At 47.4% G+C, this 57671-nt stretch carries 50 protein-coding genes and 2 other annotated features (1 of these 52 only partly in view); of the genes, 4 read left to right on the forward strand and 46 right to left on the reverse strand.

What is annotated here, in order from left to right; genetic code table 11:
- Positions 1 to 589: 589 nt before the first annotated feature.
- Positions 590 to 1852: a tyrosine--tRNA ligase gene (gene tyrS / locus DESLBE_RS15470; RefSeq protein ID WP_015942640.1), complete on the reverse strand. Its 1263-nt coding sequence runs from the start codon at positions 1850 to 1852 to the stop codon at positions 590 to 592.
- Between the two features lie 321 nt (positions 1853 to 2173).
- Between tyrS and DESLBE_RS15475 the strand changes: the two genes are divergently transcribed.
- Both DESLBE_RS15475 and DESLBE_RS15480 read left to right on the forward strand, forming a co-directional pair.
- The gene (locus DESLBE_RS15475) at positions 2174 to 3964 is read left to right on the forward strand and encodes an IS1634 family transposase (protein WP_015942639.1); all 1791 of its coding nucleotides are present in this window, start codon (positions 2174 to 2176) and stop codon (positions 3962 to 3964) included.
- 310 nt (positions 3965 to 4274) lie between these two features.
- A complete protein-coding gene (locus DESLBE_RS15480) occupies positions 4275 to 6917 on the forward strand; it encodes a PBP1A family penicillin-binding protein (protein ID WP_005808242.1) in 2643 nt (880 codons plus the stop codon).
- Positions 6918 to 7046: 129 nt separating this feature from the next.
- Here DESLBE_RS15480 and DESLBE_RS15485 read toward each other — a convergent pair whose 3' ends face one another.
- The 30 genes from DESLBE_RS15485 to DESLBE_RS15630 form a co-directional block, all read right to left on the reverse strand.
- A complete protein-coding gene (locus DESLBE_RS15485; protein ID WP_005808240.1) occupies positions 7047 to 7433 on the reverse strand; it encodes a hypothetical protein in 387 nt (128 codons plus the stop codon).
- A 108-nt stretch (positions 7434 to 7541) separates the two neighbouring features.
- A complete protein-coding gene (locus DESLBE_RS15490) occupies positions 7542 to 9533 on the reverse strand; it encodes a sigma-54-dependent Fis family transcriptional regulator (RefSeq protein WP_015942638.1) in 1992 nt (663 codons plus the stop codon).
- A gap of 236 nt (positions 9534 to 9769) precedes the next feature.
- Positions 9770 to 11341 (reverse strand): FAD-dependent oxidoreductase, encoded by a 1572-nt coding sequence (locus DESLBE_RS15495; protein ID WP_011458992.1) that lies wholly within the window; start codon positions 11339 to 11341, stop codon positions 9770 to 9772.
- A gap of 451 nt (positions 11342 to 11792) precedes the next feature.
- Positions 11793 to 12038, reverse strand: coding sequence for a twin-arginine translocase TatA/TatE family subunit (gene tatA / locus DESLBE_RS15500; RefSeq protein WP_005808234.1), 246 nt, complete (start codon positions 12036 to 12038; stop codon positions 11793 to 11795).
- Positions 12039 to 12114: 76 nt separating this feature from the next.
- Complete coding sequence (locus DESLBE_RS15505) at positions 12115 to 14484, reverse strand: endonuclease MutS2 (RefSeq protein WP_144677472.1); 2370 nt, start codon at positions 14482 to 14484, stop codon at positions 12115 to 12117.
- A 41-nt stretch (positions 14485 to 14525) separates the two neighbouring features.
- A complete protein-coding gene (locus DESLBE_RS15510) occupies positions 14526 to 17144 on the reverse strand; it encodes a DUF3656 domain-containing protein (RefSeq protein WP_144677473.1) in 2619 nt (872 codons plus the stop codon).
- A 1-nt stretch (position 17145) separates the two neighbouring features.
- Positions 17146 to 18060 carry a metalloenzyme gene (locus DESLBE_RS15515; protein ID WP_144677474.1) on the reverse strand — a complete coding sequence of 305 codons (915 nt, stop codon included), beginning with the start codon at positions 18058 to 18060 and terminating at the stop codon, positions 17146 to 17148.
- A 594-nt stretch (positions 18061 to 18654) separates the two neighbouring features.
- Entirely contained in the window at positions 18655 to 19017 is a 363-nt protein-coding gene (locus tag DESLBE_RS15520; RefSeq protein WP_144677475.1) for a NifB/NifX family molybdenum-iron cluster-binding protein, read from the reverse strand.
- 171 nt (positions 19018 to 19188) lie between these two features.
- A complete protein-coding gene (gene zapA / locus DESLBE_RS15525; RefSeq protein WP_005808223.1) occupies positions 19189 to 19446 on the reverse strand; it encodes a cell division protein ZapA in 258 nt (85 codons plus the stop codon).
- 22 nt (positions 19447 to 19468) lie between these two features.
- Positions 19469 to 21874 carry a phenylalanine--tRNA ligase subunit beta gene (pheT, locus tag DESLBE_RS15530; RefSeq protein WP_015942636.1) on the reverse strand — a complete coding sequence of 802 codons (2406 nt, stop codon included), beginning with the start codon at positions 21872 to 21874 and terminating at the stop codon, positions 19469 to 19471.
- A 12-nt stretch (positions 21875 to 21886) separates the two neighbouring features.
- Positions 21887 to 22909: a phenylalanine--tRNA ligase subunit alpha gene (pheS, locus tag DESLBE_RS15535; protein ID WP_015942635.1), complete on the reverse strand. Its 1023-nt coding sequence runs from the start codon at positions 22907 to 22909 to the stop codon at positions 21887 to 21889.
- Between the two features lie 530 nt (positions 22910 to 23439).
- A complete protein-coding gene (locus tag DESLBE_RS15540; RefSeq protein WP_015942634.1) occupies positions 23440 to 24255 on the reverse strand; it encodes an RNA methyltransferase in 816 nt (271 codons plus the stop codon).
- Positions 24256 to 24312: 57 nt separating this feature from the next.
- Positions 24313 to 24675 carry a 50S ribosomal protein L20 gene (gene rplT / locus DESLBE_RS15545; protein WP_005808209.1) on the reverse strand — a complete coding sequence of 121 codons (363 nt, stop codon included), beginning with the start codon at positions 24673 to 24675 and terminating at the stop codon, positions 24313 to 24315.
- Positions 24676 to 24781: 106 nt separating this feature from the next.
- On the reverse strand, positions 24782 to 24979 hold the full coding sequence (gene rpmI / locus DESLBE_RS15550; RefSeq protein ID WP_005808207.1) for a 50S ribosomal protein L35: 198 nt from the start codon (positions 24977 to 24979) through the stop codon (positions 24782 to 24784).
- 20 nt (positions 24980 to 24999) lie between these two features.
- Positions 25000 to 25515: a translation initiation factor IF-3 gene (gene infC / locus DESLBE_RS15555; RefSeq protein WP_026198832.1), complete on the reverse strand. Its 516-nt coding sequence runs from the start codon at positions 25513 to 25515 to the stop codon at positions 25000 to 25002.
- 21 nt (positions 25516 to 25536) lie between these two features.
- Positions 25537 to 25670: a sequence feature (ribosomal protein L20 leader region), on the reverse strand.
- Between the two features lie 40 nt (positions 25671 to 25710).
- Complete coding sequence (locus DESLBE_RS15560; RefSeq protein WP_015942632.1) at positions 25711 to 26622, reverse strand: ABC transporter ATP-binding protein; 912 nt, start codon at positions 26620 to 26622, stop codon at positions 25711 to 25713.
- Between the two features lie 11 nt (positions 26623 to 26633).
- On the reverse strand, positions 26634 to 27470 hold the full coding sequence (locus tag DESLBE_RS15565) for an ABC transporter permease subunit (RefSeq protein ID WP_005808202.1): 837 nt from the start codon (positions 27468 to 27470) through the stop codon (positions 26634 to 26636).
- A complete protein-coding gene (locus tag DESLBE_RS15570; RefSeq protein ID WP_015942631.1) occupies positions 27471 to 28013 on the reverse strand; it encodes a nitrous oxide reductase accessory protein NosL in 543 nt (180 codons plus the stop codon). It lies immediately after the preceding gene.
- Entirely contained in the window at positions 28010 to 29515 is a 1506-nt protein-coding gene (locus DESLBE_RS15575; protein ID WP_144677476.1) for a NosD domain-containing protein, read from the reverse strand. The genes DESLBE_RS15570 and DESLBE_RS15575 overlap by 4 nt, the downstream gene beginning before the upstream one ends.
- A complete protein-coding gene (locus tag DESLBE_RS15580; protein WP_015942629.1) occupies positions 29496 to 30095 on the reverse strand; it encodes a hypothetical protein in 600 nt (199 codons plus the stop codon). The genes DESLBE_RS15575 and DESLBE_RS15580 overlap by 20 nt, the downstream gene beginning before the upstream one ends.
- Positions 30096 to 30181: 86 nt before the next feature.
- On the reverse strand, positions 30182 to 32080 hold the full coding sequence (gene nosZ, locus DESLBE_RS15585) for a Sec-dependent nitrous-oxide reductase (protein WP_011458974.1): 1899 nt from the start codon (positions 32078 to 32080) through the stop codon (positions 30182 to 30184).
- A gap of 52 nt (positions 32081 to 32132) precedes the next feature.
- A complete protein-coding gene (locus tag DESLBE_RS15590) occupies positions 32133 to 32672 on the reverse strand; it encodes a hypothetical protein (RefSeq protein ID WP_015942628.1) in 540 nt (179 codons plus the stop codon).
- A 57-nt stretch (positions 32673 to 32729) separates the two neighbouring features.
- Entirely contained in the window at positions 32730 to 33125 is a 396-nt protein-coding gene (locus tag DESLBE_RS15595) for a cytochrome b subunit of the bc complex (RefSeq protein ID WP_015942627.1), read from the reverse strand.
- A 12-nt stretch (positions 33126 to 33137) separates the two neighbouring features.
- The gene (locus DESLBE_RS15600) at positions 33138 to 33806 is read right to left on the reverse strand and encodes a cytochrome b N-terminal domain-containing protein (protein ID WP_172625442.1); all 669 of its coding nucleotides are present in this window, start codon (positions 33804 to 33806) and stop codon (positions 33138 to 33140) included.
- The gene (locus tag DESLBE_RS15605) at positions 33778 to 34224 is read right to left on the reverse strand and encodes a Rieske 2Fe-2S domain-containing protein (RefSeq protein ID WP_005808186.1); all 447 of its coding nucleotides are present in this window, start codon (positions 34222 to 34224) and stop codon (positions 33778 to 33780) included. The genes DESLBE_RS15600 and DESLBE_RS15605 overlap by 29 nt, the downstream gene beginning before the upstream one ends.
- Complete coding sequence (locus tag DESLBE_RS15610; protein WP_005808185.1) at positions 34208 to 34441, reverse strand: hypothetical protein; 234 nt, start codon at positions 34439 to 34441, stop codon at positions 34208 to 34210. Before DESLBE_RS15610 ends, DESLBE_RS15605 begins: the two co-directional genes overlap by 17 nt.
- A gap of 34 nt (positions 34442 to 34475) precedes the next feature.
- Complete coding sequence (locus DESLBE_RS15615) at positions 34476 to 34793, reverse strand: cytochrome c (RefSeq protein ID WP_015942625.1); 318 nt, start codon at positions 34791 to 34793, stop codon at positions 34476 to 34478.
- Positions 34794 to 34842: 49 nt separating this feature from the next.
- On the reverse strand, positions 34843 to 35298 hold the full coding sequence (locus DESLBE_RS15620; protein WP_015942624.1) for a DUF4418 family protein: 456 nt from the start codon (positions 35296 to 35298) through the stop codon (positions 34843 to 34845).
- Positions 35299 to 35329: 31 nt separating this feature from the next.
- Positions 35330 to 36043: an ABC transporter ATP-binding protein gene (locus DESLBE_RS15625; protein ID WP_011458970.1), complete on the reverse strand. Its 714-nt coding sequence runs from the start codon at positions 36041 to 36043 to the stop codon at positions 35330 to 35332.
- Between the two features lie 8 nt (positions 36044 to 36051).
- Entirely contained in the window at positions 36052 to 37254 is a 1203-nt protein-coding gene (locus tag DESLBE_RS15630; RefSeq protein ID WP_015942623.1) for an FtsX-like permease family protein, read from the reverse strand.
- A gap of 388 nt (positions 37255 to 37642) precedes the next feature.
- On the opposite strand from DESLBE_RS15630, the gene DESLBE_RS15635 reads away from it, so the two are divergent.
- Entirely contained in the window at positions 37643 to 38194 is a 552-nt protein-coding gene (locus DESLBE_RS15635) for a hypothetical protein (RefSeq protein ID WP_005808176.1), read from the forward strand.
- Here the strand turns inward: DESLBE_RS15635 and DESLBE_RS15640 are convergent, their stop codons facing one another.
- From DESLBE_RS15640 to xsc, 10 genes are all read right to left on the reverse strand, one after another.
- Positions 38195 to 39580, reverse strand: coding sequence for a sigma-54 dependent transcriptional regulator (locus DESLBE_RS15640; RefSeq protein WP_005808174.1), 1386 nt, complete (start codon positions 39578 to 39580; stop codon positions 38195 to 38197).
- On the reverse strand, positions 39573 to 40883 hold the full coding sequence (locus DESLBE_RS15645) for a GAF domain-containing sensor histidine kinase (protein ID WP_005808172.1): 1311 nt from the start codon (positions 40881 to 40883) through the stop codon (positions 39573 to 39575). Before DESLBE_RS15645 ends, DESLBE_RS15640 begins: the two co-directional genes overlap by 8 nt.
- Positions 40876 to 41883: a uroporphyrinogen decarboxylase family protein gene (locus DESLBE_RS15650; RefSeq protein ID WP_015942622.1), complete on the reverse strand. Its 1008-nt coding sequence runs from the start codon at positions 41881 to 41883 to the stop codon at positions 40876 to 40878. Before DESLBE_RS15650 ends, DESLBE_RS15645 begins: the two co-directional genes overlap by 8 nt.
- Positions 41880 to 42536, reverse strand: a complete 657-nt coding sequence (locus DESLBE_RS15655; protein WP_005808169.1) for a cobalamin-dependent protein — start codon at positions 42534 to 42536, stop codon at positions 41880 to 41882. Before DESLBE_RS15655 ends, DESLBE_RS15650 begins: the two co-directional genes overlap by 4 nt.
- 166 nt (positions 42537 to 42702) lie before the next feature.
- Positions 42703 to 43419 (reverse strand): GntR family transcriptional regulator, encoded by a 717-nt coding sequence (locus DESLBE_RS15660; protein ID WP_144677477.1) that lies wholly within the window; start codon positions 43417 to 43419, stop codon positions 42703 to 42705.
- A 200-nt stretch (positions 43420 to 43619) separates the two neighbouring features.
- On the reverse strand, positions 43620 to 45116 hold the full coding sequence (locus tag DESLBE_RS15665) for a DASS family sodium-coupled anion symporter (protein WP_018214561.1): 1497 nt from the start codon (positions 45114 to 45116) through the stop codon (positions 43620 to 43622).
- Positions 45117 to 45268: 152 nt separating this feature from the next.
- Positions 45269 to 46147 carry a CoA-binding protein gene (locus DESLBE_RS15670; RefSeq protein WP_005808161.1) on the reverse strand — a complete coding sequence of 293 codons (879 nt, stop codon included), beginning with the start codon at positions 46145 to 46147 and terminating at the stop codon, positions 45269 to 45271.
- Complete coding sequence (locus tag DESLBE_RS15675) at positions 46144 to 47262, reverse strand: ATP-grasp domain-containing protein (RefSeq protein ID WP_144677478.1); 1119 nt, start codon at positions 47260 to 47262, stop codon at positions 46144 to 46146. The genes DESLBE_RS15670 and DESLBE_RS15675 overlap by 4 nt, the downstream gene beginning before the upstream one ends.
- Before the next feature lie 14 nt (positions 47263 to 47276).
- On the reverse strand, positions 47277 to 48734 hold the full coding sequence (locus tag DESLBE_RS15680; protein ID WP_144677487.1) for an aldehyde dehydrogenase family protein: 1458 nt from the start codon (positions 48732 to 48734) through the stop codon (positions 47277 to 47279).
- Between the two features lie 181 nt (positions 48735 to 48915).
- Complete coding sequence (gene xsc, locus DESLBE_RS15685; RefSeq protein WP_144677489.1) at positions 48916 to 50652, reverse strand: sulfoacetaldehyde acetyltransferase; 1737 nt, start codon at positions 50650 to 50652, stop codon at positions 48916 to 48918.
- Between the two features lie 300 nt (positions 50653 to 50952).
- Between xsc and DESLBE_RS15690 the strand changes: the two genes are divergently transcribed.
- Entirely contained in the window at positions 50953 to 51942 is a 990-nt protein-coding gene (locus tag DESLBE_RS15690; protein ID WP_005808153.1) for a diaminopimelate dehydrogenase, read from the forward strand.
- A 47-nt stretch (positions 51943 to 51989) separates the two neighbouring features.
- Here DESLBE_RS15690 and DESLBE_RS15695 read toward each other — a convergent pair whose 3' ends face one another.
- From DESLBE_RS15695 to speE, 5 genes are all read right to left on the reverse strand, one after another.
- Entirely contained in the window at positions 51990 to 52853 is an 864-nt protein-coding gene (locus DESLBE_RS15695; RefSeq protein WP_018214564.1) for an EamA family transporter, read from the reverse strand.
- Positions 52854 to 53439: 586 nt separating this feature from the next.
- Positions 53440 to 55356 carry a threonine--tRNA ligase gene (thrS, locus tag DESLBE_RS15705; protein WP_026184238.1) on the reverse strand — a complete coding sequence of 639 codons (1917 nt, stop codon included), beginning with the start codon at positions 55354 to 55356 and terminating at the stop codon, positions 53440 to 53442.
- Between the two features lie 69 nt (positions 55357 to 55425).
- Positions 55426 to 55648 (reverse strand) — a binding site (T-box leader).
- Between the two features lie 46 nt (positions 55649 to 55694).
- Positions 55695 to 56570 carry a putative sporulation protein YtxC gene (locus tag DESLBE_RS15710; protein ID WP_018214566.1) on the reverse strand — a complete coding sequence of 292 codons (876 nt, stop codon included), beginning with the start codon at positions 56568 to 56570 and terminating at the stop codon, positions 55695 to 55697.
- 254 nt (positions 56571 to 56824) lie between these two features.
- The gene (locus DESLBE_RS15715) at positions 56825 to 57232 is read right to left on the reverse strand and encodes a hemerythrin family protein (RefSeq protein WP_005808146.1); all 408 of its coding nucleotides are present in this window, start codon (positions 57230 to 57232) and stop codon (positions 56825 to 56827) included.
- Between the two features lie 238 nt (positions 57233 to 57470).
- Positions 57471 to 57671: the 3' portion of a polyamine aminopropyltransferase gene (gene speE / locus DESLBE_RS15720; RefSeq protein WP_144677491.1), read on the reverse strand. It continues 654 nt past the right edge of the window; 201 of the gene's 855 nt are visible here — the last part of the coding sequence; the start codon falls outside the window, past its right edge — the gene reads right to left on this strand; it ends in the stop codon at positions 57471 to 57473.

Consider the following 57671-nt stretch of genomic DNA (forward strand, 5'->3'; position numbering starts at 1 on the left):
CGCCGCCAGCGTTCGTCCTGAGCCAGGATCAAACTCTCCATAAAATTTATGAAGAACATTTGATTGCTCAAATTTCTCACTCTCATTTGACGAGTCATTGGCTGTTCCTTGTTGTTTAGTTTTCAAAGACCATTTTTGTTTTGTCACTCATTTGTGACGGAATTACATCTTACCATCTCAGCTTCTCAAAGTCAACAGTTAATTTTTAATCACTTAAGCTCTGAGGGCTTTAGAGACGGTTTTTGCAATTCAGCCCCAGTGGCGACATTTATAGATTCTAGCAAAGTCACTTGGAAAAGTCAACATCTTTTTTTAGAATCTATTTTTTGAGAATTTGGCGTCGCGACTTGTCTCACGGCGCTTAGTCATAATACCATCGCGTCACTCATAATGTCAACACTATTTTTCTAATTTTTATAAGGGCCCTTTCGCTGCCAATAAATACGCCCATGGGCACTTGTTAATGTCTCCATAAATACTATCTTTTATTCAAGATAGATATCTTTAATCTATGCTCAATGCCACCTTAAGTCGAAAACGGCAGCATTATAAATCTATGCTGCCGTTAATTATCTAAAATGTCTTTGACCTAAACCAGCTTCACTAAGTAGTAATTCTTTTTCCCCCGCCGAATGACGATAAACCGACTTTCGATCTTGTCCAGCTGCGCTACCGTAAGTGTTGTATCAGTCTGCCGAATGCCATTTACATATACCGCGCCGCTCTCCATAGACTCCCGGGCTTGTCTTCTGGAGGATACGGCACCTACCTTGATCAGGGCATCCACGAGCAGCATTTCCTGATCCTCCACATCTGCTGAAGGTACGTCACTGAAGCCTTCTTCCACTTCTTTAGCAGTCAGATTGGCTATCCCGCCGGTGAACAAAGCCTGGGAAATCTTCTCCGCCCGCTCACGGGCTTCAACTCCATGAACCAGCTCGGTGACTTCCTTGGCCAGCATCCTCTGGGCATTCCGTTTTTCTGGTTGACTCTCCACTTCCTGAGCTAACCCCTGAATTTCTTCAATGGAAAGGAAGGTGAAGAAGTTAAGGTACTTCACCACATCCCGATCATCGGTATTAATCCAGAATTGATAGAACTTATAGGGTGAGGTCTTGTCCGGATCCAACCAGACCGCTCCGCCTTCTGTCTTGCCGAACTTGGTTCCATCGCTTTTAGTGACCAAGGGTACCGTCAAGCCGTGAACCTGACGATCTTCTCCCACAGACATGCGGCGAATCAAATCCGTCCCGGAGGTGATATTCCCCCACTGGTCACTGCCACCAATTTGCATCTCACAGCCATAAAGTTCATTGAGCTTGAGAAAATCATAGGACTGCAGAATCTGATAGCTAAATTCCGTAAAAGAGATCCCCCGGCTCATTCTTGACTCCACGGATTCTTTAGCAAGCATGCTTCCCAAAGAAAAGTTCTTCCCAATATCCCTCAGAAACTCAATTACATTAATAGTTCCCAGCCATTCATAATTATTGGCCATAATAGCCGGATTCCCAACTCCCTCAAAATCAAGGAAGCAACTCAGTTGCTCTTTAATACGATTAGCCCATTCCTGAACCACTTCCGTAGGATTAAGCGTCCGTTCGCTGGTTTTGCCGCTGGGATCGCCAATTAAGCCGGTACCCCCGCCCACCAGTGCAATGGGGCAATGTCCCGCAAGTTGAAAGCGTCTGAGCATTAAGACGGGCAGCAGGTGTCCAATATGTAAACTGTCCGCAGTCGGATCAAAACCACAATATAAGGTCATCGGTGATTCAAGACGCTTATACAATGCTTCTTCGTCCGTTGTTTGATAGACTAAACCTCTGGCTTTTAAATCATCGAGAATATTCATGACTTTTATTCCCCCCTAATTCTTATTATTATACTGTTTTATGACCTTCATATCAACTTGTAAAGACTGTGTCTCACATCATTTCGTTCCGCCTTTTGTTCATAATTTAAGGCCTTGGAATTGGCCTCTGCATTTGCCCCATAATATAGAGATTTTGTTAATAGCGAAAATATGTTATAACCTGACTTTTACAGATAACATAACATAAGATTCAGAACGAGTGGAATATTATCTTAGAAAAATGCGGATTTCCGCATTTTTTATACATTTATATTGATGTTGTACGATAGATATGCGACAATATACATGAGGTGATGCTTTGTGATAAGAAAAGATTCTAAAATGCGAAGCGGCGTTTTGAAGACGCATGTACGTGTTGTGGAAGGGTATCGCCCTGGGCCGGGGATGCCCACCAAACAACGTACCATCCGAAGTTTTGGTTATCTCGAAGACCAAGACGATCCCGAGGCCTTCATGGCGATGGTAGAGGAGTTCAATGCGAACTTCAAGCAAGAGGTTCCCTTACGCATTGAAGTTGCATCCAATGCGCTGATGTATAGCGAGGAAAACCGGCGACAGAACTACGGATATAAATTCCTTGAAGCTGTCTATAACCTGCTCGAAATCGATTCGTTCATCAAGAGCTATGAAACATCGCATAGGTTCCGGGGGGAGTATTCACTCAACGACATTTTCAAATTTCTGGTGCTCGCAAGAATCCTCCGCCCGGATTCGAAGCGCGCCTCCTGTCAGATGAAGGACAGCTTTTATGGGATGCGTATGAACTTCACATTGCCGGATGTTTACAGGTCACTTGACCACTTTGCCGATTTTGAGATAGAGCTGCAGCGGCATTTAAATGAGCAAGTCAAGGGGAAGATCGGTCGCGATCTTTCCTACGCATTCTATGATGTGACCAACTATTTCTTCGAGATCGACTTCCCCGATGGTGGGGATGACCTGCGCAAGAAGGGTGTGTCGAAGGAGCACCGCACCGACCCGATCGCCGCGATGGGCCTTTTCATGGATTTGAACGGACTTCCGGTCAATATGTCGATTTTCCCTGGCAATACCAGCGATTCCCTCACACTTCAGCCGACGATGAAGGAGGTCAAGGCATCCTATGAGCTGGGCAGGCTGGTGGTGGTCGCCGACAAGGGACTCAATTCTTCGAAGAATATCGACGCGATTGTGAACAATAGTGATGGCTTCGTCTTCTCTCAGATAGTCAAAGGGAAAAAAGGGCAGCGCTATCATGAAAAGCTGTTTGATGAAAGTGGGTGGATATCGAACGAGGGTGGTACATACCGATACAAGCTGTTTAACGAAGACTACGAGGGAAAGGACAAAGACGGGAAAAAAGAACTACGGACAAGGAAAGTGCTTCTCTATTGGAGCAAGCCAGAAGCCGACAGGGCTAGACGCAAGCGGGAGGAAAAGCTTGAAAAGGCGGCGTGCTCCGTCAAGAACAATGCTTATAGCATCAAAAAAGGAGTCGATGAATACACAAAAGAAACTCTCGTTGACTTGGAGAGTGGCGAGATTCTGGAAAACACGAAAAAGTTACGTAGCGTGGATTTGGAAAAGGCAGAGAAGGATGCGATGTATGACGGCTATTTTTGTATCATCACCAGTGAACTTGACTATGATGAGCGGAAAATGCGCCAGGTGTACGGTGGCCTTTGGCGGATAGAGCAGTCGTTTAGGATCATGAAAACGGATCTTTATGCCAGACCCGTCTTCGTGAGCAAGAATGAGCATATCCGTGCCCATTTCCTGATCTGCTTCGTTGCACTACTCATCATCCGAATCCTTCAGCATCGTATGGGAAGAAAGGCACTGTCAGCTGAACGGATTGCAAGAGCGTTGGGTGCCGCGACATGTCAGGTTTTGAAGGGCGGCATCATCCACCTCGATGATGTCGGCGGTGCGATCGCATTTGAAAAGGTGCGAAATAAAAAAGGCGAGCTAGTGGACACGTTGGCATTTTCGGATAAAGATGAGGTTGCTCTAGACTACAAGGTAATACAGGATGTGTTCGGTACGGATTTCTACACTATTTATTCAAGGCAAGAGGTGTTCAACAAGTTCCTGAAGAAGATATCCCTGTAGCATAACAAAATTCATATGCGCTCTGAACGTGAAAAAGCCCATAGTTTCAGTGACTACGGGCTTATCATCTTTTTTAACTGTGAAAGTCAGGACTGTGTCTCACATCATTTCGTTCCGCCTTTTGTTCATAATTTAAGGCCTTGGAATTGGCCTCTGCATTTGCCCCATAATATAGAGATTTTGTTAATAGCGAAAATATGTTATAATTCTGCTGTGACAAAGTACACTTTAAACAGTGTACTTTCATCATGTTCGTTACCCAAGTAACACGAAAGAATAACCAAATTATTTAATTCAGGAGGGACAAGATATGGCATCTCCCCCAAAAAGAACCCCATCGAAAAGGCCTCGAAAGAAGAAACGTGTTTCGAAGTTGCGGGTCTTTTTAGTGAGTTTTGGCTCCGTATTCACATTGGCTTGTATAGCCTTATTGATTTATGTTCTGTACGTTGTCGCTGGAACTCCGGATTGGCATCCCGATACCTTGACCAACCAAAAACAAACATCCTTTGTTTATGATATGGACGGGAATCAAATTGCTGAGCTCCATGCCGCGGAGAATCGCCAGATGGTGGATTCATCAGAGATTCCTCAGCTTGTGAAGGATACCTTTGTAGCTGTGGAAGACAAACGGTTTAACGATCATTTTGGTGTGGATCCCATCCGTATTGTGGGTTCCTTTATTGCTGACTTAAAAAGTCAGTCCTGGAAAGAAGGTGCCAGCACCATCACCATGCAGCTGGCCAACAATGCTTTCATTGAGAACCCCCGGGAAAAAACCCTGGTTCGCAAGCTCCAACAAGCAGCTCTGGCGATCCAATTAGAACGGGAGTACACCAAAGATGAAATCCTCACCTTCTATCTTAACCGTATCTTTTTTGGTGAATCCTCTTTCGGTATTCAAGCTGCCGCCAAGACCTATTTCGGCAAAGATCTTAAGGCCCTAAATCCTGACGAAATCGCCCTTCTTGCCGGATTACCCCAGGCTCCCAGCGGCTATAACCCTTATTATCATCCTGAAGAAGCTAAAAAACGCCGGACCATCGTCCTGGGTGTAATGAAAGACTCAGGCCTCATCACAGCCGATGAGTATGACCAATATAAAGATGCACCTTTTGAGCATGTGGAAAATGTCAAAGCCAACCGAGCCGAATCTGAAAAGCCGGTAGTCGCCGGCACCAATTATCAATATCCTTATTTCGTTGATCATGTGATCGAAGAGCTCATCAATGAGCACGGCCTTACAGAAGACCAAATCTTCAACGGCGGCTTGAGAATCTATACCACGGTGGATACAAAGATTCAGGCAGCAGCAGAGAAGGAATTTGCCAATGCCGCCAACTTCCCACAAAGTGTGGATGAAACCCTTGTTCAAGGTGCTATGACCGTTCTCGATCCCAAGACAGGTGCTATTCGAGCTTTAGTAGGCGGCCGGGATCACAACACAGCCCGGGGATTCAATCGAGCCACTCGAGCCAGCCGCCAACCCGGTTCAACCGTTAAGCCTCTGGTTGTTTATGCCCCAGCTCTTGAAAAAGGCGGCTTTTTCCCAGGCACAGTCCTGGATGATATGCCCGTTAAATATAATGCCGGCAATGGTCAAGTATGGGCTCCCGTCAACTACGATACCGAATATGCGGGCTGGCGCGGTCTCATCACCATGCGTTTTGCTGTGCAGAACTCTGTCAACGTCTACGCGGTCAAACTCATGAACCTGGTAGGTATTGAATACAGTTGGAACTTTGCCAAAAACAGTCTCGGACTTCCCCTAGAAGAAGGCGATAAAGTACTGAGCTTAGCTCTAGGAACCAATCAGATGTCCACCTTAGATATGGCTTCCGCCTATGGCGTGTTTGCCAATAACGGAGTTCGAGTAGCCCCTCATGCGATAGAAAAAGTTCAGGATGCCAACGGCAAAGAAGTCCTCGTTCCGCAAGTTACCAAGGAACGGACCATGAAGGAAACCACCGCTTACCTTATGAACAGCATGCTGCGCAGCGTCGTCACCGGCGGAACAGGAACTCGGGCTCAGATTGGCAATTGGGCTGTTGCCGGTAAGACAGGCACTACCTCTCTGGATCCGGATATTTACGGTTACCGCACCGGGAATCCGGATGCCTGGTTCGCAGGCTATACGCCCGAATATGTAGGTGTGGTCTGGATGGGCTATGACAAAGATGATGAAACCTTAACTCACTATCTTCACAAAGTTTACGGCGGCCAGTACCCTGCCCAAATCTGGAAGAATGTTATGACCGCAGCTCATGAAGGCTTGACCGTACAGACAGAATTCCAGCAGCCTTCCGGCATTGTCGGCGGTGACTTCGATACTAAATCCGGATTAATACCCAGCAGTCTGACTCCCAAGGATTTTATCCGCAGAGAAATTGCCGCTCAAGGTGATTTCCCCACCCGTGTCAGTGATGTTTGGGTAGAAAAAGAAATTGATAAAGATCACCCAGAATATCTCGCAGGCACAGGTACCGTTAATAAAGAGAAAAAAGTATTCCTGAACATCACCGGTCGTGATTCCGAGACTCCTTGGCCAAGCGACGAACAGCCTTACAAAATGCCCGAAAAAGAGTATAACGAAACGCCACCTCCCAATGAGACGACTTCCCCGCCGGCAGGGGATCCCAGTATCCCGATCCCGACCCTGGGAGCTGTGGCTTATGATGCAGCCCAGAGCTCGGTGACCATCCCTGTCGCCTACCCCGAAGGAAGCGAAGGGCTCCACCTTATCGTTTATGTAAAATTCCCTGACCATGATTTTGTTCAGCCTTTCTCCCCCGATGCCCAGCCTGGAGGATCGAATCAGATTCATATTCCATTAAGCATAGAGGGAGAACCTATCTCACCGGGTAACTATAGTTTCTGGGCATGCTTACAAAGCCCTGAAACCGGAGCAACCGGTAACCCTTCCCCAGTGGCTGTCTTAACCATTACAGACTAAAGCCCATAAAAAAGTCCGTGTGAAATTTGGTTTTCACACGGACTTTTTTATGGGCTTTTCTCATTGTTATTTGTTTGGAACTCAAAGCAACTTATGTTTAATAACGCCCATCCCTGGCTTCTGACAAAATTACTTCTTCTTAATCGCCAAGAAGTAGATTACCGCCAGAATAACGATGACTCCACCAACAACAATCCATGGGCTCATAGGCTCATGGGTTTCTGCTGGTTGTTCGGCAGGAGTCTCTGCAGGTTTCTCCGCAGGTGTTTCTGCTGGTTGTTCAGCAGGTGTTTCACCCGGGGTTTCTGCAGGTGTTTCTCCCGGAGTCTCTCCTGGGGTCTCAGCCGGTGTCTCTTCACCACCGTGAGTACCTTCTTCGTGGCATGGAGTACAGGTTTTCCCATCCGGACTCAAGTCAGGATAAGCGTTCGTGTTCGCTGCCGAACTTAAGAACAGTCCAACGGAAAGGCTTAAAAACAGCGCAAACATCAATAGGAACCGACCTTTTTTACTCATTTCTACTCACCCCCCCTAGGTAGTATAATATCATTAACAACTTGCACGAACAAGTACGTTCTTCGAATAATCCAAAAACTTTTTCCAGGCGGGTGGCGATGCCCACAATTATTTAACCACTCTTAAATCAGGATGCTCCTGCAGCTTATTATAAATTGTCTTTCGGGTTACTCCTAATTTTTCTGCTGCTGCAGTGACATTACCACCGACGGATTTGAGCACATGATCGATAATCATAGCCTCAGCCGTGTATAAGAGCCCTTGTTCTTGTTTCTTCAGACCTTTAGCCAAAACATCCTCTACCAAGCCTTTGACTTGATAGTTTTGATAAGATTCTTGGATTCTCTTAGACAAATAATCAACCTTCAGAGTCAAACCGGCTCCCATCAAAATAATAGCTCGCTCAATTGAGTGCTCCAACTCACGAACATTTCCCCGCCAGGAGTAATTCTCCAGAGCTTCCACAAACTCTTGAGCCATCTCAACCGTTTGCTCCAGACCATATTTACGAGAGAATTTGCTGATGAATTCTTTCGTTAAGAGCAAAATATCTTCCCTGCGTTGTCTCAAAGCCGGTAATTCAATGATAAAGGTACTAATGCGGAAATAGAGATCTTCCCTAAATAACCCCTTATCCGACTCTTCCAGAAGGTCCTTCTTCGTAGCCGAGATTAAGCGGATATCCACAGGAATCTCTTTGGTACTCCCCACCTTTTGAACTTTTCCTGTGGAGATAACCCGCAGAAGTTTAATTTGATCCTGGACAGGCATACTTTCTATTTCATCCAGGAACAGGGTTCCTCCAGAGGCGGCTTCGATCTTGCCTATCTTCCCCCCTTTCAAAGCTCCCGTAAAGGAACCTTCCTCATAGCCAAAAAGCTCGCTTTCCACCAGCTCCGCAGGAATAGCCCCGCAATTAATGGCAATAAAAGGCTTCTCCCGACGTGGACTGGCTGCATGAATGGCCTGGGCGAACATTTCTTTCCCTGTTCCATTTTCCCCGAAGATCAAGACCGGAACGGAGGTGCCTGCCACATTCAACCCGATGGACTTTGCTTCATTTAATTCAGCATTATTGCCTACGATATCATCAAAGCTATATAAGCCAACCGTGGTCTTAGAACCCTGAGAATTCTCCTGAAGCCGTTGGGTCAATGACTGTTTTTCTTCTACGATAAATATCTTGCTTGTTTCGAAGTCCTCATAATCTAAGCTGTTGCTGTTTATAATCAAGGTCTTGCCATCTGCTTTAATCTCCTGGCAAGCAAATATAGAAGTCCAGTCCTCCTGAGAAAAAAACTCACTAACCTTTTTTAAAGAATTCTTCCCTTTGCTTAGATTCACCAAAGTTTGAAATTTTTCATTATAGTGTATGGATTTCTTATTATTAATATAAGCTACGCCTTGAGGAAGCAAATCAATAATATCCTTGATCTTCTTTTCATGCTTCTGGGTCATCGGCAAGTAAAGGCGGTCAAAGACTTGGGCAAGATAAGTGACTAACCAAAACGCATCCTGAGTCCTTTTTATATCCTTTAAACCAATATGGATCCCTCCCATAACTTCACCTTGGTGATTGTGTATGGGAGCAGCTGTATTCACCCCGTTTTCAGCAGGCCAGTATTGATAGCTTAAGGAACTAACTAAGGCAACAGGAACATTCTCAGCTAAAGCTATGGCAGTAGCATTTGTCCCCACAGTTCTCTCCGAGCATTCTCCGATAAGATTAGCAAAGGGACTTCCTAGATCATCATAGATATGTTTGGTTAAGCTCTCTTTTGCTGAAAAGGTAAAGGTAAACCCCTGATAATCGATCAGTTCGAGAGCCTGTTTAATAAAAAAGTTGTAGCGCTCCAAACACTCTATAAAACGGCTAAGCTCTTTGCTTTTGGACTTATCTATTGGGTGATGGCAAGGTTTTTCAAAGGGATCCACTCCGTACCGCTGACTCCGTACCCATGAATTATAAACCACTTTGGGAACAATGCCTGGATCCACGGGTTTGCCCTCCATAAAAAGCTCCCGCTGATCTCTGCATTTCTCCAGATAGGCTTTTTCTGTTCCTTGGCTTATCCTTTGCAAAAGTTCATGAACATGCATGGGACTCCCTCCATTCAACATGTACGGTGAAGCAAGCGCATATATTCTTGAGCCAACTTTCACAACTATTAAGGCGGCTCGGATCCCTTTTAAAAATGCTATTCTTTTTTGATTATACTATCTGGGCATTAAGAAAACCATAGAAATATCGTTTGCCGCAAGGGTAGACCCCATGTCTTCAAGCCACACAACATGGGGTATCCCCCTGTCTTCTCTATTGAATCTATAATTAAGTCTTATTTCCCAGCGATATGTTTTCCGGCAATATAACCAAAAGTACCGGCTGAGGCAATTCCGCCTGTATAAACTTCTCTGAAAATACCTGCGCAGGGCGGGCAGGCATAGAGATTGGGAATCGGGGTTCTCTGGACATCAAGAACCTGAGCATTTTCGTTGATGGCAACCCCACCGAAGGTATGGTAGATATTCGCGGTTACAGGTACAGCATAGAAAGGACCTTGGGCGATCTTATTATGATTGAGCACCCTGGGAACTTCAAGACTGTCCGTAGTACCGCTATCAATGGCCTTATTGTATTCGTTGACTGTTTTCAAAAAGGCCCCCTTATGCATACCATGGATTTCCTGGCACTTTGCAGCCAACTCCTCAAGAGTTGCAGCTTCTACAACCTTACCCCCCTGATCCATATACATCTTAAGAATCGCTTCCGACCCCGCCGCCTTGTCATAGATGGCCTTGTCCCCAATCATAAAGGCCATCGCTCTTTTTTGCTTTAACACTTCTTGAGGGAGTCTGGCGTATTTGGCTTCGATGGGAGATGTCTCATCTGCAAAACGTTTACCTTGAAGATTGACCAGAATACCTGTGGTCTCATCAGGGAAAAGAAAGTTGACCCACATGGGAACGGCAGGACGCCCGCCGCCGATGCCCGGCAGGCTTTGTGGATCACCGGCGCGCTTTTCCTCATAGAGCTCCGGCTCATCTTCCACCGCCGGTCCTGGAACAATACCGGAAAAAGTCCCGGAGAAGGTCGAAAAGCTTCCCTGAGTCATAGCTCCAACCCCTTGGGCCATCAGCATTCCGCTGCCCGTATTATAAGGAGTCCCCATGTTTCGGGCCACATCCCCATTAGGTCCAATATACTTAGCCATCAATCCTTTATTGGATTGGAACCCACCCGTAGCTAAAATAACGGAACCAGCCTTAATGAAGATGGCCTTGGATTCACCCTTCTTAATGGCTTGAACACCGCAAACCATACCGGCTTCATCAATGACAAGGCGCAAAACCCGTGTCTGGGTCATGATTGTACCGCCCTTACCTGTGACAAAGTTCGCTAAAGCATCAAAATAGGCTTTATGCCTAAGATATCCCGCTTCACCGGAGCCTAAGCCGTAGTCATTATTGAACCCCTTGCCGCCCGGATGCTTTTTAAGAGGGATACCATTCTTCTCCAGCCAAGGAAGGTATACTTGTCTAAAGGTTTCTACATACTTTTTCGCAAGTACAGGATCATGCAGATCTTCAGTATGCTCTTTGTATTTTTCCCATGTATCTAGACCCCAGGAATGGATGGTACCGCCCGAATATGCGGAGCCACCGCCGAGAAAGGCACTGATTTCGCAGAGGATGACCTTTTTGCCTTCTTCTACGGCAGCCGCGGCTGCACTTAACCCACCATTACCGCCACCGACGACGACGACATCCGTTTCCTGATCCCATGCTTCGGGAGCTGACGCTGGGGCAACCGCCTCGGTATTATTGCAGCCCACTAAAAAACTGGATCCAGCCACAACAGCGGCACCTGCAGCGGCTCGTTTAATAAAATCTCTTCTGTTAATGGTCATTCCGATTCCCTCCTAAAATTTAATAGGATTACTTAATCGTGGTCATTAACTTGTTTTCCTTTTGCGCTCCTTTGGTATCATTGCCATTGTCTTTTCAGGCCTTATCGGTTTATTCCCGATTTCCCTCCCCTCTTGATGTTTTGTCGAAATTTCTAAACTCGGAAGAGCAAGACTGAGCAACTTTTTATAATGCAAAAACCATGCCAACTCTCTTTTTAATACAACTTGTTCAAAATAGTACTTAAACAAAGCTTTGGGGAGCTTTATGTGAATGTCTGACTCATGATCAGCTTGTGAAAAAATTACACAAGCCGATCTATGAGTATTTTGGGAACAGTTACTTGTTGTATTAAGAATTAATGCTTGTCATTTGTCATTCAAATGGTGCACCGGTGCAACATTTGGGTAAAAAAGAAGAACCGGTCTTCCCGGTTCTTCTTCTCTTCTTGCTCTATTCCTTGCTTTCAACTGGCTCTTCTTTCTTGCTCTCAGCCGGCTCTTCTTTTTTACTTTCGGCAATTTCCTTTTTCTTTTTCTTGCCATCATCGTCAGAGAGATCTGTGGCATCTTTAAACTCTTTGATACCTTTGCCTAAGCCCTTGCCCAGTTCAGGGAGCTTCCCAGGTCCAAAAAGAATCAGAGCAATAACCAAGGCAATAACTGCAACAGTAGGGGTAATCATAGCAAATGTTACCATATCGTCACCTCAAGTCAAATTTTCATATACATGCATTATATACATATCCGGCATGAAAAATCCAGAAAAAGTTCTATTATTTTAATTCCACGACAGTTACGCCAAGATCCCCTTCCCCATGCTGTCCTAAGCGGAAAGATTTGACATGGTGATGACCGCGCAGGAATTCATGAATCCCCTGTCTTAAAGCCCCTGTCCCTTTGCCATGAATGACATAGACCTGGCCGACTCCCGTCAGTACGGCATCATCCAGGTATTTATCCAATTCATAGCCGGCCTCTTCCACCATCATTCCCCGTAGATCGATTTCCGTACGGATGATTCCGGCCTTTTTCATCCCGACTTTCCCCTGTCCGCCTACGGATCGAGTGGGTTTGGCCGCTTTCTCTTCCTGGATCAGCCGAATTTCACTCAGAGGAACATTCAACTTAATCACTCCTGCCTGGACAAAAACCTCTCCAGAATCATTGGGCAGCTTAAGGACCTGCCCTTTTTGCCGGAGCTTAGTCATATATACCATCTGCCCCAGTTTAATCTCTTGGGGCTCCACTCCATGAGGAGTTCTCAGCGGGGTATCCTGATCTCCCACTTTATTGGACAATTTACGAATCCCCTGGCGGGTTCTTTCAATAGCTTGTTGATCTTTTCGCTCCTCTTTAAGAGCAAGCTTCAACTCATCAATAAGCCTCTCCGCTTCTCTCCTTGCCTCCCGGACAATCTCTGTGGCCTGATCCCTAGCCTTGGCCATAAGTTCCTGATAGTCATCCTCCAGCTTTTGAGATTTCTCCTTCAGTCCCAGGCTTTCCTTCTCAATGGCCTGCCGTTCCTCACGGGCCCGGCGTTTTTCCAAATCAATCTCCCGTTGAGTATCCTCAAGGTTTTCGATTAAATCGGCCACCTGCATTTCCCGCTCCGTAACAAAGGTTCGCGCCCGATCCAAGACCCCTTCCGGCAGCCCCAGCCGTCCGGCGATATAAAAGGCATTGCTTTTGCCGGGAATCCCGATCAGCAGGCGATAGGTAGGTCTTAAGGTCTCCGAATCAAATTCTACAGAAGCATTTTCTACCCGGGTCGTATTGTAGGCAAAATTCTTTAACGCTCCATAATGGGTGGTAGCCACAATTCTCGCTCCCCGTTCATGAAGCTCAGCAATGATCGCCATAGCCAGAGCTGAACCTTCCGTAGGGTCGGTGCCCGCTCCCACTTCATCAAGGAGGATCAGGGAACGCCAATCGGCTTTTTCCACAATCTCCACAATGTTTTTCATATGACCGCTAAAGGTACTTAAGGACTGTTCCACACTCTGCTCATCACCGATATCAGCAAAGATCTGAGTAAAGACCCCTACCCGGGAGTCCGACTCGGCAGGGATATGCAAGCCGCACTGAGCCATAGCCGCCAAAAGTCCAATGGTTTTCAAAGCCACCGTTTTCCCGCCGGTATTGGGGCCGGTGACCACCACCGTATCGAAGCGAGTCCCCAATTGGATGGTTAAGGGCACCACCTTTCCTGTAAGAAGAGGGTGCCGGGCCTGGACAAGGCTTATCTCCTGCTTCTCGGTAAGAATCGGTGCTCCTGCATTCATCTCTTCACTGAGCCGTGCTTTAGCCAGGATGAAATCCACCCGGGCCAGGGCCTCGTGAGCATCGGCTATGGCCTCTGCCTCTCCTTCCACACGGGCTGAGAGGAGTAAAAGGATTCGCTGAACCTCCCTTTGTTCCTTAAGGACCACTTCCCGCAGCTCATTTCCCAAGTTGACCACAGCCATGGGCTCAATATAAAGGGTCGCTCCACTGGCCGATTGATCATGGACGATACCTTGAAATGATTGGCGGTATTCCTGTTTGACCGGGACCACATAGCGTTCCGAGCGCTGAGTAACAATAGGATCCTGAAGAATCTTTTGGTAGGCGGGGTTGCGAATGATGCCATCTAAAGTTTCCCTGATTCTGGTCTGCAGGCGGGAGATGCTCCGACGCAAATCCGCTAAAACAGAGGACGCTTGATCCGCTACCTGACCATCCTCCGTAATACAGCGGGTAATCTCCTCCTCAATACCCTTGGGCAGAATAACCTGTTCCATGATCCCCTTAAGATGAGGAACCTCCGCCTTGCCTTCTTGCAGGCCTTGCTTTACGATGCGGGCTGCTTTTAAAGTGTCCCGAATCTGCAGCAGCTCATCGGTCGTTAAGGTCCCTCCCTTTAAGCACCGCTCCACTAAAGGCCGGATTTCCCGGGCTCCCCGCACCGAAAAAAGCGGATTAATCCTTAGTATATCCTTGCCCTCACCGGTTTCCTCCAAAGCCTCCCGCACCAAATCCAAATGTGAGTGGGGTTCCAATTGCTCTGCCAATTCCCGGGCCCGCGGCATAATGCACTGATTGGCAAGACGTTCTAAGATTTTATCAAAATCGAGTTTCCTGATCACCCGTTCATTGAGTACCATATTCTACGGTATTCCTCCTTCTTTAACAATGCCTGCCTGACTTAAAGCACTCCTCTAAAATAATGTCCTTTGGTAAACCCTTCCGGGAAACGCTCTGCCAAGTATCCATTGACCTTTTCGGCCTGCTCCTCTGAGATGCGCTCCCCTGCAAGTGCCCTCTCCCAACCTTCAAGAAAGACTCGTACCGTATCGCGAATCTGGACAGGATTGGCTCGATCCAGCTGCAAGCGAATCCGTTGAACACCCATTTTGGCAATGCTCCCCAATTCCTTGTAAAGATTCAAGCGCTTCACATTATAAAGATGCATCCGACAATCCAAATCTGTTTCGATGGGGAAGTCATAGTTGAGCCGATCTCTCAAATAATGGGGTTCCTTCACACAGGGCGCCGTACATTTTGTTCCTTTTTTGCCTCCCAATGTGGCACCTACAGGGCAATACTCACTGACCATCATCTCCAGCTCCCCAAAGGCAAAGACTTCTGTCTTGGGCCAACGGGCCAGAGGCTCAATCTGGCTATGTTCAAGCTCTGTAGACAAGGTCACCCCTTGGGCCCCTAAACGGAATAGATGGGCCACCGCGGCCTCATTAAAGATATTGACAGGGTAATCCACCTCAAAAGGCCAGTCCGGATCGATATCCTTCACCATTTCCAGCTCTCCCAAGTTCGCGACCATGATCCAGGGACGATCCTCCCAGGCCTTTACCTTAAGCAAAGCCTCATACCACCAAGCACTTTGCTCTTCGTTTAAAATCCGCGGCAGGCGCAAAAGGCAGTTTGCTCCCTGTTCTTTGCAAAGCCTTACACCGGCCCGGATGTCCTCCCAACTCATCCCCTTGCGGGAACGCCAACGCTCCCCACCCAGAGCAATTCGCCTTGCCCCAGCCTTTAAAGCCGCCTTTACTCCCTCCAGATCGCTGACGGCAACAGTCAAGCGCCTTGCTGCTAAAGAAGCAGCTTTGCTATGACTTCCGGGCAGCGGCTCTTTATGTTGCTGAGCTTGCTGAACCTGCTCCTCTTGCTCAAGCTTAAGGCGATTTTGCCATTCCTTCAGGCGCTGCTTATATTCCCCTCTGGTAACTTTTTCTTGCTGGAAAGACTTATGGAGCAAGCCTTCAACTACAAGCCTTCTCATCTCATTGAGTTCACTGACCGGAAGCATAAGACCTTCCTCCACCTCCAGGTCCAACTCTTCCAACCAAAAAGGTGTTGTACCCAGACGATTTAGCTGTTGGAAGGCGTACTCCTGAGTTAAGGGGCGCTTCATAGCCTGCTGAGCCGGGGTAGCTGAATCTACCCGGACATGTTTGTCCTGATCCCAAGCCTCTAAGGCCATAAGCTCTCCGATGGAGCCGGATAGGCGCATTTGCAAAGGGCGCTTGCGCCGCTCCTTACCCTCCTGGAAACTCTGGCGGGCTTTTTCCATTAATTGCTCATCATGAGTTTTAAATACCCGATCTCCGGGGTGGGATTTGCCCGCAAACTCGATCTGAACGATATCTCCCGGCTTCCCTTCCTCGCTCTCCCTCTTGCCTTGCCAAACCTTCTGGACCGTGATCCCTTCCCGGCCCCGGCTTGTCCAGACCTCAATTCCATCACCGGGTCTGAGATATGCCTCCAGTTTAATCTCCAGCTGATTGCCCCTATTCTGAACAATCCTGCCCAGACGAATCCCTCTATTGTTGGGGCGGGCATAGCTCATCAACTCCGCTCCAGGGTGACTATGGAAATAAGCCCGAGAAAAATCCCGGTTAAAAATCTGTAAAAGTTCGGTCTTTTCTTCCCCTGTCACCGCTGACCCAGCGTTTACGCCATTCTCTTGGGAAAGCACGTGATCCAGAGCACGACGATAAATACGAGTGACCGTAGCCACATACTCCGGCCTTTTCATCCGTCCTTCCACTTTCAAGGAGTAGACCCCACACTCTTTTAAAGTATGAATCTCCTCCACAAAGTTCAAATCCCGCGGACTTAGGAGGTGATTGCCTAGGTTAGCCTCAGCCAGCAGATCTTTTCTCTCTTCATTCATCAGTTGGTAGGTCAGCCGGCAAGGTTGAGCGCATCTTCCCCGGTTGCCGCTTCGGCCCCCGATATAACTGGACATCAAGCATTGCCCCGAGTAGCAAATACACAAGGCCCCATGGACAAACACCTCTATCTCCAGAGCGGTCTTGGCAGAAATGGTTTTCATCTGCTCAGCCGACACTTCCCGGGCCAGGACCACTCGTTGAAAGCCCAGTCTTTCTACATGACGAACACCCCAGGTTGTATTGATGGTCATCTGGGTACTGGCATGGCGCTCCATCTCCGGCAAAACGCTCCGGATCATTGACCCTACGCCAATATCCTGAAGGATCAGGGCATCCACCCCAATCTCGTATAAGCTGTAAATATAATCGTAAAGCTCAGGAAACTCCTGATCGGCAATCAAAATATTCACCGTCACATAAACCTTCGTCTCCCGCTCATGGGCATACTGCACCACCTGCCGCAGCTCATCCAGGCCAAAATTAGCGGCACTGGCCCGGGCATTAAAGCTCCTTCCCCCCAGATACACCGCATCGGCCCCATTCTCTACAGCAGCTTTAAAAGACTCATAACTCCCCGCCGGAGCTAAGAGCTCCATAGAAGATAACTCCGCATCCTTAATGTGTGACATTCTACAATTCCCTCGTTCCTAATATCATCCTCACGATCCCCGGCGTCACATCCTCCAGCCGCTCCCACTGTGGCCATTCCAACGGCTTGCTGGACCAGCCCAGAGCAGGAACCGGATTCTGAGTATGGCCTTTAACGCTAAAATCCTCAATATTACCATGATCGCTGGTTAAAAGCCAGGTCACATCCTCATGACGAACTACAGACATAAAACCCCCGATAAACCCATCAATCTGCTCAATTAAAGCCACCGCTTTTTCCCAATCCTGTTTATGGCCGCGCACATCCGTCTGGAAGAATTCGTACAGAGTAAAATCATAGTCCAAAGCCAGGCGGCCCAGGTTTTTCCCTGCTTCATAAGCAGTTATTAGCGGTATATCTGCTTCTTGTTCCAGCTCCCTGAGGATCTCATTGGTCATATCCTGATAAACCCCTTTTCCCTGCAATAGATCCTCGATCCGGCGTAAAGGCACCCCACCAGCCAGGGCGGATAAGGTAGAAGCAGTATGCCTCCTCTTCCCGGAAGCTATCGTCTCATCATAATGACTGGTAAAAGTATTGGCAAAAGTCACCTTCTTACCTTGATCTGCTAACTGTTTAAAGATAGACTTTTCTTTTATAATCTCCGCCAGTTTTTCATTGGGATAGGCATTCAGATGAAAGCCCAGTGTCTTGGCACCGTTAACCCCCGTCCACAAAGTCGTCTGACCTGTAGCACTTTGAGGAATTCCGGTCACATCCAAGGAGGCATCCAAGGGTATCAGGATTAGCTGCTCAGATTCTATCCGACGCTCCTGTCCCCACAGATAATGTCCTCCCAACAATTCATCTATGTAAGGGGTATGGGCAGCCATAATAGGATTATCCCGGTCTCCGCCTAACCCAAATCCATCAAGAAATATCATCACAAAATGCATCGAGCCACCCTCTCTCTATATCCCTACTTTAACAAGCCTTTTCCAGGTCATATCTCTACTTCATGGCAGTTTTCTCTTGGCTTTAGCTAACAGCCCTTCAGCAAGCTATACCAAGCAAGAATACATCTATAAATTCCTAAAAAATAAACACTATATAAGCATTATACACTCTTTTTAGTGTATCCAAAAATCACTGAAAAAGCCAGGCACCCCTCTGCATTATTGAACGAGACTTCTTTCAGTAGGGGATTCGCCCCCCACTGAAGCTGGTCGAGTCCATACTGGATTTAGCAGCCCTTGGGCACCCGCTGCCTATAGAGATGGAGGTCTTAGGGCGGATTCACTCAGTGATAAAGCTAAGCCGCCCCTTCACTGCTGAAGAAAGCGGCCCGCTCTAACCCTTCATTGCTCTCTTTGGCCAATATCATCAGGTTCTTTCTGCTCATTCATGCTGCATCTTTCTCCTCAAATACATGTGGCAAATCCCCGCTCATGCTCAATAATATAGACCCTCCGGCAATTAGAGGGTCTATAAGACTTTTAACTATTTTTTCAACAAATTATAAACATGATCGGCTACAGGAAGTCTGCTTTTTAATGACTGCAACTATGCTCATGGGCACGGCAGGAGTCGCCGGAGTCCTTCAACGTCCCTTCAAGCCATTGCTGTGCTACCGATTTGACTTCTCCTGAACATCCCCGTATTACGGAAATGCCCGAGTTGCTCAGTACCCGAACGGCACCCTCGCCCATATTACCGGCTAACATGAGTGTTACACCCATTTCAGCAAGTGTTTGGGCAATGTTCGATTTACAGCCACATCCCACGGGAGAAGCGACTGTTTCTTGATCTACCAGTTCTTTCTTTCCTTCATCGACTGTGAACACTGTGAAATACTCACAATGGCCAAAGTGGTCATCAATCCGGTTCTGACGAGAGGGCAAGGCTATTTTCATACATTCCACCTCCATGTACTTTCAATTGAGAGCAAGATAAGTCATTATTGACATATGCCCTTTATTGGACATAATATCTCAGTTTCGGGCATATGTCAATAACTCAACCAAAGGTATCCACCTAGCCAAAAAGGGGACTGTCCAACTGCCAGTCCCCTCTCTCTGCTCTCTTTATTCTTCTTGCGCTTCAATAAGCTGCATGAGAGTTTCTTGTTCTTCCTTGATTTTTTCCAACTCGTCGGCTAGATTCAGCGCGGCCAGAATGGCGATTTGATGAATGGCTAAGCGCGGTGTCCGTTGGGCAATGAGACGCATCTTTTTATCCACTTCACGGGCAACCTTCAGGATATGCTCCGGGCTTTCCTGTCCGCGAATCACATGTTTTTCCCCAAATATCTCAACAATGACCTTTTCATTTTCTTCAGCCATATGACACCCCCCAGATACTATACTATTTTCTCCAGGCAGCTCCAAATTCCTTTTCAATCCCTTCAAGAACTTGCTGGTTTAAGGCATTGACCTCTTCGTCCTTCAGAGTTCGATCCAAGGCTTGATACTTCAGCGCAAAAGCCAGGCTCTTACGATCTTCGGGAATAGGTTTGCCGGTATAGACATCGAAGATATTCACCTGAACCAAAAGCGTTCCTCCCAGCTCCTTAATCCGTTTCATAACATCCTGGGCGGAGACCTCCAGCGGTACCACTACAGCCAAATCCCGCTGCATCGCCGGAAACTTCGGTATGGAGAAAGCTCGAATGGTCCGGTTGCCGGCCTCCAGCATGGGAGCCACAGCCAGTTCAAAAATCAAGGCCCTTTCCAGTTCCCACTCTTTGCCTAAAGCAGGATGAATTTCGCCCATCAGACCGATCTTTACCCCGTTGAGGTAGATATCTGCGGAACGCCCCGGATGGGTGAGCTCCTGATTATTGGGCAGCCGATAGTCGAACTCCAGACCAAACTCACGAGCCACTTCCTCCAGAATCCCTTTCACTGTATAGAAATCATACTCCGTTACCGGGGTCAGCCAATGGCGGGAGGATTTGCCCCAGATCACCCCGGCCAAATGCAGCTCCTCTTGAGGAAGCCTGACCAAGGGGCGCTCCTTGCTCTTATAAATACTGCCCATCTCGAAGAGCCGAATATCCAGGTTCCTGCGGGAGATATTCCGGGCGGCAATCTCCATAATGCTAGGAAGCAAAGCAGTCCGCATCACACTTAACTCTTCCCGCAGCGGATTCAGCAACGGAATAGCCTGATCCATATCCCCAAACTGGCGATCGGCATCGGGGCGGGTGAAGGAATAGGTCATGACCTCATTCAGACCCAAACCAACCAGAAGATGGCGGAGCGTACGCTTAAATTCCTGCTCAGGAGTTCTCCGTCCCTGAGTCTGATCTCCTTGGGGCAAGGTCGTGGGAATCCGATCATAGCCTGTCAAACGGGCCACTTCTTCAATTAAATCTTCTTCAATAGTAATATCGGAACGATAGGTAGGAATCTGAACTTCATATCCCCTATCCTTTTCTTGATAAGGAAAACGCAAGCGTTTGAGAACCCCGGTAATCTCTTCCTCAGTAAGAGCCGTTCCCAGAAGGGAATTGGTCTTTTCCACAGTAAGGGAAACCGCCGCAGGCTCTGGGAGCTGCCCCGCTTGTTCGACAAACCCTACCGGTTTTCCGGCTCCCAGCTGGATAACCAACTCAGCTACACGGCCCAGGGTCGCCGCTACACCATGTGGATTAACCCCTTTTTCAAAACGATTGGATGCCTCTGAGCGCAGTCCCAAACGACGGCTGGTGCGGCGAATGCTGACACTGGAAAAATGAGCCGATTCCACGAAGATCCTTTTGGTGGAGTCGGTGATTTCACTGTTTAAGCCACCCATGACCCCTGCCAAACCAAGGGCTTTCTCGTCATCAGCAATGAGCAGCATTTCCGGATCAAGCTCCCGCTCTATATCATCAAGGGTCACCAGCTTCTCTCCAGCACGGGCCCGGCGAACGTGGACAGCGCCGGCGATGGCATCCCGATCAAACGCATGCAAAGGCTGTCCCATCTCCAGCATAATGTAGTTGGTAATATCCACAATATTGCTGATCGGGCGCACTCCTGCTGCTTTAAGACGTTTCTGCATCCACTCCGGAGAAGGCTCAATGTTGACATCTTCTACGACTAAGCCGGCATAGCGCTGGCACAGACCCGGATCATCCAGAACAATCCTGGCCTTAGGATCCCCTGGGTAATCCGGGCCTTGGGACCCCTCCGCCCATGCAGGCAGATGCAGTGCTTCCCCGGTCAAAGAAGCAACCTCCCGCGCCACATTCACCATACCCAAACAATCGGGACGGTTGGGATAGAGTTCCAGATCCAGGACGCAATCCCCTTCGCCAAGAACGGTATCCATGGTTGCCCCTAAGGGAGTCTCCTTCTCTAAGATAAGAATGCCGCCTTCACTGCGCGGGTCCCCTAAGCCGGAGTCCAAATGAAGCTCCTCAGTGGAACAGAGCATCCCTGAAGATTCCACTCCCCGCAGCTTCGAGACTTCGATATGAACTCCGTTGGGCAGCGTGGTTCCCGGCAAAGCCACCGGAATCCGATCCCCGACCAGCAGATTCTGAGCTCCTGTAACGATGGTCGTGGACCTGTCTCCCAGGTTCACTTCGCAGATCCACAGCTTATCCGCATTAGGATGATGTTCCATGCGGGTGATTTCGCCGACCACGACTGCCTCCAGCCCTTGATTCAGATACTCAACGCCACCGACCTCAATCCCGCCCCGGGTTAAGCTTTCCGCTAAATCCTCAGCAGTCTGAGCGATATCTACATATTCCCGTAACCATTCCAAACTGACCTTCATACCCCTGCCTCCTTAAAACTGCTGCAAAAAGCGCAAGTCGTTATCGAATAAAAGCCGCATATCTTCAATGCCGTACTTCAGCATGGCGATCCGTTCTACACCCATACCAAAAGCAAAGCCTGTTAATTCTTTGGAGTCATAGCCGCCCATTTCCAGAACCCTGGGATGAACCATACCGGAGCCCAGAATCTCAATCCAGCCGGTGCCTTTACAGATCCGGCAGCCGGCTCCGCCGCAAAGCATGCAGGATACATCCACCTCGGCACTGGGTTCAGTGAAGGGGAAGAAACTGGGACGCAAGCGAATCTCCCGGGACTCCCCAAACATCATTCTTGAGAAGCTTAAGAGGATTCCTTTAAGATCCGACATACGAATCCCCCGATCCACCATCAATCCTTCCACTTGATGGAACATCGGCGAGTGGGTGGCATCATCATCATTCCGATAGACTTTACCCGGACAGATGATCTTCACCGGAAGTTGAGGCCGCTGCTTCTCCATCGTTCGTATCTGAACCGGTGAAGTCTGAGTCCGTAAAAGGATCTCTTCCGTTATATAGAAAGAGTCCTGCATTTCCCGGGCAGGATGATCCTTAGGCAGGTTCAATGCCTCAAAATTATAATAATCACTCTCAATCTCCGGACCTTCAGCAATCTGGAAGCCCATCCCTAAAAAAATCTCTTCGATTTCTTCGATGACCTTGGTCAAAGGATGCTGATGTCCCCGGGGCAGACTTACTCCAGGCAGACTAATATCCAGCTTTTCCTCTTCCAGCTGTTTCAGCATAGCCGCTTGGGACAGCTCTTCCTCACGACGAACCCAGGCCGCTTCCAAGATATCCCGCGTTTCATTGACCACCTGACCAAAAATCGGCCGCTCTTCCGGGCTTAAGCCGCCCATCTTCCGCAATTGAGCGGTGAGGGAGCCTTTTTTGCCGAGAACCTTAACCTTCAGCTCCTGCAGTGCTTCCAAAGTCGAGACCTGCTGAAGCTCTGCCAGTGTTTCTTCTTGAATACGATGAACTTCCTGTTTCAACGAAAACCCTCCTAAGTTAAGATTTAACCTTTGACTTAATCCATCCTATATAAAAACAAAAATTCTCATCCCTATAAAAGGGACGAGAAATAACTCCCGCGGTACCACCCTGGTTCAGCTCAATGATGAGCCGCAGCTTCCTTCTCCGCTAACGGTGGAGACCGGGTTTACCTAATTCTTAGTTCAGCAAACCACTCACAGGGGAAATTTAACACCTCCGGCATCAGCCGGAACTGAGGACTCCTCTTGGTTAAGCTTTCAGTCTTAGGCTTAACCTCCCTGAAAAAGAAAAGCTCCTTTTAACCTGATCATTGCATTTTCTTATTCATTGCCAGATTGTTGTTCAGAGTGTACTGCCTATACAGCAAGTAGGCATTTGGGGAACCGGTTGCCTCAAAAATCTTCCATAACCACTCTGCGGGTGACATGGTTAAGCCCACCTTTCGGCCTGGATTCTTAAACCTGTTCATTGAAATTATAGCACCACCCGCGGCCGTTTACAAGAAAACCTGGTCCAAAAGCCGCTATTTTCAAGTTGTTGAGGTCATTCTGCGCCTTACTTCATAAAGAATAATTCCTGTTGCCATCGCCACATTGAGAGATTCCACCTGATGGCTCATCGGGATAGTAATCCGCTTCACCCCAGGGCCCTGAAAGGCGGCGGAAGGTCCGTTTCCCTCATTGCCCACAACCAAAGCCATCGGCTGCGCAAAATGAGTCTCATAAAGATCCGTTCCCTCAACATCGCCGACAAAAACAGGAATCTTATGGCTCCGGCACACCTTAAGAATCTCCTCCGGCTGGCAATGGGTGACTATGTTCAGAGAAAAGATCGCTCCCATGGTGCTCCTCAGCACCTTAAGATTATAGAGATCCACGGTTCCTTCCGTCAGACAGACTTGAGTTACCCCTGCAGCCAAGGCCGTCCTCAGTATCGTTCCGCAGTTGCCGGGATCCTGAACTCCATCCAGGATCAACAGCATGGGTATGGCACTCCTGCCCGCCGGATTAACTATTTCTATAAAATCATCCCAGGTCCACCTGGACTGCTTAACAACGGCCAGAATTCCCTGAGGATTTTCCGTATCGCTCATTTTGCGAAGCACCCGTTCATCCACTTCGATAACCGGTACCCCTTTAACTTTCAGGGCCTCCGCCAGCTGCGGCCATGATTCATTTTTGCATTCAGAGCAAAAGAACACCTTTGTCAAATGAGCACCCCGGGCAAGGCCCTCTTCCACAAAGCGCCAGCCTTCGATCAGAAACTCACCGTTCTCCTCACGGAACTTCCGCTTATGGAGATTGACCACATATTTGACTTGCTCATTCTGCAAGGAGGTCAGCATATCATCACCCCAAACCCCTATGTAAAAAGGGTGCCTCAGCACCCTTTGATGTATTCTTTACTTCGCACTCACTTGAGCTTTCGCTACATTGACTAATTCGGTGAAAGCTGCTGCATCATTGATAGCCAGATCAGCCAACATTTTACGGTTGACGGATACTCCGGCTATTTTCAGGCCGTTCATCATCCGGCTGTAGCTTAATCCGTTCAGACGGGCAGCTGCATTGATACGAGCGATCCATAATTTACGGAAATCACCTTTTTTATCTCTGCGGTGAGCATAGGCATAAGCCAAGGACTTCATGACTTGCTCATTAGCCGGACGGTAGAGCTTGCTCTTTGCTCCACGGAACCCTTTAGCAAGCTTTAATACTTTTTTATGACGTTGATGCTTCGTTACCCCTCTTTTTACACGGGCCATAGCGAAGACCTCCTTACATGTTAATCTCTGTCATCTTCTCATCTCTTATCTGCCCGGCTCATGCCGAACAAAGCTTGTCTCACAATGCGCCCCGACCCTGCCAATCTTATAGATAAGCAACTAAGCGGGCAATGCGTTTAGCATCGGTTTTGTGCATAACAGTACCTTTGCGCAGATTACGCTTACGCTTTGGAGATTTCTTCTCCAGGATATGGCTTGTAAAAGCATGATGACGAACAATTTTACCCGTACCTGTTTTCTTAAAACGTTTCGCAGCTCCGCGGTGAGTTTTCATTTTTGGCATTGGGATATCCCCCTCTCGTGTTAGTCGTGTTTCACAGGCGCTAAAATCATAATCATATTGCGTCCTTCAAGCTTGGGATCACGCTCTATATTAGCCTCAGCTTTACAAAACTCAGCTAGACGCAGGCATAAAGTTCTTCCCAGTTCCGGATGGGTAACCTCCCGACCACGGAACATAATCGTGACCTTAACCTTATCCCCATCATTTAAAAAGCGTTGGGCATTGCGTGCTTTGGTTTCGAAGTCATGGTCCTCAATATTAGGGCGAAGCTTAACTTCTTTGATTTCCATGGTCTTCTGTTTTTTACGGGCCTCTTTATCCCGTTTGGCCTGCTCATACTTGTACTTACCATAATCCATGATCTTACAAACAGGCGGCTTAGCAGTTGGCGCAATTTCCACTAAATCCAGAGATTTCTCAGCAGCAATCCGTTGAGCATCTCTAAGCTGGACAATCCCCAATTGCTCTCCCTCTTCCCCGACAAGACGAACTTCCCGGGCCCGGATTTCGTCGTTAATCCGTAAATCCTTGCTAATAACGAACCACCTCCAAAAAAAATCACACAAAAAAGACGGGCAGAGTTCCACCCGTCTTCCATACAAATCATGAGCAAGCACAGCGGCTCAGGACCCGAAGATACCTCATCGACTCAAGCCATGAGGTGAGAAGCGGATGGCTTCTACTTGAACATTAACATTATATTGGGTTCTGAGGTGATTGTCAAATATAATTTATTCTGCCATGATATTCTGATAAATACTGTTCAGTCCCGGTTCTTCCAAACGCAGATCAAGTACTTTCAGCATCCCATCCATTACAGCTGTTATGACTTGGGTCTTCTTGTCTTTTGGACAATCAATGCTTACAGTTTTTTCTTCAAGCTGAAATGTTTTAATTCGCTTTCCCACGAGTATTTCCTCTAAATCAACCGGAATCACAGCAAGATCTATTTTTATTTTCGTGGGCAGACCCAACCTATCCTGTAATTCTGCCAAGCTGCCTTGAGCAATCATTTCCCCGCGATTCATAATACCAATCCGCTGGGCCAGTTCTTCCACATCATTAAGATTATGTGAGGAAAATAAGATGGTTGTCCCTTCCTTGTTCCAGTTCCGAATCATTGCCTTTAATTCCAGGATGCCGATAGGATCCAACCCGGTTGTGGGTTCATCCAATACAAGCAAATCGGGCTTGTGGATAATAGCCTGGGCCAAGCCTAATCTCTGCTGCATTCCTTTGGAGAAAGTCCCCACTCTCCGGTGTTCTGCTTCCCTTAACCCAACTTGTTCCAACACCTCTTCACATCGTTTCCTGGTGATCCCTTTTAATTTGGCGTAAAACGATATCGTCTCCCATGCCGTTAAATTATCATAAAAATTCATTCTCTCCGGCAAATAACCTACCCTTTTCTTAATCTCCTTATTCTTGGCATCATAATTTAACCCCTCAATTTCGATCATCCCGGCGGAGGCTTTTACTAACCCTAGAATCATTTTTATTAATGTTGATTTTCCGGCCCCATTGTGCCCCAACAAGGCATAGATTTCCCCTTTTTCCACTGTTAAGTTAATATCCTTAACGGCTTGAAACGGACCATAAAACTTCTGGGCATATTTCACTTCTAAAGTATTGATAACTTCCATAGGATCCCCTCCTAATAATCCTGTTTGCGGCCGAACAAAATTGCCGCAATCAGGAGAGGTATGATCATCCAAATCAGAAGGGCTCCATATAATAAAAGTTCCCCCGATCCCTGAGTGAGCATCCTCGTCAAAGCGACCAGCGTAGGTCCAAAGGTTTCTTCACCGCCAAGCTGCAAAATGACCAGTACACGTACCATATCGGCCGGATTAGCCAGCAGAAGCAGCAGCAATAAGGGGATAATAACAGATACATTGGATAAGCCCGCCACCCCTATAGCTAAAAAATCATAAACTAAAATCATTAAAAACCAAATAAAAATCCCCAAACCGATCCCCTGAGCTCTTCGCGAGACGATGACAGAAATGAGTATAGCGATACTGAGGAATACCATGGCTAAAATCATAGATAAGCTTACAAACATCAGATAATCCGTAATATTGATGGACCCTGTTTTCCAGGCGATCACGACTCCCGCCCCACCAAAGCCAACCAGAATAGAAGCAATTAAAGCCAGGGCTAAACCGCCGAACTTGCCGATAATGACTTCAGCTTTATCAATGGGCTGGGTGAGGAGAACGTGAAGGGAGCCGGCTTCCTTTTCACCGGCTACCGTCGCCGAGCCCATCACAAGCGCAATCAAGGGCAGCAAATACAGCACCAGATTCAAAAGGCTGGCCGTGACCCGGTTAAATCCCTGCTGCCCACCAACCCCAAGACTGGACAAACCAAAAAAAGAAACCAGAAGGGCGATTAAAGCAAAAACCACGGTAAATGTACCCAACCATTTACTGCGTATGGATTCCAATAGTTCCTTTTCTGCTATGGTCACTACATTGATCAGCTGCATCTAATTTCCCCTCTCTTCCCGCATTTCTCCTGTATCCAGGTCCTGGACATTAAAATCTTCCTGATTAAATTCTATATCCAAGCCGATGGTTAAGGGCTCTGTCAGAACCTGTTCCCAGGTCAGCTGTTTCCCTCCCACCTCTTGGGCAAATTTCCGGGCCGTCTCCTCGGCTGCAAAGGCTACGATTCCAAAACTCATAGGAGTATCGATCCGGCCTTGTACATAAAAGGCCTCCTGGGCCTGGATCCATTCCATGTTCTGGAAATCTTTGACATAAGTGGCTAAAATACTATCCTGTGCCCCCGCTTCCAATCTTCGCATAAAGATCGACATACATCCTATATCATCAAAAATCTCAACTTGCCCCTGACTGTCAATAATCTGGGCCGCAAAATGCTCATCAATGACACTCATCCTGCAGACGGGGCAAATATCAATAGTAGGGTCAATTTCCCGGGGAGTCCCGGCAGCGTCTCCTGACGAACATCCTGTAAGGAATAAACACCAGAGAGAAAGCAAAACCACCATTATCTTGCGACTCATTTTTGGCCTCCTCTCAAATAATTCTCCACCCGTTTAATGCCCTGGGAACTCACCCCAAAGGCCCGGGCGGTTATCATCCCTGCTATGAGGAGCATAAGCAGGGAATAAGCACCAAAGACCTTATTGGAAACCTGATTCTTCTCGATGTGAAACTGCCCATTAATCTCTATCGCCACCGGCTTGATTAAAGGATATGCATCTTCAGCTTTAGGGATTTCTATAACCGGAAACATGTTTTCGGCAAACTCCAAAGCTTTAGCAGCGGGACTGTTTAAGAAAAGACGCACAGCAGGCGCTTTATTCATTAAATAAGTAAAAATATCTCCTGTCAGATAGGGCGTATCACCTATCCCGTTCTGATCCAGATCGAATCCCCGATAGTCATTCCAATAGTTGCCCGTCCCCTCCTCATAGAACACATTCCCCTCCCCAATCCTCCCTGCCCGGAAAGCGATCTGCTCCATATTGTCCATAAAATTATTTTCTGTAAATGTATTGAATCCCGAACTGGAAATCAGATCGATGCCGATATCGTTGGCGGCTACCAAATTATTGCGGAAGGTATTGTGGTAGGACACATCGAAGAGCGCCCCCCTGGTATTGCCGAAAAAAACATTCCCCTCGGCCAGACAGTCGTTGCAATTGGAAAACAGCACTCCGAAAGAGCGGTGACCACGGTTATAGGCGAAAACATTCTCACGGAAGGTTATTCTTTTGGAGTACATGGGGGCCGCTCCGGCCACATTATTGGTCGCAATATTTCCCTCAAAGTAATTATCATCAGAATACATATAGTGAATGGCGTAGCGCACCCCATCAATATGGTTATACAAAAGCCGATTATCGTGAGCATAGTTGAAGTAGATGCCATCCCTGGTATCCGTAATCTCATTATTCTCGATCAAATTATGGGATGCTGCAAAAAGATGAATTCCGTCACCGCTCTCCCCTTCAAAACTAGGCAAAATGTCATAGGTGCCGGCCTCCCCAGCCTCGTCTTTTTTTGATGCTTGCAGCTTATTTTTGGCAGGTCTGCCGATAATCGTATTATTGCGGAGCGTATTATGAGGAGATTTCAGCAGATACATCCCAAAGAGATTATTGGTCAGCTTGTTATCTTCAATGACATTGCCGGCGGAATAGAGCTTGATCCCCGCATCGGAGTCCTGCAATCTTTTGCCGCTGCCCATGACTTGAAACCCTTTAAAGGTCACTCCATCCCCTTTAATGCTGACCACATCTCCTTCACCTCCCCCATCAAGAATCGGCATACCAATTCCGATGAGGGATACCGCCTTATCGATCACAATCTTTCCCACGTAGGTCCCGCTATAAACATGAATAGTATCCCCGGGAGCAGCCCTTGCCAGGGCAGATTGAATACTCTCCGCCGAGCCGCCTCCTTGAACTTCCAGGGTAGCGGCATGAGCTGATAACGGAATGATCCACAGGAAAAGAAACAGACTCAGCCAAAAGCAGCGCCTATTCTTTTTGCTTTTCATGTTCCTTAAACCTCCAAGCAGCCAGCAGCATCAGGATAATGCTCAGTCCCAGCAAATATCCGCCTGAATTAAATCCTGTGTAGGTAATAAAATTGGCAAGCTTATTGGTGCCGATAATCGGCGGGGTGAAGGGATCGATCTTAATTGCCGCCATGGGATCCAGCTGGGTTCCATAATCCCGCAGCCAGCGCCATAGGTCATACACCCCGATCATGCCTCCCACAGCACCCAGACCGGCGGTCAGCCAGGCAAGCCACCTTTTTTTCACCAGGGCGGTAATAAGAGCCAGGCCAATGATCACATAGGCAACTTTAGTAATAACCTGAAATTCCGGGAAATCTTCTTCGCTGATCCACTTCATGCCGATATAGTGATTAATATTATTGATAATATCGATGCGGCCATCCAGTTTGTCCGGATAGACAATCACGGACAAACCCTCCGGATATTGGGGTGCCACCAAGTCTAAATGCCACCAAGGCAAAAAGAGAGAGGCTAAGAGAATTAAGCCGGCAGCACCAAACATGATTCTCCCGATGAGATTAAGGTTTCCCTTGAAAAGCTTTCTTACAAAATCCATGGTTAACCGCCTTTCCTATCGATTAGGGGGGGAGGGATCCCTGAGCAAGGATCCCTCTCGATTCTTCTATAAAGCTCTGGAGAGCTTTATAGGCCTTTTGGTTTGACAATAAACCAGCCCTGCATTTCCTGATGGAGGGCCGAGCAGAAGTTGGTGCAATAGAAAGGATAGACTCCCGCTTTATCGGCGACAAATTCAAATTTTATCGTCTCACCCGGTTGTGCTTCCGCATTAAGGTCATACAGACAAATACCAAAGCCATGGGTGATATCCTCATCGAAATCCGTATTGGTTAAATACCAGGTCACATGATCCCCTTCATTGACCTCCACATGATCCGGGTAATAGCGGCTGCGGAAGCCCATTTGATAGACTGTGACATTGTTGCCATCCCGTTCAATGCGGGCATTTTCTTTCTCATAGACAGCACCCGGCTGACTGGGATCCTTCTCAAAAACTTCCCAGGTCGTAATCTTATCGGCTTTAATCATCTGAGCGAAGTGAGGCTCAGGATCTGTGGGAACATCCATTAAGATTTTCATCTTATCCGTGGTTAAATCAATCAGCTGGGCGCTTTCGGGATGGGATGGCCCAACGGACAAGAACTTATCCTTGGCCAGCTTATTTAAGGAGACCAGATACTTGCCGTCCGGAGAGACAGTGTCTCCCTCAGCAGCACACAGATGACCCGGGCAATAATGTACCGGAGTAACGTCGACAACCTCAAAGGTGTCCAGACTCCATTTGGCAATAGTACTGTCGATGAATAAGGTGGTATAGGCATAACCGTTGCCGTCAAATTGAGTATGCAATGGTCCTAAGCCCACCGGCACTTCCGCCACTCTTACTTTCTCGTAATTGACAACCGGGAAACCTCGTTCCTCGCCCTGGAAGTCTTTGTTGTCAATGCATTCCTTGAATTTCTCAAAGCTGAATACGGTAGCTACCGGAGCCACTTTTCCGTTAGCAATAAAATACTTTCCATCCGGTGTGACATCCACACCATGGGGGCTCTTCATAGCCGGGACCAAGTAGACGGAGCCCGGTACATCCAGGGGATCAATCATTTTGACGCCATCAACTATTTTGTATTTTCCTTCATTGGCCGCCTGTTCAAGCATTTTCCAATTTAAAGCGACCACATAATCCATTTCCCGCTGGGAGGCATTGACCTCCAGCAGCTCATAGGCCTCCTCAGTATTATAGGTCGTCAGAAAGGCCCAGCCCTCACTGTCCAGCTTACCGGCATCCGATAAATCGAAGGACCAGGGGGGCATCAGCACTTCCCACCCCACGCTCATCTCACCATTATTGGGGTCGATAGCTACCGCTGCTAAAACACAATTATAATCTTTTGATAAATTCTCAATGGGAGAATAGGTCCCATAGGGTATCGGTCCGGCAAAGCGGGACCCCAGCATAAAGTATTCGGAGTTAGGTGTCATAAATACAGCGCTGTGTGGTCCATAAATATTAGGAATATCCAAAATTTGACTAGTCCTGAAGGAATCCAGATCGATCCGGGCGGCCCTGCTGTTGGCATTATCATTGACAAAAAGCCAGCGCCCGTCATAATCTCCCTTGGTCTCGCTCAAAGCAGGATGATGGACATCCCCCCAGCTCCATTCGCCAAGCATTTCCTTGGATTCCGTCGTCCAGCCATACCCCACGGCGGACTCGGGGGTAAATACCGGAATTGTTCTAATTCGCCGCATGGATGGCACACCATAGACGAAGACATTACCGGAATGGCCCCCTGAGGCAAACATATAATACTCATCCAGCTGACCGGGTGGCACATAGGTTTTCAGAGCCGCCTGCACCACATCGTCAGGCACTCCGTCCACAGATATATTTTTCCCGCCGAAGGCAGCAGCCGCCTCCGCCTCGGGATTAAGCTGGGCGGATAAGTAAACAGCTATGACCAGGCCAACCAGCAGCCCTGCCAGGGACAATACAATCTTCTTAAACAGTCCTTTTTCCACTTGCTAAAAACCTCCCTATACATTTGCATTATTATATTGCCGATATCGCTCTTTACTCCGGGTTATTGGTATTTTCCGTACTTTCATTCTCCTCACCGGCTGGTTGCTGGGCCGTCTCTCCGCCGGCTGCCGTTAATAATTCGAGAACCTGATTTTTTTCATCATCTGTAATATCCATTCTGACAAACATCTCAGCCATTGTCCCTTCCGGTTCTTGTAAAAACTCAGCGAGGGTCTTTCCAAAACGATCCGGCACATCCCCATACGCCTTGGTAAGATCGGGACCGGTCACACCGCCGGCTATTCCGTAATAACTGACTTCATGGCACTGGGTGCAGCCTTTTTTTAGAAAGAGCTCTCCTTCTCTGGCTGTTCCTGAGGCACCGCTGGGCTCGCTGCTTTGAGTCCCTGCAGACTGCTGAGGCTGCAAACCTGATGCATAAACCAGCTTAGCCTCACGATCATCCGGCAGCACATAATGGGGTGCTGCAATTACACTCCCTGTGATCCCTACCAAGAAACCCATCCCCAGCCAGATGCAAAAAATTGAAAGCAAGTGAAACGATGGATTATTCCGCCCGTTTCCCGTCATTGATTCACCCCCAAACGCGTCCAACTCCTAATCCACAATAAAGAAAATCTGACAGTGTCAAAAATGCAAGGCAATATACGTTAAAACCACCATTAGGATCAGTACGATCTCCGCTCCGATAATAACCCATGGCCTTTCTTCAGGCCGGCGGGATGTACTTTTATCCAGCCATGGCAATAAGATGACGCCTACAACCAGAAGGGCCGGAATCAGCAAGCCCAAAAGCTGAGGGACAATCTTTAATAGACCAAAAAGCCACATAAAATACCAATCCGGTTCAATATGGGCAGGGGTCATGACAGGATTGGCCGGCGGCCCCAAGTCCTTGGGGATTACTCCAGCCAGAAAGAAAACAACGCCAAGAATACCAAGGGCTACACTCACTTCAGTGGTTAAATGGTTTGGAAAAAAGGGTACCGTATCCTTATCCAATTCCTTTTTATTGATGTCCATTATCATCACCTCCTACAGTGGACCGGAAATCCCCTGTTTACGAATCATTAAAAAGTGCGCAATCAGCAACACTATGACAACCACCGGCAGTACTACGATATGGATAATAAAGAACCTCATCAGGGTATGGTCCGTAATCTTGGTTCCGGCCTGGCCCAGCAGCAAGAGCTGATCACCGACGATAGGAATTGACCCCAATATCTTGGTGCCGATAATTGCCGCCCAGTAACCCACCTGATCCAGCGGCAAAAGATAGCCTGTGAAACAGAATAAAATAACTAAAAGCAGCAGGAGCACACCCACTACCCAATTGAACTGACGAGGCGGCTTGTAGGCGCCGGTAAACACAACCCGCAAGAAATGCAGAACCACCATAATCAGCATCAGGTTAGCCGCAATGTTATGAACCGAACGCAAAGCTTTGCCCATGAAAACTTCATCATTGATAAACATCACGCTCTGATAGGCGCCTTCCATGGTCGGGTTATAGTAAACCGCCAGCACGATACCTGTAACAACCTGAACCAAGAACAACAGAAAGGAGATCCCGCCAAAACAGAATATGAAATTACGGGCATGCCTGGGGACAGGATGTTCAGCGATTTCCTTAAACATGTCTTTTACTCCGACCTCTTTAGGTTCAATCGCCACGCTAAACAACCTCCCTTTGCACCATGACATAACCATCTTCCACCCAGGCCCTTAAACGGGTTAAAGGTTTGGGCGGCGGTCCCTCCAGAACATTCCCGTCTTCATCGAATATGCCGCCATGACAAGGGCATTCAAAGCGTTTCTCCGCCTCATTCCACATTACCGTGCAGCCGAGATGGGTGCAGACCCTGGAAAAGGCCCGATATTCATTGCCTTTTTTGAAGATCATAGCGGGAAGGCCATCATAGATGATTTCTTTGGGCTTCTCCAAAAGTTCATCTTCCTTGAGAATTGCCATTCGCGGAGGAAGGGGCCTTAAGGCCTCGGGGGGACTGATCATCTTTCCTACTGCAACTGCGGGGGTTCCCACACTCAAAACCAAGGGTACCCCGGTCATGATGCCGAGGAATTTGCGTCTTGATATTTCCCCTTTATTGTTGTTCTCCATTTTCCATACCCCCTTTACGGTCCAGAATCAAAACTCTCCATGTATAAACTGAAAAAGCGGCTGCAAAGCAAATTAACCCCATAAAAATGGCTACCCAATAGGCGTTTCCTGCTGCCCAGCTCCTGGCGATCATGAAGACCAGAGTTATGGCCGCCCATATTCCCAGTGCCAAAACCACAAAACCTTCCTTATCCCCTTCTTCATTAAAAAAACTCATACTTTAATCCCCCATTCCTCCTTAGAACCCTACTTTATCTGGGGTAAGCTTCCTCCAAATACTGAAGAATCTCTGCTTCCTCTTCCTCTTGCATGAAAGCCCCATAGCCCTTCATCAAGCCAATAATTTCCGGCCAAGTGGAAGAACCTTGATAATTCTGCACAGTATCCACGGTATGGCAGGCTGTGCAGGTCGACTGAAAGGTAAGATATCCTGCTTGCCCTGCGGCCTCTGCTTTTTCCGGAAGAGGAACAGCATAGGATGCAAAAAGAGCAAATCCCATTACCAAACCAACGACAACCATATTGAGCCCTAAAGCCTTGCTTAATTTTCCGGTGACCAACCCCCGCAAATGATTCAACCTCCTTTGTCCATCCTCTAAGAGGAGCAAATTTCCTTGATCAAGCCTTAATGTCTTTAGAAGGCGAAACAGGGAGCTTTTCCTGGAAGACCGCAACCAACCCATCAATTATTGTCAAACTTCCCAGGACATAGAGAACTCTGGCGGTGGTATGGCACTCCATCGGGTTCATGCAGACGCCAATTCCCAGATTTGTAGGCAGGATAATTACAGCACACCCCAAAATCATCAGCACACCACCCAAGGCTTTTTGAGCGGGAATGGATGTGTTGAACAGATAGATCAAGGAGACCAAAACAACGACTATGCCTAAAAACACCTCCCCTTGGCCTGTATAATGGCAGCGCATATGGGTCATCTTGCCTGAGGTTAGTTCCAACAATCGTTGACAAACCGGGGCAAGCTGGAACGGAGTCAAGGCGGTCAATAGACCCAGCGCCGCCCCCAAACCGCCAATAACCTTAGTTACTTTTCCGTTCAAAAGTTTAACCTCCATTCATTTAACCTCACCATCACTTGGATAGCGCCTATCCTGAGCTATAAACGGCTCCCTTTCCCAAAATCTTTTCCTGTAACTGCCCCTGACTTAAGCTATAAACCCGTCCGGCATAAACCGCTAATTGCGGATCGTGAGTAGCAACCACAACAATCTTCTTTTTTCCGGCCTGCTCCCCCAGCCACTTTCCCACAAAGTCCTTTTTCTCCTCATCAAGTTCCGCCGTGGGTTCATCAGCCAGAATCACCTCCGGGTCATTAGCCAAAGCCCTGGCCATAGCCACCCGGCGCCTCTGGCCGCCGCTTAACTGATAAGGTAAAAAATCAGCCCGTTCCGTCAACTCCAGCTGTTCCAGCAAAAGCTCAACCGTTTTCTTTTCCGTCCTGCCATCCCTTGCTTTCCCTCCCTGAATCCAGAAAGGAAGCATGATATTTTCCTTGACGGTCAAGGTGGGAAGCAGATAGCACGCCTGGAACATGAAGCCCATCTTCCGATTTCTCAATTCGGCTAACTCTTTTTCCCCATAGTGGAGGAGGGAACGCCCGTCTATATCCACCTGTCCTTCCGAGGGTCTTAACAGGCAACCCAGGATAAACAACAGCGTACTCTTGCCACAACCTGACGGCCCATAGAGCACGAGAGAATCCCCGCTCCTCATAGTTAAGTCAATGTTTCTTAGGGGGGTAACCTGATCTCCCGTCCCATCCCGGTAGTAGTGTGTAATGTTTTTTAACGATATTTCCATAGTACCCCCTACCTCAGCTCTCCTTCAGTTAGAGCGGTTACGGGATCCAAGCGTGACGAACTTCTGGCCGGCCAGAAGGCGGCTAAACAGCAGATGAGAAGAACAAAAGCGATAATCCCCAAGCCAGCGGCACAAAGCTGAGCCGCCCCAGGCAGCATGAAGGGGAAGGAGCTGTGCTTGCTCAGGGACTTTGCCAGATAAAGAACCAAGCCATATCCAGCCAGGCATCCCATGACTGCAGCCGCCAGTCCGCTGCAAAGGGTTTCCAGCATGACCAGCTTAAATAGGTTCCCTCTTTCCGTTCCCAGTGCCCGCAACAGAGCCAATTCCTGCTGTCTCTCCAGTACCAGGGAGGAATAGCGTGACGCCAGGGAGGCCATGGTAATGCCGCAAATAATGACCACCAGCAAACGCAGAATTTCTTTAATCACGAGCAATTCTTCTTTAAGTTCGGAAAATAATTTCCCTGCTGCCACGCTTTTAATTCCACTGATCCTATCGATAGCTTTGGCAACTTGATTCGGATCAGCCCCATCTTTTGTTTTAATCAATACCGACGAAACCAACTGTTCCGGGCTCCCGGCCTCCTGCCAATATTCCTGTAAATAGGGACTTTTTCCGGCCAGTCTCCGGGCCGTTGCAATGGGCACAAAGATCGTGTCGTCAATACTTCCTCCCATGGGTTCCAGGTAACCGGCAACATCAAAGGGTTCAGCTAAAACCACCACCCGGTCCCCTAGAAAAGCAGGCACATTCCCGCCCACAATAACCTCCGTGTTCTTTAAATCCCTGCCCACTCCCTTCGCCAATAAGTCCCTGATCAGAAAGTCCGTCTGTGGATCATAGCCAACCAGCCGGTATTCTTCCGGAAGGCTGCAACAGCCCTGATTAAGCGTCTGGCTGAAGAATTGTGCCGATATGGCTTCCACACCGGGCACCTTCTCAATCTCCTTCAATACTTCTGAATTCATATAGATATTGGCAGGAGCCCCGGTAAACAGCACCTGACCTGGTTCAAGGTGGGCATCCGCCGGTATAGCCATAACATCCGCTCCCAGATTATCGACGGCACTTTGGCCCCCTTTCTCAATGCCCCAGACCAACAGTATCCCGGCTGTCAGGGCGGCAGCGCAGGCTACGACGACAAACAGGGTGAGCCCCTGCTGCCAGAGCCGTCTTTTGGCATTCCGCCAAATTAGTTTTGCAAACATCATTTCACCTCCATGCCCAATGTTGCCTAGTGCTAAGACTATACCTTTGTCATCGAGAAGCTTGAGAAGATTGTTACTAAATTCGTTTTTGCAATTATTGTGCCAACAAAACTAAAACTGCTTATCAGCAGCTATGTGAACGTTCTGTGAATGTTTTGGGATATCTTTGTGAAGCGAAGCTATGTCCTGTTGGGGCATCAATGTCCCTCGATTGTCCCAGAAATGTCTCACTATGCTCTCTTATCCTCGGACATAGCGGCAGATTATCTAAAATTAAGTTGGTACGCTATTTGCATTAAAATCTAAGGAGGTCTCTGAGCAATAAAAAAACTCCTGCTCAAAAGCAAGAGTTTTCTTATTTAGGCCTAATCATAAGGAGGTTTTATTTATGGGAAAAGCAACAATTAAAATCATCTTCAGTCTTGCCGCAAGCCTGGTTCTCTTTGTCAGCGGCTGCTCCTCAGGCCAAGAGCCCGGCTCTGCCCCTATCACACCCCAAGAGAAGCCTGAAATTGAGGTTTTCAGCAAAACCATGGAGCTCAATAAGATCGTTGATTTAGATACTATGAAATTGAGAATTATCAATGTCAGTTTGGTAAGAAACACCGATCCCGACCCAGATGCCCCCCTGGGTAAAATCGCTTTAGGTATAGAGATCGGAAACACTTCCGATAAAGATGTCCTATTTTATCCCGAGGATTTCGAAATGACCATCGACGGCAAGGAAATTGCTTCGCCGGATCTCACCTTGACCTCATCTTTAGGCGGGACCTACCCTCCTCAGCGGGTGCAGCAGGGCTTTATCACTTTTCCTATCAAGGAAAAGGAAGTCACCTCTGTGAAAGAATTGCACTTAACTATTCCTCCCACCACAGATCAAGATGGCATAGCTACGGAAGCCAAAGAGTACACCATTCTTATCGACGATCTAGAGGCTTAACTACCTCTGCAAATCATACTTATTGATCAGCCTATGGATTGTTTTGCGATCCATCCCGGCTGATTTGGCCGCTTGAGTAATATTGCCATGATGTTTGTCCAAAAGTTCCTTAAGGTATTCCATCTCAAATCTCTTCAAGCAAATATCCTTAGCCTCGTGAAAAGAAAAGGCTCCCAGATTCTCCTGCTCAGGGAGAATCTTTTTTTGTCCGCCAATGACTTTTTCCGGCAGATCGGAAATTTCAACCATCTCTGATCCCGATAGGGAGATGGCCCTTTCCACAACATTACGCAGTTCGCGGATGTTCCCCGGCCAGGCATAGCTTTTCATGGCCTGCATGGCCTCGGGAGTGAAGCCGCTTACCTTCTTATTCATATCCTGGGAAAACTTCTTACAGAAATGATTGACCAGCAAGGGAATGTCCTGCTGCCGTTCATGCAAGACAGGGAGCTTGAGGGTAATGACGTTGATTCGATAATAGAGATCTTCTCTGAATTCTTTGGCCCGGATTGCTTTTTCCAAATCACGATTGGTAGCGGCCAAAACCCGAATATCGATATTGATCAAGCGATTGCCTCCAACTCTTCGGATCGCCCGTTCTTCCAATGTTCTTAAAAGCTTGGCCTGCATGGCCGGGGTCAGTTCTCCCAATTCATCCAGAAAGAGAGTTCCCCCATGGGCCATTTCCAACAAACCCTGCTTGGTCGTGTTCGCCCCTGTAAAGGCTCCTCTTTCATAACCAAATAATTCACTCTCTAATAAATTTTCCGGTAAGGACGCACAATCCACGGGAATAAAGGGCCCTGTAGAACGCCGGCTGTTTTTGTGAATAGCCCGGGCGATAACTTCTTTCCCTGTACCGCTTTCTCCCAGGATAAGGATGGACGCATCGCTATTGGAAATCTTGCCAATCGTCTCAAAGACATCCTGCAGTCCTCCCCGTGCGCCAATAATATTATCAGTGTTCAAACCTTCCTGTAGCTGAGCCCGCAGCAGTTGATTTTCCTCTGTTAAGGCGATATGTTGAAGGGCCTTATTGATGGTCAGCTGCAGCTGTTCGATGGGGAAGGGCTTGGAGAGATAATCGTAGGCCCCTTCTTTCATGGCCTGTACAGCTGAGTCCACCGAAGCATACCCTGTGATCACAATGACTCTGGCCTTGGGAGTACATACTTTAGCTTTTTCCAGGACTTCAAAGCCATCGCATTGAGGCATTTTGATATCGGTTATGATCAGGTCAGGCTGCAGCCTGTAAATCTCCTCCAAAGCCTCGCAGCTATCTTCATAGGTCGTACATTTATAGCCCATCCGATGGATAACCCTGGCACAGGTTTCCAGCATATCCGGTTCATCGTCGATGATAACGATATGTCGATCCTCACTCATTCAAATCACCCTCCTGGTTCTCCGGTACACAGGGTAAAATCATACTAAAGCAACTGCCCTCATGGGGAGTGCTCTCCATGCGCAGAAAGCCGCCATGCTCTTTCATAATGGTCAAGCTGATCGGCAATCCCAACCCTGTGCCCAGCTCTTTTTCTTTTGTACTAAAAAAGGGGTCAAAAATACTATTCATCATGTCTTCCGGTATTCCCGTGCCATTATCCTCAATATCTATTTGAACATTATTTTTCTCGGTATCATATTTCGTGGTAATCTTGATCTTGCCTCCTTCCGGCAGGGCATCTTTGGCATTGGTCAAGATATTGACAAGTACTTGCTCCAGTTGGTCTTTGTTGCCGATAACGGTTGGCAGGCGGCTAAGGTTGAGGACAATGATGATATCCTTGCGGGAAAACTGTCTTTCCAGCCAAACCACCGTTTCCTTGATCAAATTCTCAAGATCAACTAAAGTTGTTTCATTTTTCGTTCGCCTGGAAAAAGAGAGCAATCCTCGGGTGGTCTGAGCGATCCGTTCTGTATGCTTTTTGATAACCAGCAAATCTTTGACGACCTCTTCAGGCAATTCTGTTTCCGGAGCCTCTAAAAGGAGCCATTCCAACCTGGACAAAATGATTCCAGTGGGATTGTTGATCTCGTGGGTAAGGTTAGCTGCTAATCTACCTGCAGCGGCTAACCGCTCAGAATAAATCAGTTGACGCTGAGTCTTTTCCAGCTCCTTAATGGTGTCGAACAATGACCTATTGAGCTGAGTGATTTCTTGATTAGCCTCTTCAAGATTGTTCTTCTCTTGGGCCAGGCGATTCAATAATTGAGAGCGCTGAAGGGTCGCCGCCACTTGGTTGGCAATGGCTAAGAGCATTTCTAGCGAATCCCGGCTTAATCTTACCTTAAGGAGGCTTTTAAGGGTCATCACTCCAAATACTTCCTTACCTGAAACCAAGGGCACACAAACATGGGAATGAAAAATGCCCCGGCAAGCTTCTCCGGTACAACAGGGACAAGTCTGATCCTGATCAGAAATCATCGGCAACTGATCCCGTATCGCCTTACAGTCCCCTAGCTCCAACCTGTTGCAACCATGTCTTTTGGGAAATATATTGAAATTGCATTGGTAATCAGCAAAAATATCTTCCATCACTTCTTTGATGGCCGGCAGCAGCTCTTCTATTTTTATGGGCAAAAAACCCGTCATATTGTTTATTTTGTGAAGGGCAGCAATCTGTTTTTTTAGTTCTTCTTCAGAAGATAAGGCCGTATTTTGCTTTACATCCATCCTATCACACATCCCTAACCGCCTTAATCAATGCAGCAAGATTCTCCGGCTTGGTATCTAAAGGCACTTCACAGCCTGAGCTTAAAATAAACCTCCTGCCGGCTGCCAGACTTATTAACTCTTTGCCTTCACGGATGATTTCCTGAGGTGTTTGATTGACAAAGCGATATGGTTTAATATTTCCGGATATCAAAAAGTCTCCTTCCCACTTCAGTGCTTCTGCCAACGGCACTTCATAATCTATACCCGCAATATCCACTCCGCATTGGCGATAGTAGGGCAAAAGCCCTTGGCTGTTTCCCGTGATCACCAACCAGGAAGCCATCGCCCCCGCCCCTTTGAATTGGGAGAAGATATCACGGATAGTGGGTAATAAATAGCGGCCAAACATCTCGCTGGGCAGAATGCTTTGGGAAGCGCTGGGATCGATTACTGCCGAGATATGGGCGCCTTGAGCAAGGAGGGCCAAACCGGCTTTTAAGGTGATTCCGGAAGCAAATCTTATTATGTCTGCAAATTCACAAGGCGAATCAAGTAAGAGGTATAAAAGTCTTTCCAGTCCCATCAACTGGCTGGCAATGCTCATCGGTCCCAAGACCACCCCGGCAATAGGCAGGCTATCTCCCAGTTCGGTCTTGAGAAGCGCGACAGCCCTCAGCAACTCCGGCATTCTGCCATCTGTCGAAGGGTTGAAATCCGGTAAGTCTTTTAATTGCCTGGGATCCTCCAGTCGATATTTTTCAATATAGGGATAAGCATTTTCCGGAAAATATACTCTTGATCCCAAAGCCTCTGCTTCAATACAATTATCGCCATAGACAAAAACCGCATCATAGTCGAACTTCTGCTGTGAATCTAATTGACATTGTGCCAAAATTTCTCCGTTTTGCAGATATCTTTTTAATTTTACATCCGTTAAAAAAGCTGCCCCGCCAAATACCAACGGAATACAAAGTGCCTCATCAAAAGCATGGCCTGCCAGAGCAGCCTCTAGCCTTTGTAAACTATTCACTCCGCAACATTCCCTTCATGAGCCTGGAGAAATCTGATCAGTTCAAAGGCATCTTTTGCTATCATGTCCACATCGAGATCCTCTTTTCCTAATTGTTTAACAGCAGCTCCCCCAGCTATCACCATAATATCCGACATCTTCTCTTCCCTTAGCAACCTCTTTATCTCCCTAATAACCGCCGCTGAAGAAAAGATTAGGCTGCTCACTCCGATAAAGTCTGCCTTTTCTGCTTTAGCAGCCATGACGAATTGAGCAGGAGAAACGTCTTTACCTAAGTCGATCACTTTATAGCCTACCGTTCTTAAGAGGGTCGTGACAATGTTTTTCCCTAAGTCATGGATATCTCCTTGAATTGTCCCCATGACGAATACTCCTTTTAACTGGAGAGGGCCAAACTCGGCCGGCAATTTTTCCATCTCCGGGCACACTACCTCATCGACGACTTCTTTCATTGCTCTGGCCGCCAACAAGATTTCCAGCAGATTAAATTGATTCATATTGCATTTGGCGTCAAGGGAGTCCAAAGCCGTTGTCAGTCCTTCGACTAATTGATTTATCCGATAACCCTTGGCTAATAAATCCCTGGCGATCGAAACAGATTCCTTAGCATTCCCTTGTATGACGTTTTCGACCAGGTCAGCGACATTGTGCAAGTCTTTACCTCCTTTCTATGGGGTTATCCCTTTCCTTTCTAATCCTTTTATTTCTCCCGGCAACAGCAATATACCTCTATTTTAGCAAATACTGAACAACCTTAGGTGCAAAAAAGACTGTTGACAAAATCCTATCAACAGCCGGGGGCGGATACCTTGCCCTCTCTTAATTCCGAGACATTTTAATGCGAAAAGAATATTTATCTGCCCTAAACATAGTTTGTACAAATTCAATAAGTTTATAGTCGGAATCAAAGCTGGAACGTTCCGTTACTAAAACACTGGATCGCTTGGGAACCTCCAATAGAAGTGCGTCCTCCTTGCTTGGTATCGCACTGGTAACAATTTCATCAGCCTCCCAAAGAACTATGCCCAGGGAGCTTTCCATAATCTTGTATATATTGGCGTTAAGATCATAATCCAATAATCTCCGACCTGTTTCCAGATCGAAACATTTGCGCTCAATAGCTATCACTTGATCGTTGGCATACCTGAGGCGTTTGATCATATAGAATTCTTCTCCGCCAAACATCTCGGCAATATATGCAGGCTCTCTCTTAATATTACACGAAAGCAGCTTTGCTCCAGACCTCATACCCGCTCTTTCGATCGTCTCAGTATAGGAGCTGAAGGTACCTATCCACTCTTCTTTAATCGGCCGAACTGCTACAAAGGTGCCCTTGCCATGCTTTTTCTCAAGAATGCCGTCCCGAACCAAGGCCTCAATGGCTTCCCGAACAGTCGACCTGCTCACTGCAAAGTAATCCATCAATTCCCTTTCACTGGGAATCTTTCCCGTTAGATTCTCTTCGAAGATTCTTTTTCGTAAAATATTCGTAATCTGAGCATGTAAGGGCAGCGGATTATGAGGATCTAAAACCATGTGTTTCCCCTCCAAATTAAAAGAAAACTCCCTCAGGATAACTTATTATATACTATCATTCTAACATATTGGAGTCTTTTGTATATTGAATTTTTAAGCTACTTCTATTGATTGCAGATGGACCGATCGGATTCTCCAATCGGCCCATCTGCAATACTACTTTTTGAATACTTAGGTTTATATCGAATACCTATCATCTGCTAGAGCCAAATATTCATGCCTGCAAATCGTCCAAATATAGCTACAGACAGTGTTACCGCAACGATTCCGATGACGGTCATCAGCACACCGCATTTGGCAAAGTCTTTGATACTGAAATATCCTGAAGAATAGGGAATGACGTTGGTTGGACTTGAAGTTACCATGATGAAGGCCATGGAAGTGGCAATTCCTGCCGGGCCGGCCACAATCCAAGGGTTCATTCCTAAATCCAAGGCTAAAGCGATAACTAAGGGAATGACCACCGCCCCTGTAACACTGTTACTGGAGAAGAAGATCTTCAATGCCTCCACCAACACCAGCACAGCTGCCACTCTCAGCATGGGATGAAGGGCCCCGATTCCATTAAGTGCTCCCCAGGCAATATAGCGCGCCGTCCCTGTCTCAGCCAGCAACATGCCTGCAGCGATACCACCGGCAATCAGCATGAGTCCGCTCCAGTCGATATGTTCATTAGCTTCTTTCCATGATCCGAATACCTGCAGGCCAGGCAGGAAAAGAAGAAGGAAAGCAAAGAGGGCTGTGAAATCTTCAGGAATACTGATACCTGTCAAGGATTTGATCAAAGGCGCTCCTAACCACATGGTTACAGCTGTGAAAAAAACAATCGTTGTATTGCGTTCCTGGCGGGTTAAAGGCCCTAACTCTTTATTCTGACGTCGGACATCATCAAGTTCGATAGGAACATTCTTGATTTCGGGCGGAAAGACTTTCATAAGCAGGAACCAGCCGGCCGGAAGCATCATCAATGCTCCAGGCACACCCACGATCATCCATTGCAGAAAGGATGCATCCGCTTCGGTAAGCTCCCGCAAGTAACTGATTGCCAAAATATTAGCCCCACACCCTGCCGGAGTGGATGTTCCACCGATAAGAGCACCATAAACGATACCAATCATCAGACAACGTCCAAAGTTACTCTGCAGAGGCTTACATCCGGACTGCCTGAGAATGTTCACGCCCAGAGGAAGCAGCATGGCCGCAACCGCCATATCCGTCACCCACATGGAAAGAAAGGTGCCCAGGGCCATAAAGGTAAAGACAATCCGGTCGGTTCGCGTTCCTACTTTACTGAGAACTCCCAGCATGATTCGATTCGCCAATCCTGAGACGGTGATGGCTGCCGATAAACCCATAGCACCCATCAGGAAAAAGAGCACGCTGCTGCCTAATCCTGTTTTAACTAAAGCTGTAAACGTCGATACACCCATCAGATGGAGAATAATGATCATACTTAAAGCCGTAATAGGAAAGGGAATAGCTTCTGTTAGCCAAAGGATAACCGCATAGACCAATACTGCAAAGACCGCTTTTCCTTCAAAGGTAAGAGGAATTTCCTCGGTTCCCTTATAAAAGGATGGGGGAGAAGGCAGCAGATAGATTATAAGCATTACCGCTATTGCTGCAAAGAAAATCAAAGCATTGCGCTTATTGAAAACATAAGGTCTAGAGGGCACAACTGGCGAATTAATACTCATCTTTATACAACCTCCATCATGCTAATAATTAGCATCTTTTAAAATTGAGTAAAATTACTGTGCAGTTTGATTGCCCCAATCTATAAATGACCCTCAATGTATCGTTCTCCCGAACGGATGCGAGTCTCTTTTCGCTCCGCTCTTCTTTCTAATTACAAAACCTTCTGCAGCAACTGTCCAATCATACTCGGCCGATCTGCCACCAGAGCGCCTGCCTTGGCTAAAGCTTCAACCTTATCTTCTACTGTGCCTTTTCCTGCTGTAATGATGGCTCCCGCGTGACCCATTTTTTGACCTTTAGGCGCTGTCCGGCCTCCCATAAAGCCAATCAAGGGTTTAGTGAAAATCCTTTGTTCAATTGCTTCAGCCACATCTTCTTCCATAGTTCCTCCGATCTCACCGATCATGACCACAGCATCCGTATCCGGATCTTTTTCGAACAACGGCAAGATCTCGGCAAAGCGGGTTAAGGGCACGGGATCTCCGCCAACGCCTACGATTGAGCTCGGCCCAAAGCCCGCTTTGACAATCTCCGCCGTCACCTCATTGGTTAAGGAACCACTGCGGGTCATGACCCCTACTCGTCCAGGTTTATATACTCTATCCAACCAATAAGGGAAAAAACCCATCATAGCCTTCCCTGTAGAAATGATTCCTGTGGTATTTCCACCAATAACCATGGCTTGCTTCTCTAAAGCAATTTTTCTCAGCTGCATCATCTCATGAAGAGGAATTCCTTCAGCCGTAACCACAATTACTTTTATTCCACTGTCAAGAGCCTCTAAAACAGCTCCTTTGGCAGCTTTAGGGGGTACAACCAATAAAGATGCTTCTATGGGATGCTCTTGCACAGCCCGACGGACGGTATGATAAACTGGAATACCGTCAACATCCTGACCTTCCTTACCCGGTGTGACTCCGGCTACAATGTGGGTGCCATAATTCTTGGCGTGCTTCGCCCAGAAACTTCCTTCCTTTCCGGTTATGCCTTGAATCAAAACAGGGGTAGTATGATCAATGATTATGCTCAATTTTCTGCACCTCCCACTATCTCGACTGCTTTCCTGACCGCTTCTTCTGTATCGCTTAAGGAGGGCAACCCTGCACTGCGCAGCAACTTTTGAGCATCCTCTTCCCCTGTACCGCGAATTACTGCTATAATCGGAATTTCCGGCTTCAACTCCTTGACTGCCTCAACAATTCCCTGAGCCATAACATCAGCACGGGCAATTGTACCGAAAGTCGCGATAAGGATGCATTTGGGCTTTGCTTTCAGCATCATTTTCATACATTGCTGAGCTTTGTGGTAGTTTGGTCCGCCAAATTCCAAGTAGTTGGCCACGGTACCCCCATAATAATGGATCAAATCAAGGACGACATTAGCCAGCCCTGCTCCTGCGACCATCATTCCGATATCCCCTTCGAAGGCAATATAGGGAATTCCATCCAGTGCCGCCTCATACTCGAAATCGCTTTTATAATGATCACGAGTCAGGGAGAAACGATTTTGCTTATATAGAGCATTATCATCCAAATTAAATTTGCCATCAGCAGCTGCCATTGTTCCATCCCTAAGGATCATAAGGGGATTGATCTCCACTAATTCAGCGTTATATTTTACAAAAAGCTGATAAAGCTTGAGCAGAATCTTGCTTCCTTCTTTAGCTGCACTCTGTTCTAATCCTAGACCGTACATGATATTATCCGCTTGATAAGCCATCAGACCCAGAGACATATCCACTTTTTCCTTGATAATCTTTTCCGGCGTAGTGCGGGCGATTTGTTCAATATCCACGCCCCCCTCCAGGCACGCCATAACCATGGCTAAGCCTGAAGCGGCATCTACGGTAATGGAGACATACATTTCCCGCTCATAAGGCACAGCCTCTTCGACCAACAGCTTCTTGCCGGTGGCTTCCAGAATCCGCTCAGCTTCCCTTTGGGCTTCTTCTTTTGTACGCACAAATTTGACTAATCCTGCTTTGCCTCGCCCGCCCTGCAGGACTTGGGCCTTCAAGACACAGGGTAACCCGATCTTTTCCAAGGCACTGTTCAGTTCACTTATATCACCGATTAAGGCATTTTGGGGAATAGGGATACCGCTTTCTGCAAACAGTTCTTTAGCCTGGTATTCAAATAGTTTCATTAAGCTAGGCCTCCTTAACTACGGCCATACTTGGCCCAATATGACCCGAATAATTCCTCTTCCTCAGGAATAACCTCCGGAATCAAGCGGGACACCTTAGTCGTCTGGATAAAGTGTTGATAGGAGAGATTATCTTTAATATTATTGCCGGCCCAAGTTCCTCCCCCCATAGAAAGTGTGAAATTCAGACCGTTGTTGAAGCTGCCTCCATTACCGAAGCACTGTATTTGATTAATTAATAAACGGCATACTTCCATTTCCAAGCCGATGCGTTGAATATGTTCCTCATTGGTTGTATGAAGCCCACAGGAGTGCCCGCGGCCTGCATGATTCAAGATTCGTTTTGTCAACTCCAGTGCTTCATCAAAATCTCCTGCTTTATACAATGTGAGAACCAGAGCAATCTTTTCTCCTGAGAAAGGATACCCCTTCCCCACTCCTGTCTCTTCCACCATGAAAAAGGAGGCTTCCTGAGCTGCCGGATTTGTCAATCCCGCTTCCTGGGCCATAACGCCGGCATCTTTAGCTGTGGTTTTCCCTCTGCGCTTGCCATTTTCATCCCACATCGCTTTTTGCATTTGTTCCTTTTCGGCAACAGTACACTTATAGCCGCCTTCCTTCTTTAAGGCTTCGATCATTTGCTCATATATTGCGGCTTCAATGACAAGAGCGTTATCACTGGAGCAGCTCGTGGCATTATCAAAGGTTTTGCTTAGCATAATCTTATGGGCCGCATCCTGCAGGTTCGCAGAAGCATCAACTATAGTGACGACATTGCCTGCGCTGACACAGGCGTTTGGTGTACCGCAAGTCTGACCTGCGCGAACATTATTGGCCGATCCTGTCACAGTTACCATATCCGCCTGCTTCATCAGTTCAGTGGTCAGCTCTTTGGATACAGGCATCGGCAAGGATTGAACCAAATCGAGGGGAGCCCCCACCTTTGCCAGCTCGGCATGGATGTATTCCAACAACTTAACTGTGGTGGACGCACCTTTCGGGGAGGGTGCAATAATCACCGCATTGCGTCCTTTTAATCCCATCATCGTCACGTTGGCAGGCGTAGCACCGGGATTGGTTGAGGGTACAGCCGCCGCAATCACCCCTACCGGTTTAGCTATTTCTGTAATACCTATGGCTTCATCCACCTTGATAATTCCGACAGATTTGGCCTCCGGAGCCAATAAGTCCCGCAACGTACCAAAGGTTTTGCGTTTGTTTTTGGTAATTTTATCTTTCACATTGCCAAGCCCTGTATCCTGAACGGAAATCCTTGCCAGCTCTTCAGCGTGATCCTGGCGGTAAATAGCCCACGCCACAGCTTGCACCAAGGTATTGGCCTGATCCTGAGAATAATTCTGAATCTCCGCCATAGCCTTACGTGCTTTTAAAATCAACTCTTCTACAATAATTTTGGCATCGGTTTCGCCGGAAGTATTTTTATTCGCATTCGCATTCGTACTCGTGCCCATATTCACTTTCCCCTTTCTCTGAATTCGTCGCAACCATTGCGTACATAGTATGCGCTCATTCATCGACACTGGACTATACACACGCTTATCCTGCAGTTGATCTTATATGAAATCTATGGGAAAGGGCGGGCGTGACTCCTATGTCCCCTATCACGCCCTTGCCTTTTGCTCCGTTCGACTTCTACCAGTTTCTGACGTCCAGTGACTTATACTTGGGAAGTAGCCGGGTGGGCAGCTTCAGCGCGTCTTTTCTAAAGGGCGGTGCCAGCTGGGTCCCGTCGCAAACGATCTCCAGCACAGTGGGCTTACGGGAGTCAAGGGCTCTTTTGAGTGCCGGTCCGACCTCTTCTGCTTTAGATACTCGGATACCTTCCGCCCCCATGGCAATGGCAACCGGGGCGAAACTTTCAGGAGTCGGAATGTCCACTCCGACAAAGCGGTTATTATAAAAATCAATTTGGTTTTTCTTCTCTGCGCACCAGGCTCCATTGCGGAAGACGATAGCGACAACAGGAAGGTTATGTTCAACAGCTGTACTTACTTCGTGCAAACTCATCCCCCAGGCTCCATCACCAATGATTGCCACCACCGGGCTGTCCGGTTCAGCCAATTGTGCCCCCAAAGCGGCGGGATATGCAAATCCTGTATTGCCAAAGGTAAGGGCTGCAATATGTTTTCCTGCTCCTTTAAATTTCAGGTAACTGTTGGCTGTGGAGGAGACATTGCCAATATCGGTGGCCACAATGGCATTTTCCGGAAGCGCCTTTTGGATTTCATAGAGGGCACGCCGGGGATTGATGGGATAACCATCAACCATTGCTGATTGTACAATTTCCTCTTCCCAGGCATTTTGTTGAGCTTTAATTTGTGTTAAGCGGCTTTGAGAGACTTTCGGTTCGGCAATTCTTTCCTCCAAGCGTTTAAGAATCTCCCTGGCAGCTTCCCTGGCATCTGCGATCAGTCCCACTTCAACAGGATGAGTGCGGGCAATATTACGAGGATTAATGTCTACCTGAATAATTTTGGCACTTTCCGGGAAGTAATCAATATCGTATTGAGGGGTGGTCCCAAAAACGGAAAGTCGCGTTCCTATGGCCAGAATCACATCGGCTTCCGCCACCAGATTCATGGCCGCCTTTGAACCCATATAACCAATCGGTCCTACCCACAAAGGATGATCGTATGGGAAAGCATCATTATGCAGATAGGTGCAGGCTACTGGTGCGGTTAATATTTCTGCAATCTTGGCCACAATATCCTTGGACTGAGTGTCTACAACTCCACGACCGGAAATAATCACAGGTCTTTGAGCGGAAATCAAAAGCTTTGCTGCTTTATCAAGAGAAGCTAAATCCCCGCATCCCCGTTGATCCACCCGATATTGATGGGGTTCAAGAATTTGTTCACTAATTTCGCCATAGAAATAATCACGGGGAATATCATAAAGAACAGGTCCCCGCTCTGCATAGGCAATGCGGAATGCCGTGCGCAAGCAATCGGCTGCACGTGACGGGTGTGGAACCCGAATGGTTTCTTTGGTTATTGCTTCAAAAATCTTTACCGTATCTGCTTCCTGAAAACCGTCCCAGCCCACTGTAGGCGTACCGGCCGACGGACAAATGACGACCATAGGGGTATGTGCTGAATTGGCTGCCGCTACAGAGGTTACCATATTGGTAATACCAGGTCCGTTTTGTCCGATAATTACGCCGGCTCTGCCTGTCACACGGCAAAAGGCATCTTCCATATGTCCTGCTGATTGCTCATGGCGAACAGGGATGAAGCGAATTCCGGCAGTTGGAAATAAATCAAGTAAATCCATGAACGCTGATCCGACGATACCAGTAACGTGATCTATGCCTTCTGCTACAAGGGTTTCACAAATCGCTTCACTGGGCGTCATTGTGATTTTCGGCATCTATTTTCCCTCCTATAAGTTTAGTAGTAAATCAGTGTTTGCTCCTCTGGTTCGGACATCCGTACCAGTTGAGCTTATCTATAGTATAAAGAATTATTTTCCACCCGTCAATATGTGAAAGATATACTTTTCATAAATAGTTTGTCGATTATTCTGCCAATGCCATAAGAAGAATCCTGCCCTTATGTGGACAGGATTTTAAATGCTATCGAGATAATTTAATCTTTTGGCAAATACATATAAAATTATTTGTACGTCTGGAATACTACGGGTTAGAATAGATGCAAGGGGGAATCGTATATGAATAAGATCAGAATTGGCATCGTTGGTTACGGAAATCTTGGCAAAAGCGTGGAGCTGGGAATTCGGCAAAATGAGGATATGGAACTTGTGGGAGTATTTACGAGACGGGATCCTTCATCCATCAAAACCGTTACCCCAGGGGTTAACGTCTTCACCATGGATGAGTCCAAGCAGATGACAGAGCAGATTGATGTGATGGTGCTTTGCGGCGGAAGCATGTCGGACATGCCGGTCCAGGGTCCTGAGTTTGCAAGTCTGTTCAATACCGTTGACGGCTATGACACCCATGCCAGGATTCCGGAATATTTTGCCGCCATGGATAAAAATGCTTTAGAGTCCCAAAAAGTCTGCATTATTGCCAGCGGCTGGGATCCGGGAATGTTCTCCATCAATCGTCTCTATGCGGAAGCCATCCTGCCGGCCGGAGATACATACACCTTCTGGGGCAAAGGAATCAGCCAGGGGCATTCCGATGCGCTCAGAAGAATTAAAGGGGTAAAGGATGCTAAACAGTATACCATTCCCAAAGATCAGGCTATTAACGCTGTAAGAAGAGGAGAAATGCCGGAACTTTCAACAAGGGAAAAACATTGGCGGGAGTGCTTTGTCGTCCTTGAAGAAGGAGCCGATAAAGAACGGATTAAGCAAGAGATCAAGACCATGCCCAATTATTTTGCGGATTATGACACAGAGGTACACTTCATTACAGAAGAAGAACTGATCAAGGATCACCCTGGTCTTCCTCACGGCGGCTTAGTGATTCATCATGGCCGGACAGGTCTTGATGAAAAGCATCATCATGTCATTGAATATCGCTTGGCTTTGGATTCCAACCCTGATTTCACCGCCAATGTTCTCGTTGCCTTTGCCAGAGCAGCCTACCGCTTAAATCGCGAAGGGGTATCCGGTGCCAAAACAGTAGTGGATATTGCTCCAGCCTATCTTTCCAGCAAATCGGCTGAAGAGCTCAGAAGGTCCCTGATCTGATAGTTCAATAGGGCTTCCGGATGACTTCTCTTTCTTAATCAACAGCTTTAGATCAACATCGCCAAGGTTCCACTAACAATCAACACCAGCCCAAGGGCGGCTTTCTTTGCTAATTTCTCATGGAACACAACATAGGAAAAGGCAATGGTTACGAGAATACTGAGTTTGTCGATTGGCACAACTACGCTGGCCGGCCCATCCTGAAGGGCCTTATAATAACACAGCCACGAGCCGCCGGTGGCCAGACCTGATAATATAATAAATCCGAGTTCTTTCAGTGGTATCTCCCGGGAGATACCTTTTTTTCTTGTCACAAAAACCACGAGCCAAGCCATAACCAGCACGACTCCCGTGCGAATGGCGGTCCCGAGGTTTGACTCCACTCCCTCGATGCCGATTTTTCCGAGAATAGCTGTGAGACTGGCAAAGACTGCCGATAAGAGAGCATAAATAAGCCAGGCCTGATTGGCTTTGGGCTGAGCCGCTTCTGTTGCTTTTTTCTGGATCATTAAGTATGTGCCTATCCCAATGCCGACAACCCCTACCCCTTTGCCGATGCTTATCCCTTCATTCAGTAAGATGAAGGCCAGAATGATGGTCAGAACCGTGCTGGATTTGTCGATGGGAACAACCTTGTTGATATCTCCCAGCTGCAGAGCCTTGAAGTAACACAGCCATGAGGCACCGGTAGCCAGGCCGGACAAAATCAAAAATAACAGCGTTTTCCCTGAGATATCGCCGATCGTGGTATGTGACTCAACCATCAATACCATCAGCCAGGAGAATGCCAGCACAACGATTGTCCGGATGGCTGTGGCCATATTCGAATCGGTCTTTTTAATTCCGCATTTTGCCAGGATGGCAGTAATCCCTGCGAAGAATGCAGAGCCAAAGGCGTACACAATCCACATTATCTTTACCTCAGTTTGTATTCGTTTGAGCACGGGCCAAAAGCAGATTCTCCAGGATTTTGATTTACAGCGGTCGCTCCATAAGCTGCGCGGACAAAACTAACGCTCAAGCCCTCCGCTCCGAAAGGACCTGCGCCGCTAAGTCATTCTTTGTGGCGTGGCGGCTTGGGCGAAACCCTCGCCCGGGTTTCGTCCGGCTAAATCGACTCCTCGAAAGCACTGCTTTCGCACTTGTTCTCATAGCCGGTTGGAAACGTCCTGTTTCCAACCTTTCTCCGCTGCGTGCTTTTCCCGAAGTTTTGTTTCCGCTCGCTTAAATTCGCTCTCTTTTGTAAAACAAAATCCTTGGGCAGCTTTCGGGTCTAAAGGACGTGGATGTAAGATAGCTACCCAATCTGAGTATGCCTTTTCATCCTTTGCTGATGCCGCTCCGCAGCATGGCCGTCACTCTATTAATCTAACACCTCATGGATTCTTTTCCAATACCTATCCAATAAAACTAAAAGCCAGGCTATCAATTATGGCCATTGACAAAACAAAAGGATTCAAACCACATAAGTCTGAATCCTTTTGCTTGAGTCTTATCTTATACTAATTGCTTCTTGCTGCAGATTTCTTCCTGGACGAGAGCAATGAATTCTGCTACAGAAAGTTTTTCACCGGCGTTAGCCTGACCATAGCGCCGTACAGCGACAGTATCTGTTTCCGCTTCCTGGTCACCGACCACGAGAGCGAAGGGAATTTTGTGAGTTTGGGCTTCCCGGATCTTATAGCTGATCTTCTCGCGGCGTTCATCCACTTCAGCCCGGATGTCCAGGTCATTTAAGCGGCGGACGATGTCCTGAGCATAGTCCTCGTGGCGTTCGCTGATGGGCAGCACCCGGACCTGAACAGGAGCCAGCCAGGTGGGGAAGGCACCGGCATAATGCTCTGTGAGCAGAGCAATGAAGCGCTCAATGCTGCCGTACACCACCCGGTGAATCATAACCGGGCGATGCTTTTGACCATCTTCACCGATATAGGTGAGGTCAAACTTCTCAGGCATTTGGAAATCCAGCTGTATGGTACCGCACTGCCAGGTTCTGCCTAAGCAGTCCCGAAGGTGGAAGTCGATTTTCGGTCCATAGAAAGCACCATCTCCCGGGTTGACCTTATAGTTGACTCCCTTGGCTTCCAGAGCTTCCTGGAGGGCATTGGTAGCCATCTCCCACGTCTCATCGGCCCCCATGGAGTTTTCAGGACGAGTGGAAAGCTCCACATGATACTCAAAGCCAAAGACCTTATAGAAACGGTCCACCAGGTCGATGACGCCGCTGATTTCAGCTTTGATTTGGGAGGGAAGCATAAAGATATGAGCATCATCCTGAGTGAAGTTGCGCACCCGCAAGAGTCCGTTTAAAGCACCGGATAACTCATGGCGATGGACTAAGCCCAACTCTCCCATTCTCAAAGGAAGATCCCGATAGCTTCTCAGCTTCTGCTTATACATAATCATGCCCCCCGGGCAGTTCATGGGCTTGACGGCGAAGTCCTCATCGTCAATCTTGGTAGTATACATATTGTCTTTATAATGATCCCAGTGACCGGAGTTTTCCCACAGGTTGCGGCTGAGGATGATGGGGGTCTTGATTTCGTGATAGCCTCTCTTGCGATGCTCCTGGCGCCAGAAGTCTTCCAGTTGGTTGCGCAGCACCATGCCTTTGGGATGGAAGAAGGGAAAGCCAGGCCCTTCATCGTGGAGGCTGAACAGATCCAGCTCCACACCCAGTTTACGGTGATCACGGCGCTTGGCTTCTTCCAGCTTAAAGAGGTAGTCATCCAGATCTTCTTTTTTGGCCCAAACAGTTCCGTAGATCCGTTGGAGCATCTTATTCTTTTCACTGCCCCGCCAGTAAGCCCCGGCCAGGTTCATGAGTTTGAAAGCTTTAACCACACCTGTGGAAGGAATATGGGGACCGGCACAGAGATCGGTGAAGCCACCTTGAGTGTACATGGAAATCACTTCATCTTCAGGCAAGTCCTCGATCAGCTCTACCTTATACTTTTCTCCCTCTGCAGAGAAATACTGCAAAGCGTCGCTGCGGGAGATTTCTCTCCGTTCGTAGCGTTTATTTTCTTTGACCAATCGACGCATCTCAGCTTCGATCTTCTCCAGATCCTCCGGTGTAAAGACATGCTCGGAATCAAAATCATAATAGAAGCCATTGTCAATGGCGGGGCCAATCCCTAAGATGGTCCCCGGGAAGAGGTTCCGCACCGCTTCCGCCATCAGGTGAGAAGTGGAATGCCTTAAAATCTTCAGGCCTTCCTCAGAATCCGCCGTGATAATCTCCACCTCAGCATCCTGAGTTAAAGCATAGGACAGGTCCTTAACCTCTCCATTCACTTTCCCGGCCAGAGCAGCTTTAGCCAGACCCCTGGAGATAGAGGCCGCTAATTCCATGAGACTCTTACCCGATTCGATCTCCCGAATGGAGCCGTCTTTTAAAGTAATCTTTACCATCATAGTCAACTCCTTATTCTTTGGTTTTAATCTTTAAACTTTGAAAAAACTAAAAAAGCCCTCATCCCAATATGGGACGAGAACTTTATTCCCGTGGTTCCACCCAAGTTAAAGCACCCTCGGATGCTTCACTTTGCTCCCTTAACGCGGGCCGACGTCTGAGCTTACTTCTCTTCAACTCAGCACTCCGGGGTGGTCTTCCTCTGCTTCTCTGTGAGAGATGCTTGCAGCCGGTGGCATCTCCTCTCTAACACAAACCAAAACAAATTACTTTCCCCATCATCGTTTTCATTTTATTATATCCACCCTTTTAGCCTTTGTCAATTCTTCTCACTTTGTCAAATCTTCTCACAGATGGGACAGCTTTCAGTACAATAGCTGACACGGCCTTCAAAAACCTTGCAAATGGTCTGCAGAGTATCCTGGTAGCCTTCATAACGAATATGCAGCACAATTTTGCGTGGAGCTACGGCAATCAGGGCGCTGACGAGAAGATCCTCATAGGTGAGTTCCTGAGAGGTATCCATGAAGGATAACTCATCCATATATTTTTTGGTGATTTTTTTGCCTTCTTCATTATAGAGGTTGAACTTGCCGTGTTTGGTTATTCCGACATGCAAGGTATGAATGCGGGGTTTTTGCGAATCCACAAAGCGCTTGAGCAGATTGATAAACTCCTCATATTCTGCTTCAATGACATGTTCATTCACCACATAATTGACGGCTTTATAGATCTCCTCTTTATAGTCTTTGGCACGGAATCGCAAGAAGCCTTCCATGTCAAAGAACGGCTGAGCTTCTATACACTTGACGATTTGGTTGACCAAGGACGCTTTACGATGAATACGGTAATTTTTCCATTGCCGGGATTCTTGATTAAGGTATTGGAGAGACTTCTCAAAAACTTGAACGACTTCCTCCCGTTTCAGTTTATACTTGCTTTTGAGCAGCCAGCGGATATGATCCTTCTCCCAATGCTGCAAAATCGTTTCCGCAATAGCATTCGCTAAATAATAGCTATGAATCTTTTTTGTGGTCTCCCGATCCTCTTCGATCGCTTCAAGCTGGAACTCACAATCTATCAACCAGTGCTTGCCTTGTTGATATTCGTGAAGCACCACAGGAAGCTTTTCTTGCTCTTGGAGCTGCCTAAGGCGCTCATAAATGCTCTCTCGATAATATTGAGTTCCAACCTGAACGGAGTGTTGTTCCACCCTGGCATCCCCTCCATAGTAGAGTATATGAGCAAGGTTTGCTCATATTGCGGTTTACCTCGAAATTACTCAAGCTATTTCGCAAAACCATATATTCCCTACTATTGCCAGGTTGACTCTCCCTTATTCCCCAAACCAGGATAGTGCCGCCTATTTCTGCACAGCAGCAAGCTATAGACGGACATACAAAGGGAGTGCCGCCGACTCAGCTCTTTCAAAAAGCCGTTTGGCGACACTCCCTATTTTTCCTTTGACTAGCGTGTTATCTGCATAAAACTCTTAATGCCAAGATCGCTCTTGAGAATATGGTCCAAGACCCACCCAAAGATGAACTCCAAAAGCTTGCGGGTATGTCCATCCTGATCCTGATCAATAGCCGAGAAGTCAACGGACTCCACTTCTTTGATGAAATCGTCATGGGCTACTTTTTGTTTGAAGTAGCCTGGGTACTTGATTTTAAGCATCAGCTCTTCTTCTGTTTGGAAGTGGTGAACAGTATATTCCTTAAGCTCGGCGATGATTTGAATGATCTTATCGTACTTATCCGGCAGCAAATAGTTTTCCAACAAATCATAGATCTCATTGCCGATTTCGAACAGATGCTTATGCTGTTCATCGATTTCTTCTACTCCGATGGAGTATTCGTCTTTCCACTTTAACATAACAATCACCTCTTTTGAATCTCCGTTTTCAAGTGCCGGGTTTAATATCCCCAGTCCTATTTTACAACACTAACTCCGCCCCGGCCAGTACCCTAAGCTAAACATCGGCATCATCTGCCCTTACACAAACTCATTTCCACCTTTAACAATGAGGCAGAGCTTTATGGAAGTCAGATAATATAAAAAGACAAGGGTCAGCAATCAGCTTACACCCTTGTCTTAAGTCCTCACCGGAGATTTATTCCACCGCATCGGCCAGCTGTTCTTTGACATAATTGGGGAGAGCAAAGCAGCCTTTATGGATCTCCGTGTTATAGTATTGAGTTTTAATCCCTAAGTCGTTCCAGGCCTGCTCGTCTATATCGATCAAGGGGTCATACTTTTTCGAAGCAAAGCCGAAAAGCCAGTGTCCGGAAGGATAGGTGGGAATATGAGCTTG

Origin of the sequence: Desulfitobacterium sp. LBE, assembly GCF_007830365.1 — a bacterium.
Lineage (GTDB): Bacteria > Bacillota > Desulfitobacteriia > Desulfitobacteriales > Desulfitobacteriaceae > Desulfitobacterium > Desulfitobacterium hafniense.

What these genes read in the sequence shown, in the direction of transcription:
- DESLBE_RS15505 (WP_144677472.1), bottom strand. Translation starts at nt 14,484, where the DNA reads ATGGTACTCAATGAACGGGTGATCAGGAAACTCGATTTTGATAAAATC.
- zapA (WP_005808223.1), bottom strand. Translation starts at nt 19,446, where the DNA reads ATGGCTGAAGAAAATGAAAAGGTCATTGTTGAGATATTTGGGGAAAAA.
- DESLBE_RS15610 (WP_005808185.1), bottom strand. Translation starts at nt 34,441, where the DNA reads ATGAGTTTTTTTAATGAAGAAGGGGATAAGGAAGGTTTTGTGGTTTTG.
- pheT (WP_015942636.1), bottom strand. Translation starts at nt 21,874, where the DNA reads ATGAAGGTCAGTTTGGAATGGTTACGGGAATATGTAGATATCGCTCAG.
- DESLBE_RS15620 (WP_015942624.1), bottom strand. Translation starts at nt 35,298, where the DNA reads ATGGAGGTTAAACTTTTGAACGGAAAAGTAACTAAGGTTATTGGCGGT.
- thrS (WP_026184238.1), bottom strand. Translation starts at nt 55,356, where the DNA reads ATGGTAAAGATTACTTTAAAAGACGGCTCCATTCGGGAGATCGAATCG.
- DESLBE_RS15645 (WP_005808172.1), bottom strand. Translation starts at nt 40,883, where the DNA reads ATGTGTGATAGGATGGATGTAAAGCAAAATACGGCCTTATCTTCTGAA.
- DESLBE_RS15580 (WP_015942629.1), bottom strand. Translation starts at nt 30,095, where the DNA reads ATGGATTTTGTAAGAAAGCTTTTCAAGGGAAACCTTAATCTCATCGGG.
- DESLBE_RS15540 (WP_015942634.1), bottom strand. Translation starts at nt 24,255, where the DNA reads ATGCTGACCTCCTTGCAGAATGAGCAAGTCAAATATGTGGTCAATCTC.
- DESLBE_RS15520 (WP_144677475.1), bottom strand. Translation starts at nt 19,017, where the DNA reads ATGAAAATAGCCTTGCCCTCTCGTCAGAACCGGATTGATGACCACTTT.
- DESLBE_RS15560 (WP_015942632.1), bottom strand. Translation starts at nt 26,622, where the DNA reads ATGGAAGTTATCAATACTTTAGAAGTGAAATATGCCCAGAAGTTTTAT.
- tatA (WP_005808234.1), bottom strand. Translation starts at nt 12,038, where the DNA reads ATGGTAACATTTGCTATGATTACCCCTACTGTTGCAGTTATTGCCTTG.
- DESLBE_RS15490 (WP_015942638.1), bottom strand. Translation starts at nt 9,533, where the DNA reads ATGCATGTTCATGAACTTTTGCAAAGGATAAGCCAAGGAACAGAAAAA.
- DESLBE_RS15715 (WP_005808146.1), bottom strand. Translation starts at nt 57,232, where the DNA reads ATGTTAAAGTGGAAAGACGAATACTCCATCGGAGTAGAAGAAATCGAT.
- rplT (WP_005808209.1), bottom strand. Translation starts at nt 24,675, where the DNA reads ATGGCCCGTGTAAAAAGAGGGGTAACGAAGCATCAACGTCATAAAAAA.
- DESLBE_RS15590 (WP_015942628.1), bottom strand. Translation starts at nt 32,672, where the DNA reads ATGACGGGAAACGGGCGGAATAATCCATCGTTTCACTTGCTTTCAATT.
- DESLBE_RS15690 (WP_005808153.1), top strand. Translation starts at nt 50,953, where the DNA reads ATGAATAAGATCAGAATTGGCATCGTTGGTTACGGAAATCTTGGCAAA.
- tyrS (WP_015942640.1), bottom strand. Translation starts at nt 1,852, where the DNA reads ATGAATATTCTCGATGATTTAAAAGCCAGAGGTTTAGTCTATCAAACA.
- DESLBE_RS15635 (WP_005808176.1), top strand. Translation starts at nt 37,643, where the DNA reads ATGGGAAAAGCAACAATTAAAATCATCTTCAGTCTTGCCGCAAGCCTG.
- DESLBE_RS15640 (WP_005808174.1), bottom strand. Translation starts at nt 39,580, where the DNA reads ATGAGTGAGGATCGACATATCGTTATCATCGACGATGAACCGGATATG.
- DESLBE_RS15680 (WP_144677487.1), bottom strand. Translation starts at nt 48,734, where the DNA reads ATGGGCACGAGTACGAATGCGAATGCGAATAAAAATACTTCCGGCGAA.
- DESLBE_RS15665 (WP_018214561.1), bottom strand. Translation starts at nt 45,116, where the DNA reads ATGAGTATTAATTCGCCAGTTGTGCCCTCTAGACCTTATGTTTTCAAT.
- xsc (WP_144677489.1), bottom strand. Translation starts at nt 50,652, where the DNA reads ATGCCGAAAATCACAATGACGCCCAGTGAAGCGATTTGTGAAACCCTT.
- DESLBE_RS15600 (WP_172625442.1), bottom strand. Translation starts at nt 33,806, where the DNA reads ATGTCATGGTGCAAAGGGAGGTTGTTTAGCGTGGCGATTGAACCTAAA.
- DESLBE_RS15510 (WP_144677473.1), bottom strand. Translation starts at nt 17,144, where the DNA reads ATGTCACACATTAAGGATGCGGAGTTATCTTCTATGGAGCTCTTAGCT.
- DESLBE_RS15485 (WP_005808240.1), bottom strand. Translation starts at nt 7,433, where the DNA reads ATGAGTAAAAAAGGTCGGTTCCTATTGATGTTTGCGCTGTTTTTAAGC.
- DESLBE_RS15630 (WP_015942623.1), bottom strand. Translation starts at nt 37,254, where the DNA reads ATGTTTGCAAAACTAATTTGGCGGAATGCCAAAAGACGGCTCTGGCAG.
- DESLBE_RS15495 (WP_011458992.1), bottom strand. Translation starts at nt 11,341, where the DNA reads ATGACCATTAACAGAAGAGATTTTATTAAACGAGCCGCTGCAGGTGCC.
- DESLBE_RS15660 (WP_144677477.1), bottom strand. Translation starts at nt 43,419, where the DNA reads ATGGTTTTAGATCCTCATAATCCGCTGCCCTTACATGCTCAGATTACG.
- DESLBE_RS15515 (WP_144677474.1), bottom strand. Translation starts at nt 18,060, where the DNA reads ATGCATTTTGTGATGATATTTCTTGATGGATTTGGGTTAGGCGGAGAC.
- DESLBE_RS15605 (WP_005808186.1), bottom strand. Translation starts at nt 34,224, where the DNA reads ATGGAGAACAACAATAAAGGGGAAATATCAAGACGCAAATTCCTCGGC.
- DESLBE_RS15595 (WP_015942627.1), bottom strand. Translation starts at nt 33,125, where the DNA reads ATGGACATCAATAAAAAGGAATTGGATAAGGATACGGTACCCTTTTTT.
- DESLBE_RS15695 (WP_018214564.1), bottom strand. Translation starts at nt 52,853, where the DNA reads ATGTGGATTGTGTACGCCTTTGGCTCTGCATTCTTCGCAGGGATTACT.
- DESLBE_RS15480 (WP_005808242.1), top strand. Translation starts at nt 4,275, where the DNA reads ATGGCATCTCCCCCAAAAAGAACCCCATCGAAAAGGCCTCGAAAGAAG.
- DESLBE_RS15675 (WP_144677478.1), bottom strand. Translation starts at nt 47,262, where the DNA reads ATGAAACTATTTGAATACCAGGCTAAAGAACTGTTTGCAGAAAGCGGT.
- DESLBE_RS15625 (WP_011458970.1), bottom strand. Translation starts at nt 36,043, where the DNA reads ATGGAAATATCGTTAAAAAACATTACACACTACTACCGGGATGGGACG.
- DESLBE_RS15570 (WP_015942631.1), bottom strand. Translation starts at nt 28,013, where the DNA reads ATGAGTCGCAAGATAATGGTGGTTTTGCTTTCTCTCTGGTGTTTATTC.
- rpmI (WP_005808207.1), bottom strand. Translation starts at nt 24,979, where the DNA reads ATGCCAAAAATGAAAACTCACCGCGGAGCTGCGAAACGTTTTAAGAAA.
- DESLBE_RS15565 (WP_005808202.1), bottom strand. Translation starts at nt 27,470, where the DNA reads ATGCAGCTGATCAATGTAGTGACCATAGCAGAAAAGGAACTATTGGAA.
- DESLBE_RS15575 (WP_144677476.1), bottom strand. Translation starts at nt 29,515, where the DNA reads ATGAAAAGCAAAAAGAATAGGCGCTGCTTTTGGCTGAGTCTGTTTCTT.